The sequence below is a fragment of the Bacillus sp. AY18-3 genome (genome assembly GCF_008042305.1).
GTDB classification, from domain to species: domain Bacteria; phylum Bacillota; class Bacilli; order Bacillales; family Bacillaceae_G; genus Bacillus_A; species Bacillus_A wiedmannii.
Window position 1 is genome coordinate 57,672 of sequence record NZ_QKQR01000036.1, and the last position, 51,564, is coordinate 109,235.

The 51,564-nt window shown below is 35.7% G+C and carries 43 protein-coding genes and 1 pseudogene (1 of these 44 cut by a window edge); 13 read left to right on the forward strand and 31 right to left on the reverse strand.

Features of this window, described 5'->3' with window-relative positions:
- The 7 genes from DM800_RS25845 to DM800_RS25875 all read right to left on the reverse strand — a co-directional run.
- Nucleotides 1-428, reverse strand: the start of a protein-coding gene (locus tag DM800_RS25845) for an ABC transporter permease subunit (RefSeq protein ID WP_147787926.1). It extends 508 nt beyond the left edge of the window; the window shows 428 of its 936 coding nt (coding positions 1-428); the start codon lies at nucleotides 426-428; the stop codon falls past the left edge of the window.
- Nucleotides 429-430: 2 nt separating this feature from the next.
- Complete coding sequence (gene rbsA / locus DM800_RS25850) at nucleotides 431-1,915, reverse strand: ribose ABC transporter ATP-binding protein RbsA (RefSeq protein WP_147787927.1); 1,485 nt, start codon at nucleotides 1,913-1,915, stop codon at nucleotides 431-433.
- An 18-nt stretch (nucleotides 1,916-1,933) separates the two neighbouring features.
- Nucleotides 1,934-2,329 (reverse strand): D-ribose pyranase, encoded by a 396-nt coding sequence (gene rbsD, locus DM800_RS25855; RefSeq protein WP_088608983.1) that lies wholly within the window; start codon nucleotides 2,327-2,329, stop codon nucleotides 1,934-1,936.
- Nucleotides 2,326-3,222: a ribokinase gene (gene rbsK, locus DM800_RS25860; RefSeq protein WP_147787928.1), complete on the reverse strand. Its 897-nt coding sequence runs from the start codon at nucleotides 3,220-3,222 to the stop codon at nucleotides 2,326-2,328. Before rbsK ends, rbsD begins: the two co-directional genes overlap by 4 nt.
- 13 nt (nucleotides 3,223-3,235) lie before the next feature.
- Nucleotides 3,236-4,207 carry a ribose operon transcriptional repressor RbsR gene (rbsR, locus tag DM800_RS25865; RefSeq protein WP_029437473.1) on the reverse strand — a complete coding sequence of 324 codons (972 nt, stop codon included), beginning with the start codon at nucleotides 4,205-4,207 and terminating at the stop codon, nucleotides 3,236-3,238.
- A gap of 138 nt (nucleotides 4,208-4,345) precedes the next feature.
- The gene (locus DM800_RS25870; protein WP_088608980.1) at nucleotides 4,346-5,959 is read right to left on the reverse strand and encodes an MDR family MFS transporter; all 1,614 of its coding nucleotides are present in this window, start codon (nucleotides 5,957-5,959) and stop codon (nucleotides 4,346-4,348) included.
- Nucleotides 5,960-5,978: 19 nt separating this feature from the next.
- The gene (locus tag DM800_RS25875) at nucleotides 5,979-6,437 is read right to left on the reverse strand and encodes a MarR family winged helix-turn-helix transcriptional regulator (protein WP_001132358.1); all 459 of its coding nucleotides are present in this window, start codon (nucleotides 6,435-6,437) and stop codon (nucleotides 5,979-5,981) included.
- 272 nt (nucleotides 6,438-6,709) lie between these two features.
- Here DM800_RS25875 and glpT point away from each other — a divergent pair, with 272 nt between their 5' ends.
- The 6 genes from glpT to opp4A all read left to right on the forward strand — a co-directional run bounded on the left by glpT (nucleotide 6,710) and on the right by opp4A (nucleotide 13,966).
- Entirely contained in the window at nucleotides 6,710-8,059 is a 1,350-nt protein-coding gene (gene glpT, locus DM800_RS25880) for a glycerol-3-phosphate transporter (RefSeq protein WP_088061884.1), read from the forward strand.
- A 283-nt stretch (nucleotides 8,060-8,342) separates the two neighbouring features.
- A complete protein-coding gene (locus DM800_RS25885; RefSeq protein ID WP_000795363.1) occupies nucleotides 8,343-9,362 on the forward strand; it encodes an ABC transporter ATP-binding protein in 1,020 nt (339 codons plus the stop codon).
- The gene (locus DM800_RS25890; protein WP_001196372.1) at nucleotides 9,349-10,275 is read left to right on the forward strand and encodes an ABC transporter ATP-binding protein; all 927 of its coding nucleotides are present in this window, start codon (nucleotides 9,349-9,351) and stop codon (nucleotides 10,273-10,275) included. The genes DM800_RS25885 and DM800_RS25890 overlap by 14 nt, the downstream gene beginning before the upstream one ends.
- Nucleotides 10,276-10,289: 14 nt before the next feature.
- Entirely contained in the window at nucleotides 10,290-11,255 is a 966-nt protein-coding gene (gene opp4B, locus DM800_RS25895; protein WP_088061882.1) for an oligopeptide ABC transporter permease, read from the forward strand.
- Nucleotides 11,256-11,272: 17 nt separating this feature from the next.
- Nucleotides 11,273-12,178, forward strand: coding sequence for an ABC transporter permease (locus DM800_RS25900; protein WP_088061880.1), 906 nt, complete (start codon nucleotides 11,273-11,275; stop codon nucleotides 12,176-12,178).
- A 12-nt stretch (nucleotides 12,179-12,190) separates the two neighbouring features.
- A complete protein-coding gene (gene opp4A, locus DM800_RS25905; RefSeq protein WP_147787929.1) occupies nucleotides 12,191-13,966 on the forward strand; it encodes an oligopeptide ABC transporter substrate-binding protein in 1,776 nt (591 codons plus the stop codon).
- A gap of 100 nt (nucleotides 13,967-14,066) precedes the next feature.
- Here the strand turns inward: opp4A and DM800_RS25910 are convergent, their stop codons facing one another.
- The 4 genes from DM800_RS25910 to DM800_RS25925 form a co-directional block, all read right to left on the reverse strand.
- Nucleotides 14,067-14,192 (reverse strand): DUF4027 family protein, encoded by a 126-nt coding sequence (locus DM800_RS25910; RefSeq protein ID WP_082181333.1) that lies wholly within the window; start codon nucleotides 14,190-14,192, stop codon nucleotides 14,067-14,069.
- A gap of 211 nt (nucleotides 14,193-14,403) precedes the next feature.
- Complete coding sequence (locus tag DM800_RS25915; RefSeq protein ID WP_000277996.1) at nucleotides 14,404-14,826, reverse strand: universal stress protein; 423 nt, start codon at nucleotides 14,824-14,826, stop codon at nucleotides 14,404-14,406.
- Between the two features lie 65 nt (nucleotides 14,827-14,891).
- The gene (locus DM800_RS25920) at nucleotides 14,892-16,343 is read right to left on the reverse strand and encodes a SulP family inorganic anion transporter (RefSeq protein ID WP_147787930.1); all 1,452 of its coding nucleotides are present in this window, start codon (nucleotides 16,341-16,343) and stop codon (nucleotides 14,892-14,894) included.
- A gap of 309 nt (nucleotides 16,344-16,652) precedes the next feature.
- Nucleotides 16,653-17,900 (reverse strand): cell wall-binding repeat-containing protein, encoded by a 1,248-nt coding sequence (locus tag DM800_RS25925; protein ID WP_147787931.1) that lies wholly within the window; start codon nucleotides 17,898-17,900, stop codon nucleotides 16,653-16,655.
- 174 nt (nucleotides 17,901-18,074) lie between these two features.
- Between DM800_RS25925 and DM800_RS25930 the strand changes: the two genes are divergently transcribed.
- Together DM800_RS25930 and DM800_RS25935 are read left to right on the forward strand one after the other, a co-directional pair.
- On the forward strand, nucleotides 18,075-18,752 hold the full coding sequence (locus DM800_RS25930; protein WP_000227656.1) for a response regulator transcription factor: 678 nt from the start codon (nucleotides 18,075-18,077) through the stop codon (nucleotides 18,750-18,752).
- An 11-nt stretch (nucleotides 18,753-18,763) separates the two neighbouring features.
- Nucleotides 18,764-20,134: a sensor histidine kinase gene (locus DM800_RS25935; RefSeq protein ID WP_061673495.1), complete on the forward strand. Its 1,371-nt coding sequence runs from the start codon at nucleotides 18,764-18,766 to the stop codon at nucleotides 20,132-20,134.
- Between the two features lie 236 nt (nucleotides 20,135-20,370).
- Here DM800_RS25935 and DM800_RS25940 read toward each other — a convergent pair whose 3' ends face one another.
- Complete coding sequence (locus tag DM800_RS25940; protein ID WP_001032608.1) at nucleotides 20,371-20,793, reverse strand: hypothetical protein; 423 nt, start codon at nucleotides 20,791-20,793, stop codon at nucleotides 20,371-20,373.
- A 206-nt stretch (nucleotides 20,794-20,999) separates the two neighbouring features.
- On the reverse strand, nucleotides 21,000-21,521 hold the full coding sequence (locus DM800_RS25945) for a dihydrofolate reductase family protein (RefSeq protein WP_048567099.1): 522 nt from the start codon (nucleotides 21,519-21,521) through the stop codon (nucleotides 21,000-21,002).
- Nucleotides 21,522-21,626: 105 nt separating this feature from the next.
- Here DM800_RS25945 and DM800_RS25950 point away from each other — a divergent pair, with 105 nt between their 5' ends.
- Nucleotides 21,627-22,568, forward strand: coding sequence for a helix-turn-helix transcriptional regulator (locus tag DM800_RS25950; RefSeq protein ID WP_370512877.1), 942 nt, complete (start codon nucleotides 21,627-21,629; stop codon nucleotides 22,566-22,568).
- Nucleotides 22,569-22,674: 106 nt separating this feature from the next.
- On the opposite strand, the gene DM800_RS25960 is transcribed toward DM800_RS25950, so the two are convergent.
- From DM800_RS25960 to DM800_RS26025, 13 genes are all read right to left on the reverse strand, one after another.
- Nucleotides 22,675-23,052 carry an OsmC family protein gene (locus DM800_RS25960; protein ID WP_000778833.1) on the reverse strand — a complete coding sequence of 126 codons (378 nt, stop codon included), beginning with the start codon at nucleotides 23,050-23,052 and terminating at the stop codon, nucleotides 22,675-22,677.
- On the reverse strand, nucleotides 23,027-24,454 hold the full coding sequence (locus DM800_RS25965) for an amino acid permease (protein WP_001187117.1): 1,428 nt from the start codon (nucleotides 24,452-24,454) through the stop codon (nucleotides 23,027-23,029). Before DM800_RS25965 ends, DM800_RS25960 begins: the two co-directional genes overlap by 26 nt.
- A gap of 204 nt (nucleotides 24,455-24,658) precedes the next feature.
- A complete protein-coding gene (locus DM800_RS25970; RefSeq protein ID WP_000345969.1) occupies nucleotides 24,659-25,303 on the reverse strand; it encodes an amino acid ABC transporter permease in 645 nt (214 codons plus the stop codon).
- Entirely contained in the window at nucleotides 25,304-25,960 is a 657-nt protein-coding gene (locus DM800_RS25975; protein WP_001112679.1) for an amino acid ABC transporter permease, read from the reverse strand.
- 97 nt (nucleotides 25,961-26,057) lie between these two features.
- Nucleotides 26,058-26,888: a glutamine ABC transporter substrate-binding protein GlnH gene (gene glnH, locus DM800_RS25980; RefSeq protein ID WP_000916495.1), complete on the reverse strand. Its 831-nt coding sequence runs from the start codon at nucleotides 26,886-26,888 to the stop codon at nucleotides 26,058-26,060.
- A gap of 12 nt (nucleotides 26,889-26,900) precedes the next feature.
- The gene (locus DM800_RS25985; RefSeq protein ID WP_147787932.1) at nucleotides 26,901-27,632 is read right to left on the reverse strand and encodes an amino acid ABC transporter ATP-binding protein; all 732 of its coding nucleotides are present in this window, start codon (nucleotides 27,630-27,632) and stop codon (nucleotides 26,901-26,903) included.
- A 137-nt stretch (nucleotides 27,633-27,769) separates the two neighbouring features.
- Entirely contained in the window at nucleotides 27,770-29,230 is a 1,461-nt protein-coding gene (locus DM800_RS25995; RefSeq protein ID WP_087983360.1) for an alanine/glycine:cation symporter family protein, read from the reverse strand.
- A 159-nt stretch (nucleotides 29,231-29,389) separates the two neighbouring features.
- Nucleotides 29,390-30,361, reverse strand: coding sequence for a phosphotransferase enzyme family protein (locus DM800_RS26000; protein ID WP_147787934.1), 972 nt, complete (start codon nucleotides 30,359-30,361; stop codon nucleotides 29,390-29,392).
- Between the two features lie 23 nt (nucleotides 30,362-30,384).
- The gene (locus DM800_RS26005) at nucleotides 30,385-31,071 is read right to left on the reverse strand and encodes a CPBP family intramembrane glutamic endopeptidase (protein WP_061673527.1); all 687 of its coding nucleotides are present in this window, start codon (nucleotides 31,069-31,071) and stop codon (nucleotides 30,385-30,387) included.
- A 201-nt stretch (nucleotides 31,072-31,272) separates the two neighbouring features.
- A complete protein-coding gene (locus DM800_RS26010; protein WP_147787935.1) occupies nucleotides 31,273-31,872 on the reverse strand; it encodes a TasA family protein in 600 nt (199 codons plus the stop codon).
- Nucleotides 31,873-32,130: 258 nt separating this feature from the next.
- Nucleotides 32,131-36,381, reverse strand: coding sequence for a S8 family serine peptidase (locus DM800_RS26015; RefSeq protein ID WP_147787936.1), 4,251 nt, complete (start codon nucleotides 36,379-36,381; stop codon nucleotides 32,131-32,133).
- Nucleotides 36,382-36,784: 403 nt separating this feature from the next.
- The gene (locus DM800_RS26020; RefSeq protein ID WP_000590676.1) at nucleotides 36,785-37,426 is read right to left on the reverse strand and encodes a response regulator; all 642 of its coding nucleotides are present in this window, start codon (nucleotides 37,424-37,426) and stop codon (nucleotides 36,785-36,787) included.
- Between the two features lies 1 nt (nucleotide 37,427).
- Complete coding sequence (locus tag DM800_RS26025; RefSeq protein ID WP_147787937.1) at nucleotides 37,428-39,260, reverse strand: GAF domain-containing sensor histidine kinase; 1,833 nt, start codon at nucleotides 39,258-39,260, stop codon at nucleotides 37,428-37,430.
- A 352-nt stretch (nucleotides 39,261-39,612) separates the two neighbouring features.
- On the opposite strand from DM800_RS26025, the gene gerKA reads away from it, so the two are divergent.
- The 3 genes from gerKA to gerKC are packed head-to-tail and all read left to right on the forward strand — an operon-like array spanning nucleotide 39,613 to nucleotide 43,307.
- Nucleotides 39,613-41,115: a spore germination protein GerKA gene (gerKA, locus tag DM800_RS26030; RefSeq protein ID WP_147787938.1), complete on the forward strand. Its 1,503-nt coding sequence runs from the start codon at nucleotides 39,613-39,615 to the stop codon at nucleotides 41,113-41,115.
- The gene (locus tag DM800_RS26035; protein WP_147787939.1) at nucleotides 41,096-42,202 is read left to right on the forward strand and encodes a GerAB/ArcD/ProY family transporter; all 1,107 of its coding nucleotides are present in this window, start codon (nucleotides 41,096-41,098) and stop codon (nucleotides 42,200-42,202) included. The genes gerKA and DM800_RS26035 overlap by 20 nt, the downstream gene beginning before the upstream one ends.
- On the forward strand, nucleotides 42,183-43,307 hold the full coding sequence (gene gerKC, locus DM800_RS26040) for a spore germination protein GerKC (RefSeq protein WP_000474009.1): 1,125 nt from the start codon (nucleotides 42,183-42,185) through the stop codon (nucleotides 43,305-43,307). The genes DM800_RS26035 and gerKC overlap by 20 nt, the downstream gene beginning before the upstream one ends.
- Nucleotides 43,308-43,338: 31 nt before the next feature.
- On the opposite strand, the gene treC is transcribed toward gerKC, so the two are convergent.
- The 3 genes from treC to treR form a co-directional block, all read right to left on the reverse strand.
- Nucleotides 43,339-45,000, reverse strand: coding sequence for an alpha,alpha-phosphotrehalase (gene treC / locus DM800_RS26045; RefSeq protein WP_147787940.1), 1,662 nt, complete (start codon nucleotides 44,998-45,000; stop codon nucleotides 43,339-43,341).
- Nucleotides 45,001-45,013: 13 nt separating this feature from the next.
- On the reverse strand, nucleotides 45,014-46,441 hold the full coding sequence (treP, locus tag DM800_RS26050) for a PTS system trehalose-specific EIIBC component (RefSeq protein ID WP_147787941.1): 1,428 nt from the start codon (nucleotides 46,439-46,441) through the stop codon (nucleotides 45,014-45,016).
- A 140-nt stretch (nucleotides 46,442-46,581) separates the two neighbouring features.
- Nucleotides 46,582-47,292 (reverse strand): trehalose operon repressor, encoded by a 711-nt coding sequence (treR, locus tag DM800_RS26055; RefSeq protein WP_088061842.1) that lies wholly within the window; start codon nucleotides 47,290-47,292, stop codon nucleotides 46,582-46,584.
- Nucleotides 47,293-47,741: 449 nt separating this feature from the next.
- Here treR and DM800_RS26060 point away from each other — a divergent pair, with 449 nt between their 5' ends.
- Nucleotides 47,742-49,139, forward strand: a complete 1,398-nt coding sequence (locus DM800_RS26060; protein ID WP_000448430.1) for an amino acid permease — start codon at nucleotides 47,742-47,744, stop codon at nucleotides 49,137-49,139.
- Nucleotides 49,140-49,171: 32 nt separating this feature from the next.
- On the opposite strand, the gene DM800_RS26065 is transcribed toward DM800_RS26060, so the two are convergent.
- Together DM800_RS26065 and DM800_RS26070 are read right to left on the reverse strand one after the other, a co-directional pair.
- The gene (locus DM800_RS26065) at nucleotides 49,172-50,875 is read right to left on the reverse strand and encodes a putative bifunctional diguanylate cyclase/phosphodiesterase (RefSeq protein ID WP_087983374.1); all 1,704 of its coding nucleotides are present in this window, start codon (nucleotides 50,873-50,875) and stop codon (nucleotides 49,172-49,174) included.
- A 486-nt stretch (nucleotides 50,876-51,361) separates the two neighbouring features.
- Nucleotides 51,362-51,564 (reverse strand): annotated as a pseudogene (locus DM800_RS26070) (cobalt transporter); the annotation flags it as partial.

The following is a 51,564-nucleotide window of genomic DNA, read 5'->3' on the forward strand; positions in this document are numbered from 1 at the left end:
CCAGTGATCGGACGTCCGTCCATATAAACAAGCGTCAACCCACGAAAAATAGTCATTGTTGCTAAAGTTGCAATAAATGGAGCTACTTTTCCCTTCGCTATGATGATACCGTTTACAATTCCCATTACAAGACCAGCTAATAATCCAACTGCCATCGCAAGGAACGGGTCCATGCCACTTGCCATCATTCCAGCAACAAGTGCACTTGATAATGCTAAAATAGAACCTACCGATAAGTCAATACCCCCTGTTAAAATTACAAAGGTCATTCCGAATGCAATAAGCGCATTAATCGATACTTGACGCAGTATATTAAATAAATTTGGAATCTCAATAAATGCCGGATTTAAAGCTGTAATTACGACGATAATTAATACTAAACCGATTAAAGAACCGAGTTGTTGTAATACATTCCCCTTCTTAGCCATCCTTACTCTCCCCCTGTAGCTAGTGCCATAATAGACTCTTGTGATGCCTCATCTTTCTCTAAAATGCCGCCGACTTTTCCTTCATGAATAACAAGAACACGATCACTCATTCCTAAAACTTCTGGAAGCTCAGATGATACCATAATAACGGCATCGCCTTGCTCAGTAAGCTTATTCATAATAGAGTAAATTTCTTTTTTCGCTCCAACATCTACACCTCTTGTTGGCTCATCTAAAATGAGTAACTGCGGGTAGATACCTAGCCATTTTGCAATAACAACCTTTTGCTGATTTCCACCAGAAAGAGATTTCACCGCTTGCTCTCCACTAGCTGCTTTCACATTAAGAAGTTTCATCATATCCGCTGTAAACTGTTGTTCTAGTTCGTTACTTAAGACACTTCCCTTTGAAAGACTTTCTAAATTCGGTAAAGCTAAATTTTCTCGAATTGAGAAATCTAAAACTAACCCTTCAGATTTTCTATCCTCTGTAATAAAAGCTATTCTTTGTCTAATCGCATCTATCGGACTATCAATCTTTACTTCTTGTCCATTTATAAAAATTTGGCCAGAATCTAAAGGTTCGTATCCAAATATCGCTTTCATAATATCTGTACGGCCAGCTCCCATCAAGCCAGCAACACCAAGGATTTCACCTTTTCTTACTTGAAACGAAACATTTTCAAACTTCCCTTTTTTCGTTCCGTTACGCATCTCAAAAATGACATCGCCAATTTGACTATTTCGCTCTGGGTAACGTTCACCAATGCTGCGCCCCACCATCATACTCACTACTTCATCAAATGATGTTTCCGGAATGAGTCTCTTTCCTACGTATTCCCCATCACGTAAAATCGTAATGGCATCACATATTGAAAAAATTTCTTCCATTCGGTGTGAGATATAAACGAACGAAACGCCTTCTTTACGTAATTTATTAATGACAGTAAACAACGTTTCAATTTCACGATCTGTTAATGCAGCTGTAGGTTCATCCATAATAATAACGCTCGCGTTTGTCATTAACGCTTTCGCAATTTCGATAATTTGCTGTTGTCCAACCGATAACTCTCCTGCCAACATAGCGCCTTTTACATGTAACCCTAACTCCGCTAGTTGCTGCTGCGCAATCGCGTTCATTTGACGCGTACGCAAAATACCTGTCTTCCCATACATTAACTCTTTACCGAGAAACATATTTTCAGCTACTGTTAAATTCGATAATATGTTCAATTCTTGATGTATAAATGCAATACCGTACTCTTCTGCTTCTTTCGCATTTTTAAAAGTTCGTTCTTGTCCATCAATCGTGATTGTTCCACCATCTTTTTTGTATACACCTGTTAAAATTTTCATGAGCGTTGATTTGCCCGCTCCATTTTCCCCCATCAATGCATGGACTTCCCCTGTTTCAATCATAAACTGTGCATTCTTCAAAACAGGATTGCCATTGAACGCCTTTGAAATATTTTTCATTTCAATACGCATTCCCATCACTTCCTTTTATTAAAAAATCACGCCTGCATGTAAAATTACATTGGCATAAGGAGTAGCCTCTCCTGTACGAATAATTGCTTTCGATTTCTTCGTGTGCTCTTTAAATTGTTCATGCGATACATATTCAAATGCTGGCTCTATTAATTTCAGCTCGATTTCTTTATTTACTTCCGCATTATTATTAATGACTTCTTCTGCTAACGTTACTTTTTCAATTGCCATATCATTAGCTACCACTTGCAATACGTCTAAAAAGCTAGGTTTTCCAATCTCAACAGCTAAATCAATTCGTTTTACTCCGTCAGGAATTGGTAACCCGCAGTCTGCGATTACAATCGTATCTGTATGTCCAAGTGAAGCAAGGACTGATGCAATCTCACTGTTTAATACACCGTGCTTTTTCATCCGACAATCACCTGCACTTCACGTACTCTATCTCTCGTTGGCATACCGCCCTGTGCTCCAAGTCTCGTTACAGAAAGACCACCAGCAATATTCGCAAAACGAATTGCTTTTTGAAGTGTTTCTCCTTCAGAAAGCGCGACTGCTAATGCACCATTGAATGTATCACCAGCTCCAGTCGTATCTACTACATCAACAGCGATGCTAGGAACATGTACAATCTCCGTACCATTATGGAAACGAACACCTTTAGAACCTTCTGTCATCAATAGTTTATTTGGATATTTAGCCAGTAAATCTTCAATTGGTGACGTGAAATCATCTAATACGATGCGACACTCATGTTCATTTGGTGTAATATAAGTTGCCTTTTCTAAAATATCTTCTGATAACACTTGTGCTGGCGCTGGATTTAACATAACTGGAATATTATGCTCCTCACAAATAGCCAATACATATTTTACTGTTTCAAGTGGAATCTCTAGTTGAAGAACAACCATATCTGCTTTTATAAGAAGATCTTTTGAACGATCTACAACCGACTCATTTACAAGAGCATTTGCCCCTTGCACGACAACAATACTGTTATCCTCTTCTGCTAAAACGATATGAGCAATTCCTGTCGCCATATCTGTAACCGGTACCACATAGTCGATAAAAACACGTTCGTTCTCTAAATTGCTCCTAACTACAGTTCCATAATTATCGTTTCCAACCGCTCCAACCATCGCTACATTTGCGCCTAATCTAGCTGCAGCAACTGCTTGGTTGGCTCCTTTCCCTCCCGGGATTGTATGAAATGCCTCGCCAATTACTGTTTCTCCTGCTTTCGGACGTTTTTTTGAAACAGCCACTAAGTCCATTGAAATACTACCTACTACTGCAATATTTGGCATCTGTTTCATCTCCTTACTTCGTTGTATTTCGTTCTATAATTTCAATCGGTAAACGATAGTGTTTCTCTTCTAATACGTTTCCTTCCATCTGCTCTAACAACAGCTCTGTTGCAATTTTCCCCATTTCATAAATTGGCTGTGCAACAGTTGTAATAGATGGATACATCATTTCTGTTAAAGAAATTCCATCGAATCCGATAATTTGTAAATCATCTGGAATAGAAATCCCCTTTTGGAGTGCAGCCTTTACAATACCTATTGCAATTAAATCATTTCCAGCAACAATTCCATCAATATGTGGGTATTCTTCTAATAATTCCACTGCTACACGCTCACTATTAGCTGGATCAAATGTACTCTCTGCAATCATATAAGAAAGATTATTTTGCGTAATAACGTCTACAAAACCTTCAAAACGTTCATTAGCAGTGCTTACATCACGCGGTCCGCGAATATGCGCAATATGTTTACAGCCTTTATCTATTAATAGCTTTGTCGCTGCCTGACTCCCTGCATAGTTATCTGCATATACAGTAGGGATACGCTCATTAAACATACGGTCAATTGCAACAACTGGAACAGACAACTTCATGTAATTAACACTATTTTGTGGATTCGTTGCTACAATAAATCCATCCACATTATTTTGCCTAAGTACATCAATATATTGCTTTTCTTTCTCTAAACTCTCATCAGAGTTACAAAGGACAACTGTGTATCCTTGCTTATGCGCTACATCTTCTACGGCACGTGCAACTTCTGGAAAGAATGGATTCACGATATTTGGAACAACTAAGCCAATTAAACGTGATTTTTTATTATACAATGAACGCGCTACTGTACTAGGTTTATAATCTAGCATCTCAATCGCTCGTTCTACTTTCTTTAATGTATCTTCATGAACATATCCATTTTTATTTAACACTCTGGAAACGGTCGCCACAGATACTCCCGCTAATTTCGCAACGTCTTTAATCGTACTCATTCTCTTTCCTCTCCATCCCATGTAACCGTTTACAGAAAACAATATAACGTATTTCTAGAAATACGTCAATCATTTCTCATGAAAAAGCTTTTAAGGTTATACTCAAAAAAAGCACCGCCATAAGGCGATGCTTTTTCATTACGAATAGGATACAGTTTGTTCTTTTTCCTCTGTAGCTGGCTCTTCAGCATCTTTTTTACGATCTGACAGTTTAATCTTCTGTAAGAAAATCGTAAAGATAGCGCCTACTACGATAAATACTAATCCTGTTAAGAATACAGTATGAAGTGAGTCTACTAAAGAGTTTTTCAAGATTGGTACAATGCTGTTAGCGAATGCTTCTGGCATTTGTTTTAATGCCTCTGGACTAAATAGCATCGAATATAAACCTTGTGGATCTGTGTGAATCATATCTTTAAATTTCGTTACCATTTGGCCCGCTTCTTTCGGGAACGTATCTAATACAGGTACTAATTTATTTGTTAATGTTGTACCTGAAGTGTTATTCATGATTGACCCTAAAATTGTAATACCAAATGTTCCACCGATTTGACGGAAGAACTGACTTGATGATGTTACGACTCCAAGATCTTTTTTCGGGAAACTTTCTTGTAACGCTAATGTTAATGTCGGCATAACAAGACCCATTCCTAAACCGATAATACTCATATAGAAAGTAGCAGTAAGTTTAGTCGTGTGCATATCCATCGTTGTTAATAACCAGAAACCACCAGCCATAATAAGCATCCCTGTAATAATTTGTGGTTTCACACCAACTTTTAATACAAGTTGACCACCGATAATACTCATCACTATCATTGTAATCATCATCGGTGTCATAATTGTTCCTGATTCAGCAGCACTTACTCCTACAATTCCTTGCATGAAGAATGGTACGAACATAATCGCACCGAACATTCCGATACTCATAAAGAAACCAATCGCATTCAGTATTGTAAACGTGCGATTTTTAAAGAAATGCATCGGTAAAATCGGTTCTTCTGCTTTCGTTTCAACGATAACAAAGCTAATAATACCAATTAGAGCTAATGCAAATAAACCGATAATTTGCCAAGAATCCCATGGATAATCTTTTCCGCCAAACGTTAATGCAAGTAATAAACTTACAACACCGAGAATCATCGTAAAGATTCCAGCAATATCAATCTTGATCGGTCCTGTTTGTTTATGTGACTTTAATCCCATTGCAATAAAGATTGTTGCTAAAATACCAACTGGTAAGTTAATGTAGAATACCCATCTCCAGTTCACTGCGTCTACAATCCAACCACCCACTTGTGGTCCAATTACAGAAGCAAGACCGTATAACGCACCAAAAATACCTTGCCATTTCGCACGTTCTTTTCCCGTAAACATATCTCCGATAATAATCATAGCCATTGGCATCATAATACCGCCACCAAGACCTTGAATACCACGGAAAATAATTAATTCTGTCATACCATTTGCCATACCACATAACGCCGAACCAACCATAAAGATAACTAGTCCTGTAATATATACGTTACGACGGCCAAGTAAATCCGCTAATTTACCTGCAATTGGTACAACTGTCGTTGATGTTAACATATAAGCTGTTGTTAACCACGTCATTAAACTTAATCCGCCTAGTTCACCGACGATACGCGGCATTGCTGTACCAACAATCGTTCCATCTAATGCAGCAAATAGCATCGCGATTATTAAACCAATTAACAGCAACTTTCTATTTATGTTTTCTTGTTGCTCCATGTAATCTCCTCAATTCCTCTTAGTTATTCTCTTTTTTCTCTTGTGTCCCGCAAATAATTGTTTCTAACTTCTCAAAGAGGCGTAACAAATCTTCTCTTTCTTGTAATTCTAAATGTGAGAAATATTTTGCAATATGCTCATTACGAGCGGTCATTGCCTCTTCTACTCTAGCTTTCCCCTTTTTTGTTAACTCAATGATGACAACACGACGGTCATCTTTGTCGTGATAGCGTTCTACAAGCTCTTGGTCAATTAGGCGATCAATCATCACTGTAATTGCACTAGGCTTTACATACATCTTTTTTGCTAATTTTGTCGCTCTTGAAGCACCGTAATGATCTAAAATCTTTAAAATATAAAACTGCGGTGGTGTAAGTCCTGTTGCTTGCATTTGTTCTAATAACTCCGTCTGCATTTTCTTTCCAATCGAAAAGGCAAGAGCTTGAATTTTATCGATATGCGTCATATCATTTGGCATGTTATCCACCTCTTATTTAAGCAATAAAATATTTAACGTATTTAAATATTAATCCCACAAACAAAATCCGTCAACACTTTTTATTTATAAAAACGTTTACATTTCTGTCACAAAGTTGTATAATTTTCGACGAAGTTAATATTGACAGTCACGGAGAATCGGAGTATACGGCTATGAATCATAAAAAAGGAAACTTTTTTATATTTCATGGCCTTTTTATATTCTCTCTGACTTACAACATTTCGAATTCATTAGGGGAGGATTTTCATTTTATGTTTTTCACACAATTATTTAAGCCTGCGCCCCACGCGGAACGCTTACCAGCTGATCGCGTTGATAGCGAATACCGTAAATTACGTTTACAAGTATTCTTAGGTATCTTCATCGGCTACGCAGGTTACTACTTTGTTCGAAAAAACTTTTCACTAGCGATGCCATACTTAATCGAACAAGGCTTTAGTAAAGGGGAACTTGGGGTTATCCTTTCAGCAGTATCTATCGCTTACGGATTAAGTAAATTTCTTATGGGTATCGTATCCGACCGTTGTAATCCTCGCTACTTTTTAGCAGCTGGGCTATTTTTATCAGGTATCATTAATATTATTTTCGGCTCATTTTCTTTCATTACAACGAGCATTATACTTATGTTTGTCCTTCAGTTTTTAAATGGATGGGTACAAGGTATGGGATGGCCTCCTTGTGGTCGTACGATGGTTCACTGGTTCTCTATTAGTGAACGTGGTACAAAAATGTCTATTTGGAACGTTGCTCATAATGTCGGTGGCGCGCTTATGCCTTCTCTTGTGACATTAGGCTTATACTTCTTCGCAAATGACTGGAAGAGTATTTTTTACTTCCCAGGTATTCTTTCAATTTTAGTTGGTATTTATGTATTAATTACGATGAGAGATACACCTCAATCTTGTGGATTACCTTCTATCGAAGAACATACTGGAGAATATCCATCAGATGAAAAAGTAAAAGATCGAGAACGCGAACTTTCAGTAAAAGAAATTTTATTTAAATACGTACTAAACAATAAATTTTTATGGTACATCGCTATCGCGAACGTTTTCGTTTATTTCGTACGTTACGGCGTTGTAGACTGGGCTCCTACCTATTTAGTAGAGGAAAAAAGTTTCACTCATAGTAGCTCCCGTACAGCTTACGCTCTATATGAATGGGCTGGTATTCCAGGTACACTTCTTTGCGGATGGATGAGTGATAAACTATTTAAAGGGCGCCGCGCACCTGCTGGTATTTTATTTATGGTTGGTGTATTTATCGCCGTTCTTGTTTACTGGCTAAACCCTCCTGGTAATCCAATGGTTGATAGTATCGCACTTGTCGCGATTGGATTTTTAATTTACGGACCTGTTATGTTAATCGGCCTACACGCACTAGACTTAGCACCAAAAAAAGCTGCTGGAACTGCCGCTGGTTTAACTGGGTTCTTCGGTTACCTAGGTGGAGCTACTTTTGCTAGCGCAGCTATGGGCTTTATCGTAGATGCATTCGGATGGGATGGCGGATTCATCTTATTACTTGTATCTTGTGTACTTGCAATGTTCTTCCTTGCTCTTACTTTAAAGACAGGATCTGCAAAACCAAAACAAGCTTAAGTACTAATATTATTCTTATCAAAAAAAGAGAGGCTGTTCTTTCCAGAACACCTCTCTTTTTTCTACATATAAATCTTTTTTCTTACAAAAGATTTATTCTCCTCTTTTTATATATTAGCGTTTTCAACTAACTTCAATCCCTTATATAACAGCATTCAATCTCTGTATAAAAAGATTTTTGAATATTTTCTCAACTTATGCTTGTCAAACATTGTCAATTTATATTAAAATAACAACAACATACAAAATATTTAGTCTTTTCAGAAAAGATGGAGGGATAGCCATGAAGAATCCACTTCTTCGCATTGAAAACTTACAGACTTCCTTTCGCATACAAGATCACTATCATGCCGCAGTTGATGATGTTTCGTTAACTGTCCATGAAAATGAAATTGTCGCGATAGTTGGTGAATCAGGTTGCGGAAAAAGTGCACTTGCCCTTTCTATTATGCGACTGCATAATGAAGCAAATACAAAATTACAAGGGCAGCTTAACTATAGAGATAAGGATCTACTAACTATGTCAGCCGCAGAGATGAATAAAGTACGCGGATCAAACATCGGTATGATTTTCCAAGAACCTCTTACAGCACTCGATCCTCTTATGACAGTTGGAAAACAAATCGAAGAAAACTTAGACTACCACACAAGCCTTTCAAAAGTTGAAAAAAAAGAACGCACCTTAGAACTACTTCATCAAGTTGGTATTCCAAAACCAGAACTTACATATAAACAATACCCACACGAATTATCTGGCGGAATGAGACAAAGAATTGTTATCGCAATTGCAATTGCTTGTAACCCAGCACTCATTATTGCGGATGAGCCAACAACGGCTCTTGACGTAACCATCCAAGCACAAATTTTAGACTTACTAAAATCTATTCAAGAACAAACGAAAATGGGCATCATTTTAATTACTCATGATTTAAGTGTTGTCGCAGAAACAGCAGATCGTATCGTCGTTATGTACGCTGGACAAGTTGTAGAGACAGGAAAAGTTGAAGAGATTTTTAACAACCCTCTTCACCCATATACTCGTTCTCTATTAAACTCCATTCCATCTGCGTATGGTGAAAAAGAAAAATTGCATGTAATTCAAGGGGTCGTTCCTTCGTTAGCGAAGCTTCCTCGCACAGGTTGTCGCTTCCAAGCTCGAATTCCATGGATTAGACCTGATCAACACGAGGAAAATCCAATTTTACATGAAGTAAAACCAGACCATTGGGTACGTTGTACTTGCTACAAGCATTTCAACTTCCAAGATAAGAAAGGAGATGACGTAGCTCATGGCACTGCTTAAAGTAGAAGATTTAAAAGTACATTTTCCAATTAAAGGTGGTTTCTTCGGCCGCACATTAGATTACGTGCGTGCTGTCGATGGTGTAAGTTTTGAATTACAACCGGGTGAAACATACGGGATCGTTGGTGAATCTGGAAGTGGCAAATCAACAACGGGTAAAGCAATTATGCATTTAACGAAAGCAACAGAGGGTAGCATTCATTTTAATAATAGAGATTTAACAAAATTAAGTCGCTCCGAGCTACGTGAACAACGAAAAGATATTCAAATGATTTTCCAAGATCCTTATTCATCATTAAATCCGAAGAAACGTGTTCTCGACATTATTGCTGAGCCTCTTCGAAATTTTGAGAAGCTCTCACCTGATGAAGAACGTAGAGCGGTTCAAGAATATCTTGATAAAGTTGGTCTAAATCCAGAGTCAATTTATAAATATCCACATGAATTTTCCGGCGGGCAAAGGCAGCGGATTGGTATTGCACGTGCTCTTACATTAAAACCGAAGCTTATTATTGCTGATGAGCCAGTATCTGCGCTTGACGTCTCTGTACAAGCACAAGTATTAAACTTCTTGCAAGATTTACAAGCTGAGCTCGGACTAACATACTTATTCATTAGTCATGATTTAGGTGTAATTCGTCATATGTGTGATCGTATCGGTGTTATGTATCGCGGACGCATTGTCGAAGAAGCAACTAGTGCAGAAATTTATAGTAATCCGCAACATATTTATACGAAGCGCCTAATATCAGCAATTCCTGATATTCGTCCTGAAAACAGAGAGAGACAGCGTAAGCTCCGTCAACAAGTAAGCTCTGAATACGAGAAATCATACGAAAATTATTTCAATGAAAACGGTCGTGCTTATGACTTAAAAGCAATCTCGCCAACGCACCGGGTGGCATTACCATAAGGGAGTGATAAAACATGTGGAAGTTTATATTACGGAGATTTTTAGTGATGATCCCGCAATTATTCGTGTTAAGTGTACTTGTCTTTCTATTAGCTAAGGCAATGCCAGGCGATGCCTTAACCGGCAGAGCAATGAATCCAAAAGCGGATCCAAAAGTGATTGAAGAACAACGTGAAAAGCTTGGATTAAATGACCCAGTTGCAACACAATATGTTCGCTGGATTAAAAATGCAGCCCAAGGTGACTTCGGTATTTCCTATGCACATAAAATGAAAGTAACCGATTTAATTGGAGAACGACTTGGAAATACAGTATCTTTAGCACTTGTTATTCTTATCCTTACCTATTTAATTGCCATACCACTAGGAGTTATAAGTGGGCGGTGGAATGATACATGGGCTGATCGACTCATTACCATTTACAACTATCTAGGTTTTGCTACACCACTATTTATATTTGCATTAATTATGCTCTTCCTATTCGGATTTAAGTTTGCAATATTCCCAACCGGCGGTAGCGTTGATCCTCAAGTTGCAACAGGTACATTTGCTTACTATTTAAGCAAATTGAATCACATGCTATTACCAGCTTTATCTGGTGCATTAATTGCGACAGTTGGTACGGTTCAATATTTACGAAGCGAAATTATTGATACGAAACATAAAGATTTTGTGCGTACAGTAAGAGCAAAGGGTGTTCCAGAATCAAAAATCTATTCTAGACATATTTTACGAAATTCATTCTTACCAATTGCAGCCTTCTTAGGCTATGAAATTACAGGATTAGTTGGCGGTGCCATCTTTTTAGAAAGTATTTTTAGCTATCCAGGAATTGGACAACTATTTATACAATCTATCTCTCAGCGTGATTTTAGTGTAATAACTGCACTCGTTATGTTTACTGGATTTGCAACGTTACTTGGAACTCTCCTTTCAGATATTATTCTAAGCATCGTCGATCCACGTATTCGTATTGATTAAAGAAAGGAGATGACGTTATGTTAGCAAACCCTGAAAAACAAACTGAAGTTATTCATTACGAAAAAAGCCCTTCTGGTTTCTCTATTATGTGGCGAGAACTTCGTAAAGATAAATTAGCAATGTTTTCACTTATTTTCCTAGCAATCTTATTACTAGCAGTCTACGCAACATCTTTTATTATGAAACAAGAAGATATTGTACGAGTTGATTTATTCGCTATTTATGCTCCTCCCTCTGCTGAACATTGGTTAGGAACAGATTACGGAGGACGCGACATTTTCGGCCAACTTATTATTGGTACACGTAACTCCTTTACAATTGGATTAGCAATTACTATTCTTTCTTGTGTAATTGGCCTTTCAATTGGATTAATTGCCGGTTATTTTGGAGGAGCAATTGATAATATCATTATGCGCATTATCGACTTTGTTATGGTTTTACCATTTTTAATGCTTGTAATTGTATTTATTACACTTGTTCCTACATTCAATATCTTCACTTTCATTTTAATTATGAGCGTGTTCTTATGGACAGGAAAGGCAAGATTAATTCGCTCAAAAGTATTAACTGAAAAAGAACTCGATTATGTCTCTGCATCAAAAACTTTAGGAACACCAAACTGGAAGATCATTCTTTTCCAAGTACTACCTAACTTAAGTTCCATTATCATTGTTAGCGTTACATTAAACCTTGCTGGAAACATCGGTATTGAATCTGGTCTAACCTTCTTAGGATTTGGTCTACCAGAAAGTACACCAAGCCTTGGTACACTTGTTAGTTATGCTAGAAATCCAGATGTATTACAAGAGAAGTGGTGGATTTGGTTACCCGCATCAATCATGATTTTAACATTGATGCTGTGTATAAATTTTATTGGTCAAGCGCTACGCCGTTCGGCCGACGCAAGACAAAGAAAAGGATAAGGGGTGGAAGAAATGACAAATAAGCCAAAGTTTTTCAAAGTATTAAGTACACTTGCAGTTTCAACATTACTACTTTCAGCATGTGGGGGCAGTGGTGGTAGTGAAAAAACGAGCAGCACAAAAAAAGTAGATACAAATAAATTTAGTGCATCTGTTAAAAATGATAAAAAGGAAATTAAAGATGGTTCATTAACATATGGTCTTGTTTCTAACACACCATTTGAAGGACTTTTGAACTTCGCTGTATATGAAGGAGATCCTGATAACCAGGTCATTACAATTTTCGATGAATCTTTATTATCAAATGACGAAAACTGGGAATACACGAATGATGGTGCTGCTACATATGAAATTTCTAAAGATAAAAAGACAATTACACTAAAAATTAAAGATAATGTAAAATGGCATGATGGAAACCCTGTTACTGCTGAGGATTTAGAATACTCTTATCTAGTAATTGGTAGCAAACAATATGCTGGTTCTCGCTATGACACTCAAATGCAAATGATTGAAGGTATGGAAGATTACCACAATGGAAAAGCCGAAAAAATTTCAGGTATCAAGGTAACGGATCCAAAAACAATTTCGATTACGTTTAAAGAACCGAATCCTTCAGTGAAAACTGGACTTTGGGCATATCCTCTTCATAAGAAATACTTAGGAGATGTACCAATCGATAAATTAGCAGAGTCTGATAAAATCCGTAAAAACCCAATTGGTTTCGGACCTTTTAAAGTGAAGAAAATTACTCCTGGAGAATCCGTTGAATTTGAACGTTTTGATGACTATTATGGCGGAAAACCAAAGCTAAAAAGCATGGTTTTAAAAGTTGTTAACCCTTCCGTTGTTAACGCGTCCTTAAAAAATGGTGATATTGACATTGCTGAAGTAAGTGCAGATCAGTATCCAAATGTAAGTAAATTAAAAAATGCACAATTAGTCGGTAAAACCGATTTATACTATAGCTATATCGGCTTTAAGTTAGGCCATATGGATAAAGAAAAAGAAGAAGTAGTGATGGATAAGGAGAAATTTAAAGATGTTCGTGTACGTCAAGCAATGGCTTATGCTATTGATAGAAAAGAAATTGGTGAAAAATTATATCATGGCCTACGTTATCCAGCTAACTCACCAATCCCACCATCTCTACCAAAATATCATAACAATAAAGTTGGTGCCTATGATAAAGATGTAGAAAAAGCTAAAAAGTTATTAGATGAAGCTGGCTATAAAGATACGAACGGAGATGGATTCCGTGAAGATCCGAATGGTAAAGAATTTAAAGCTAATTTCTTATCAATGAGTGGTAGCGATGTAAGTGAACCACTTGCAAAATTCTTTATTCAATCTTGGAAAGACATCGGCCTAAAAGTAGAACTTCTTGATGGTCGCTTACACGAATTCAACTCCTTCTACGATATGATTAAAAAAGATGATCCAAAAGTTGATCTTTTCGCTGCCGCTTGGGGAACTGCATCTGATCCAGACCCTTCTGGTATTTGGGCTAAAAATGCAGCGTTCAATTACACACGTTGGTCTACTGACAAAAACACAGAATTATTAAAACAGGGTATTTCTAAAGAAGCTGCTGATGAAAAGTACCGTAAAGATGTATACGATAAATGGCAAAAATTAGTTCATGACGAAGTACCATTAATTCCACTTCATTATAAATTTGATTTAAAAGGTGTAAATAATCGCGTAAAAGATTATAAATATACACCAGAAGATCAATACAAATGGGGTAAAGTTAGCGTAACAAGCGATAAAGCAGAAACAGAGAAATAAGAAAATAGCTCCTAGCACTGAGATACATGCTAGGAGCTATTTTTTATTTATAACCCTTCTCTCGCTATTAATAACAACCAATTCCTTTCCTACTGTAAGATTAAAAGATTTGATGAATCATCTTTATTACAACAGCTAACGTAACAGATGCAGCAAATCCTCCTAAACAAATTAAGCTTACCCCTTGACTGTATGATAAATTTTGAAATGATTTCATTGCTTCCATCCTCCCTATCTCCCCTTTGATACTCTTATTTTACCAATGGGAAAATTTTCATAACATCGATTTTACTAACAACTAACTTACAAATTTGTAAGTTAATAATTTCCCTTTAAACCTATATATCTAGTATGTCCAAGCTCTCTCCCTTTATACGTCAAAAAAGACCTCGAATTATATCAAGGTCTTGCTTACACTACAAAATATCTCATTCAATTTACTTTATAATCATCACCGGGCATTTTACACGCTTTGCTATTTTATGACTGACACTACCAAGTACCATCTCTTGCAATGTATTTAACCCTCTACTGCCAGCGATAACGAGATCTATATCCCCTGTATTTACATATTGAACAATCGTATCTCCTGGATCGCCATGTAATATCGTAATTTTATAAGAAATGTTCTCTTTCTTTAATAAACCTTCAATCTCTTTTAATTTATCTTTTCGACTAGCCGATATTGTTTCTAAATCTGTTTGACCTTGTATAATATCTGATTTTGCCGTTCTATTATCTACTACGTACACAACTTCAACATTTGTTTCTTCGCTACATTTCGCAATATATGTTGCATGTTCCGCTGCTCGAAGTGCATGTTCAGAACCGTCACATGCTAATATAATTTGTTTGTACATATGCTGAATCCCCTTTTCGTTATCCTACCCGTATTATATAATAAAGCCCCCTAAAAAGGAGGCTTCTAACTTGCAATTCTTTTATTATAAGTAGCTAAATTTGAAATAATTTTCGAGCTTCGTTCATTTAATCCCGTTATACTTACTTTCACGTCACTTTGTTCATACTTCATGATAACTTTATCAATTGCGGCTACTGCTGAATCATCCCATACGTGTGCGTGAGTAAAATTCAACTCAATTTCTTTTACATCTTCCTCAAATGTAAAATTATTTATAAAGTCTGCTGTAGATGCAAAGAAAAGTTGACCATGAATTTCGTATATTTTCTTATTTTCAATATATAAATGTTTCACGTGAATCTTTGCCATATTGAATGCAAATAAAACCGCACTAATTACTGTTCCGATAATTACACCTAATGCTAAATTATGTGTAATTAAGACAATCACAACTGTTACGATCATAACAAATGCGTTTCCTTTTGGTACTTTATGAATCGTTGTTACAGAGTTCCAATCAAATGTTCCAATTGAAACCATAATCATAACTGCAACTAAAGCTGCCATCGGAATATGAACGACATAATCACCTAAAACGAATAGTAATACGATTAAAAACCCGCCTGCTACAAATGTTGATAAACGACCTCGTCCACCTGATTTAATATTAATAACAGATTGTCCAATCATTGCACATCCTGCCATTCCTCCGAAGAAACCAGCGACAATGTTTGCGATACCTTGACCACGTGCCTCTTTATGTTTATTACTTTCCGTATGCGTCATATCATCTAAAACTGAAGCTGTTAATAATGACTCTAGTAAACCGATAATTGCAAGCATAACTGCGTACGGTAAAATAATCCCTAATGTCTCAAGTGTAAAAGGCACGTCAGGCATGCTAAAGAACGGTAATTCTTTCGGCAAGCTTCCCATATCTCCTACTGTTTTTAACTGCAATCCGCTCATAAGTGCAATACTTGTCACAATAATAATAGAAATAAGTGTAGACGGTACAGCCGTCGTAATACGTGGAAATACATATATAATTACAAGTCCTAATGCGACAAGTGTATACATTTGCCAAGTTGCATTTTTAAAATGTGGCAATTGCGCTGTAAAAACTAAAATTCCAAGTGAATTTAAAAAACCACTCATAACAGATTTAGGAACAAACTTCATAAATGAGCTCAGTTTGAACACGCCAAAAATAATTTGGACAATACCGGTTAATATTGTTGTAGCAAATAAGTATTGCAAACCATGATCCTTAACGAGCGTGACCATTAATAATGCCATTGCACCTGTTGCAGCTGAAATCATCCCAGTTCGTCCGCCAACAAATGAAATGGTAACTGCAATACAAAAGGCTGCGTATAACCCAACGGTCGGGTCCACGCCTGCAATAACTGAGAAAGCAATCGCTTCAGGAATTAACGCTAAAGCAACGACAATTCCCGATAGCACGTCTCCTCTCACATTGGAGAACCAGTCATTTTTTATCGTTTGAAACAAAATACCACTCCTCTACTCTTTTATCCCGCATTAACGGGCAGTAAGACCCCTACCTCAAAATTCAGCGGAAGCAAAGAAGTTAGGTGGGGGATCAACTGCCCGTAAAAGCCCGATTGGTTCAACTAATAATCAGTGGGGAATGAACAAAACCCCCACTGATTAAAGTTTCACTTTATCATTTGATTTTCTCCATAAGAAAATCTAAGCCGACTGCACGAAGGATATTATATAACGAGTAGAGAGATTTTTGCTATGTAAAAGTTTCCTAAAGAAAAAGACGCTACCTTAGCAGCGCCTTTACTCACTTTATTAATGTCCACCGTGCCCTTGACCACTTTCTTGAACAATCTCTAGCCTCTCATCCAATATACCTTGTGTTTCAAATGAAATATCACTCGTACTTCCTAATAAGAAGCCGTGGTTATATGGTCCAAGCGTTGGGTCATCTTTAAACCTCGGCTGAATAGTAGCAAGGAAGTCATACACTGGTTGTGAAGCTTTCCCTTCTTCTAACAATACAATAGGTGCGTGTTTACCCATATGTGAAAATGGTGCTCCTGAAACTGCTAAATCTGGTGTTTTGCTTGAAACAAATGATAAACCGTGACCTGGTTTTGTGAACCCCCAGCCAAATTTCGTTTTTTCATCTTTAAACTTCGCAAATGCAACCGAATTTTCTGTTGGAGTCTCCCCACTAATACGCGTTACTTTCCCGTATTTACTTAACTCTTTTTCTACTGCTTTTGAAATAATTTTTTCTGGTCCTAATACATATATATTCGCTTTATCTTTTCTCATTTTTAATGCCTCTATCGTCGCTTCTGGCACCTTATCTTTCTCTGTATATAAAAGCGGTTCTGGCATATGAGAAATCCAGTTTACAGCTGGTGTTGTGTATAAACGCCCTTCTTCTTCAGACGAACCGATAATAACACTATTTGGATAACTTCCTGTTATATCAGCATATTCTTTATCCACATCTTTAGCAAATATAGCTGGATCCGTTTCTTTTATTTGCTTTACTTTATATGCTTTTAATTGCTCAAGGATAGATGGACCTACATCCCCCATCACCATAATTTGTGTTCCATCTCTCGTTCCGAGCGGATTTAATCGTTTTATTTCTTTTAACGTCATTTCGGGTACCTTATCTTTTTCTATAAATAAAATTGGCCCGTTATTCGGATGGTGAATAAGATCCGCACTCGCAATACCTAATTGCCACTCGTTTACTGGTACTAAAATAATAGCGCCTGGCTGATTCTCTTTATGCGTTGCTGGCCATATCGTTTGCGAAGTTAATACTGCCATTTGCAGAGGATCGTTTGTGTTTAATCTCGTTACATTTTTTAAGCTTGTCGTTAATAAATCATTCGATGCACCTTCGTTCATTTCTTTAGGCGCAGTTACCTCCTGATTCATTTTCATTTCCTTTTGCTCTGTTTTCTTCTCTTTTGTAGATTCATGATTTTTATGATCTGTATTCGTTTGTCCACACGCCGCAAGACCAACCGCCGCAATTATTGTTATCCCAAAAATTCGGGTCATCTGTTTCACTATACCGCCTCCATTTGAATCGTTTTCGAGCCAATATGATTACCTAAAATGGAATTTCAACTTTACAATAACAAGCAATTCTGAAGAAATTATGCAGATGCATGATAATCTGCACCATTTCTTCATGATTTTGACTTACAATTTAAGTAATAACTACAAATGCGGAGGTACTCTATGGTCGATATACTACTCGTAGATGATGAGCCGAGAATGCTTGAATTATTAACGCTTTATCTTACTCCAATCGGATACAATTGCGTATGTGCAGTATCTGGGGAAGAAGCTATTTCACATATAGAAAATCGAAACTTCAAATTTGTTTTACTCGATATTATGATGCCAAAGATGGATGGGTGGGAAACGTGCAAAAGAATTCGATCCTTTAGTAACGTTCCTATCATTATGGTAACGGCCCGTGATCAAACGGTAGATGTCATCCAAGGGTTAAAACTTGGAGCGGATGATTATGTAACCAAACCTTTCCATGAAGAAGAGCTTTTCGCAAGAATTGAAGCTGTTTTAAGGCGAACGAATCAACACGCGCAAATCCAATATCACGGCATTTTATGGGATGAGGCAAAGCATTTCGTTTCTGTCTATAATGAAGAACTTCTTCTCACTCCAATCGAATTTTCCTTACTCGGGTTATTTTTACGTCATGTGAACTACGTGTTAAGCCGCGATCAGCTCATTGAACGAATTTGGGGATTAAATACAAATACAGAAGATAGAACAGTCGATTCACATATTCGTAATTTGCGTGATAAATTACGAAAATTAAATTTCCCTATTGATCACCATTTGAAAACTGTTTACGGAGTCGGCTATCGATGGGTTGATACTGTAGATTAAGGAGCAAAACGATGAAGCGAATATCTATTCAACTCGGATTTTATTTTTTAATTGTTACACTTTTAATCGAAAGTGTTCTATTTGTCTTGCTTTATTATAGCCTTGTCAACAATAGAGTAAACGAAGAAATGACAGCTTTATTAAAGCGCGGAAATAGTCACCGAGATGTCCTTGAAAAGTATTTTGATAAGCAAACAATCTCCCATGTTGCACTAATGGAATCCGAAGCCGAAACCACTGTCGTTATTACAAATGCAAATAAAGAAGTACTGGCTAAATCCAACGAAATAAATACTACTATAAAAAAGCATATTGAAAAAATGCAAACACGGACAGATCATGACGGAGCAATTATAGAAAATCATTGGAAAACATCTAATTATATATGTACAGTTAGCCCCATTATAGTAGCAGGAAAAACAGAAGGCTACGTATATATGTTTCTCGGAACAGAATCGATTGAGGAAATGGTTAACGGGCTAACAAGACAATTCATTATTGCCGGAGTCATTACGTTTCTATTAACAGCCATCACCATCTTTCTATTATCACGGTTGTTAACAAAACCATTGTTACACATGAAACATGCCACTGAAAAAATGAGTAAAGGCGATTTATCTGTTTCATTAACGACTACTCGAAATGATGAAATTGGTGAACTAACCTCATCCATTCAAACGCTCGCTAATGATTTACATTATATGAAAACAGAGCGAAGTGAATTTCTAGCAAGTGTTGCTCATGAATTACGAACACCGTTAACATACGTAAGAGGTTACGCTGACATTGCTTTAAAAGAAACCACATCTCCTGAGCAACGTTTGCGATATTTATCTATTATAAAAGATGAGTCTGATTATATTACGAACTTAGTTCAAGATTTATTTTCACTTGCACAAATGGAACAACATAACTTTTCTATTCAAGTAAAGGAAGTACACTTACACACCTTCCTTACTCGCATAGCCGAAAAAGTAAATACCATATATAAAGAAAGATACATTAAAGTCTCTTTCTCTTGTCCTCCTTCACTGCTAGTAAACTTAGATGAACAGCGATTTGAACAAGTTATAATAAACATTTTAAATAACGCTTATAGACATTCAAAAGAACATTCTCATATAAACATTTCTGTTACAGAAGAACATAAAAGTATCTCCATTACAATTGAAGATGAAGGCGAAGGTATTCCGCCTGAAGACCTCCCTCACATTTTCGACCGTTTTTATCGAGTTGATAAAGCAAGATCACGAGCTACAGGCGGAACTGGTTTAGGGCTATCTATCGTGAAAGAAATTGTAGAACTACACGGCGGGAATATTACTGTAACGAGCGAAGTCGATCATGGGTCTTGCTTTATCATTTCATTGCCATCTATATAGAAATACAACTATCATCAATTAACAAGTTCAGTTTTGATTTACAAAATCACATCATAATTAGCATATGAAAACGCCCAGAGTTCAAAAACTCTAGGCGTCTTTTATTTTCTTATTGAACTAAATTCTCCTTTAGCTTAAATCAAATTAAAGACAAAACTTAAATAAATTTCTAAACATATTCATTTCACACTCTTTATTCTAAAAAGAATCTTTAATTCTACTTAAAGTAACACACTTTATATTTGTAATGGTTTATAAGCCAATGCTTTATCTATAATTTCTCTGGCAGTTAATTCTTCATCACTCCAGAAAATATAATCACTTATTTTAGGGTCAATAACAGACGATTTAACCATGTCCAACCAAATTGCCAGCTCCCATTCTTCTCCTTCTGTATCCATAAGTTTTTGAACCAAGGTAACTAACTCTTCTCTATTTAACTCTCCTAACTTTATATTTTTATGATTAATAGCTCTTTTTACAATGTATTCTGCACCGTAGTCAGCAAAAAATAATTCTTTTGCACGTGGATAAGGAACACTCTTTTCAAATACAGTCAGTTTATGTTCAAAATCTTCTCCAAAATCTTGTAGCTCTTGAATTTCTAAAACTAATTTTAATAGTTTCTTTTCATCCAATTCCTCACTCCCTTTATTCAAGACAACCACCTCAGTAATCTAAGTACATTTCTTCATAATTTCCATATTCATTTCAACATAAAATTACAATTTCCCTTTTGAATTATCGAAATTAATATGTTATCCCTTATGTTAATTGATATGTTAAAGACAGATAAATATTGATATAACTAGGAATAAGAATAGACCAAATCAGATGTGATTTGGTCTATTCATTGGTAGGTTATTCACTTTACCTCATAATATAAATTTACAAATTGCCCAAAACGTTTCGTATCCGTTAAAGTTAAATTAATTTCCGGGTTCTTGTCTTGAAACAACGGAACTCCAGAACCTAATATATGCGGTGTAATCGTAACGATATATTCATCAATTAGATTATTCTTAAAGAATTCTCTCAGTAGCTCTCCTCCACCGACCATCCATATTTTAGATCCTTCTTGTGCTTTTAACCTTTTTGTAAACTCCACTACATCTTCATTTACAAACTCCACGTTTCCGTCTGAACCTTTTTCTGAACGAGAAAAAACATAACATGCTTTATCTAAGTACGGGAATGTTTCCGTATGCTCTACTACATAATCGTATGTTTTCTTTCCCATAATTATTGTATCAATCGTTTCGTACATTTCTGTATAACCGTTATCTCCCTCTCCTTCCGTTTCCATTAACCACTCTAAATCATCATTTTCTTTCGCAATATATCCATCTAAGCTCGCCGCAATAAATAAAACTATTTCACGTGACATATTTTTTCCTCCTTATATCTCATCTTGATAACATATGATGTAAACAATATACTAACAATAAAACATGACACTTTATGTCATGTTAAAAAGAAAAAGGTGATACATTTGTCAAAAGCTAAACGCTTATTAGATATTCTTATATTTGCTTCTGCCAAAAAGACATTTACAGCTCAAGAAATAGCTGATGAATTTAATATCTCCGTTCGTACTGTCCATAGATACATTTTAGATTTAAGTGATATGGGATTACCCATTTACGCAGAACAAGGTCGTAACGGAGGCTATAAAGTATTAACGAATAGAATCATTCCACCTATCTTATTTACGGAAGAAGAAGCAGTCTCCATCTTTTTTGCTTTTCAATCTTTAAGTTACTATCGAGACTTACCTTTTAACACAGAAATCAATTCCGTTACACATAAACTGTATAGCTCCCTACAACATGATGCGAAAGCGAAAGTTGATAAAATACATTCTTATATCGCCTTTTGGAATCCGAAGAGAACAATTGAGACACCACTTTTAAACGAAGTGTTAACCGCGGCTATTGAAAATAAAAATTTACACTTTCAATACGAATCTAAATCGGGGATAAAAACAAAACATGTTCATCCTATCGGTGTATATGCTCATGACGGGCTATGGTACTTACCATCCTACGACTTTAGTAGAAAAAAAATATTACTGTATCGCGTCGATCGTATTCTCTCCATATTATCGATGGAGGAAAATGAAAGTACGTTCATGAATTTAGAAGAATGGTTTGACTCTAGCTCTAACATAGTGCACATTCCTACCCAGTTACATGTCTCATTAACAGCAGAAGGCGTGCGCCAATGTAAAAGCGTTCCTTACCTTGAAGACTTCGTGGTAGTAAACGAAGACGGGACAGGATATATACATTCAACAATTGATAAAGGTGAAATTAACTTTATTACTCCTTTATTTTATAGAATTGGAAAAGATGCAAGAGTTTTAGAACCGAAAGAATTGATAGATGGTTTACGTATACGCGCGAAAGAAATTTTACATATGTATGGAGACTGAAAAAGCTGCTAAATATAAGCAGCTTTTTAGTCTAATTATTCCATTACACTTTCTCCTCTCTCTAAAACATAAAAACGTGAGAGCCGTATTCTCACGTTTTTATGTTTCATTTTATTAGTTCAATTGTTTCCGTAACCTTTATACTATCTTTTACAGATTGAACAATCGTACAATTTTTCACTGCAAGTTGCAGCGCCTTGTCCAACTGCTCTTCTGTAATGTTTTGTGCTTTGATTTTATAGTGCAAATGAACACTTTCAACTGGTTTTGATACAGCTTCACTTCTACCAATTTCAGTCTCAATTGTAAACGTATCGTATGTAATACGTTTCTTTTCTAAAATTGTTCGGAAGACAATTGCACTACATCCTGCGATAGAAGAAATGAGTAATTGTAACGGTGAATACCCGTTTTCTTTTCCAATCGCTAATTGACCATACGATAAATCTGCTTCTATATCATCGTGTTTGATTGTTAGTTTCATTTGTTTTTTCCATCTCCACTTTCATCGGTTTCTTCCGTTTCTTACTCATATAATAATATATATAGCAGAAAATGATAAATGGAATACCACAGTATAACGCCATTCTTTGTTCAGGAATAAACGCTAAACTAATAACAACGATGCTATTTGTAATTAAAGCTAAAATTGGAACAATCGGGTATAGTGGTGTTCTATACTTTAAGTCCTCTAACTTTCCTCCGCCTTTTATATACTGACTTCTAAAGCGAAGTTGCGATAAAGCAATAATGATCCAACTTGAAACAGCCGATAAACCAGCTATCGATAATAAGTACATGTATACTGTATCTTCTGCAAGGAAACTTGTGAATAGAGATAATCCAGCTACCGCAATCGTTACGACTAACGCTGTAATTGGAATACCACGCTTATTTACTTTCTGGAAAGATGTTGGTGCCATTCCTTCATTTGCAAGTGACCATAATATACGAGTTGCCGCATATAAGCCTGAATTCGCTACAGATAGTAACGCTGTAATAATAACGAAGTTCATAATATCAGCTGCGTATGGAATACCGATTTTATCAAATACAACTACAAATGGACTTTCAATTACCCCTGCTTCTTTCCAAGAAATTAATCCTACTAAAATCGTCATTGTTAAAATGAAGAATAACATAATGCGCCATACTGTATTACGGATCGCACGTGGAATTGTTTTTTCTGGATTTTCACTTTCTCCCGCTGCAATCCCGATTAACTCTGTTCCTTGGAACGAGAAGTTAACTGTAATCATTGTAAGTAATACGGCAGCTAGTCCATTCGGGAATAACCCGCCATCGCTTACAAAGTTAGAGAAAAGAGGTGCTGCTTCTTTTCCATCGTATGGTAAAAACCCTAATAATGCACTACCACCAAGAACAACAAACGCAAGAATTGTAACTACTTTAATACTAGAGAACCAAAACTCTAATTCAGCATAACTCTTCGCTGAGATAGCGTTTGAAGCATATAAAATAACGCCGAATACGAGACACCATACCCAAACATCAACATTTGGAAACCATCTTTTCATCATTAAACCGATTGACGTTAACTCTAAACCTACTGTCACTGCCCAGCCAAGCCAATATAGCCAGCCGATCATAAAGCCCGTTCCTGGTCCAATAAACTTCGTCGCATACTTTTGGAAAGATCCTGAAACTGGCATTGCTACCGTTAACTCTCCAAGACAAAGCATTGTTAAATACATAATAAATCCGCCCACTAAATAGGAAAGGATGGCTCCCCCTGGTCCAGCCTGATTAATGGTGTAACCTGAACCTAAGAAAAAACCAGTCCCGATTACACCACCTAGTGCGATCATAAATAAATGTCTACTCTTCATCGTACGATGTAATTTCTCATTCGTTGGTTGCTGCATCTAAATCCTCCCCCTACCGATACCCCTATATCTTGTTAAAATTTTCTGATAATAAAAATATACACGAAAGCGATTACAATTTCTATATAAAATTAAAACTTTTCTGATAAAATAATATAAAAAATCTAATTATTGCAAGATTTAGATTCTATTTAGAGGAAAATAAGGAGAAACAAGGAAAAACCCTTACATATATTGTAAGAGTCAACGAAGTTCTAATCTTCTCGATAAAATTGATAAACTATAATTTACGATAAAGTACATACAAGCTACTACTATAAACGTTGGAATCGTATAATTTACATTCTGTCCGCTAATAATTTGGGCATTATGCATAAGCTCTGGCAGTGATATAACAACTGCTAATGATGTATCTTTCAGCAATGAAATAAACTGACTGACAAGCGGCGGGACCATTCTTCTTAATGCTTGTGGTAAAATAATATGCCACAACGCTTGAACATACGTTAATCCTGAAGATCTTGCGGCCTCAATCTGTCCTTTTTCAATAGATAATAAACCACTTCGAACAATTTCAGATATCATCGCTGCTTCAAATATTGTTAAAGCAACAATTACGGCCGTTATAATTTCTAATTTCAAGCCTGCTTCTGGAAGTGCAAAATACGTGAAAAATATAATTAAAAGTAGTGGTAAGTTTCGAATCACTTCAACGATAATCCCTAATATTTGTGAGACGACAGGTATTTTCATGTAGCGCAATATCCCTATTACACTACCAATAATAAAACTAAGTACAATCGCGACGAGCGCTACCTCTAACGTTATAAGCAATCCTTTTAATAAAAATAGAATATGATCACCTGTTATGGCTCCCTTAAAATCCATTTACACCGCCTCCTTTGCCAAGCGTTTTTCTAAATAACGCACTAGCATACTGAGCGGAATTGTTAATATTAAATAAAACATCCCGACAAATATATACACGTCGAACGTAACAAATGTCTTCGTTGAAATTAAATCTCCTTGATACATCAAATCGGTACCAGCGATAATTCCGAGTATGGAAGAGTTTTTTACTAAATTGAGAAATTGATTTCCTAGAGGAGGGATTACGATTTTCATCGCCTGGGGTAAAACAACATAATACATCGCCTGTACATACGTTAACCCTGAAGACCGTGCTGCTTCCATTTGTCCTTTCGCGACTGATAAAATGCCTGCCCGAATGACTTCCGCAATAAAAGCTGCAGTATACACAGTAAGCGTAACTGTTCCTGCTACAAAACCATTTAAAGTAATTCCTATTACAGGTAAAGCGAAATAAAATATAAATGCAATTAATACGAGTGGAATATTTCTTACAAACTCTACAAAAGCCGTTCCCAACCAATTTAAAATACGAATAGGCGCAATGCGCATTACAGCCAAAATTACTCCCAAAATAAAGCTGCCTATTAACGCAATTACACTAGACATAACTGTATACTTAAAGCCCTCTAAATACATATCAATGTTATTCGTCAATATAGAAAAATCAGGCACATATTCTCCCCTCTTTCTTTACAAGAAGAGGATGAGCATCCCTCATCCTCTTACTATTTATCAATGAGAATAAAGCTCCATTAATGAAACTATCACCTTACTTCTCCTGTTTTTGACCAATCCATTTTTCATACAATTTATCGTATTCCCCATTCGCTTTCATATCTTTTAGTAAGCTATTAATCTCTTTCGTCAAATCATCCGCACCTTTTTGCACCGCAATTCCGTACGGCTCATCCGTGAAAATTTTCCCTACAACTTCATAATTCGAATCTTGTTTTGCCATGCCGTAAAGAATTGCATTATCTGTCGTTAATACATCGCCTTTCCCTGCTTTTAACGCTGTAAATGCCTCACTGTAATTTTCAAATTCTAATACAGTCGATTCTGGTGATTTTTGACGAATATTATTTGTAGACGTTGAACCTTTTACCGCTAACACTTTCACACCCTTTTTCACATCATCAATACTTTTAATATCGCTTCCTTTTTTCACAAGTAACGATTGCCCTGCTTTAAAATATACATCTGAAAAATCTACTTCTTTTTTACGTTCTTCCGTAATTGTCATTGTCGCGATAATTGCATCAATATCACCATTTTTCAGTAGTGGAATACGCGTTTTAGACGTTACTTCTTTTAATTCTAATTTCTTTTCATCTCCAAGGATTTTTTTCGCAAGCGCCTTTGCGATATCAACATCAAACCCTTCTACCTGTCCTGTCGAAGGATTTTTCAAACCAAATAAGTTCGTATCATTCTTCACCCCAACTACTAGTTTCCCGCGCTTTTTAATTTGCTCAACAGCCCCGCCTTGTTTCGTATTCGTTTCTTTCGTCTCATCTTTTTTACTTCCGCATCCAGCAACAACAAGTACGAATAAACATGAAAATACGATTAACGTAAACAACTTTTTCATTTTAAGCATAAAACTCCCCCTTTAATGATTTAACACTCTTCTTAAAAATAGACGAGCTCTTTCTTGTTCAGGACTTGCAAAAAATTGCGTCGGTGTTGTATCTTCAATAATTTGACCATCATCCATAAACAAAATCCGATCTGCCACTTCTCGCGCAAATCCCATTTCATGCGTGACAACGACCATTGTCATTCCTTCTTTAGCTAGTGTTTTCATAACATCAAGTACTTCCCCAATCATCTCCGGATCAAGAGCAGACGTAGGCTCATCAAATAGCATAATTTCCGGCTGCATTGCGAGCCCCCTAGCAATTGCTACCCTTTGCTGTTGTCCTCCGGATAATTGATGGGGGTATACACTAGCCTTCTCCGGAATTCCTACTTTCTCTAAATAAAACATCGCTGTTTTCTCAGCTTCCTCTTTTGAAACTTTATTTACTTTAATCGGTGCTAGTGTAATATTTTGAAGAACCGTTTTATGTGGATATAAATAAAAATGTTGAAAGACCATTCCAATATTTCGGCGTAATTCATTCATATCTGTTTTTGCATTGTGTACTTCCGTATCTTGTACAATTAACGCTCCATCTGTAATTGTCTCTAACTGATTTATACACCGTAGCAACGTACTTTTTCCTGATCCGGACGGCCCAACAACTACTACCACTTCACCTTTTTTCACTTGTACATTAATATCTTTTAAAACTTGAAAGTTGCCATAATATTTATTTACATTACGAAACTCTATCAACATACTCTCCCCCTCCTTCCCCTAACAAAGCATGTACATTCTTTTTATATTCAAAAATAGGCAAAAAAATAACTTCCAGCCTCATTTTATCCATAAAAAAAAGCAAAGGGATTTCCCTTTGCTTCTTCATTTCTATTCTATTAAGATACTTCTTCTTTCTTATCTTTTCCGTATTCATGCTCCCAGAAATCAGCATTTTTAATTCCTAATGGCCCTGGATCGAATACTGGATCTTTTCCTTCTTTTTTCTGCTTTTCATAATCCTTTAATGCGACTAATGCAGGTTTTTGTAATAATAAAATCGCAATAATATTTACCCATGCCATAATTCCTACACCGATGTCACCTAAAGCCCACGCCGTTGCTGCTGTTTTTATACAGCCGTAGAATACAGCTCCTAAAAATACAAACTTTAGTATCATAGACAGCCAAGGACGGTCTTTATCACGATTTAAGTACGCGATATTCGTTTCTGCAATGTAGTAATACGCCATAATTGTTGTAAATGCAAAGAATAGTAACGAGATTGCAACGAAACCGTTTCCAAATCCAGGAAAAACAGATTCTACCGCTGCCTGTGTATATCCCGGTCCTGGCTGAGCACCATTTAATTTATTTACGATAAAGCTTTTTCCGCTTGCATCAAATACGTTATACATGCCTGTAATAATCATCATAAATGCTGTTGCTGAACAAACAAATAATGTATCAATGTAAACGGAAAATGCTTGCACTAAACCTTGTTTAGCTGGATGTGATACTTCCGCAGCAGCTGCTGCATGTGGTCCAGTTCCTTGCCCTGCTTCATTGGAATAAATACCACGTTTTACTCCCCAAGAAATTGCTAAACCGATAATACCACCGAAAGCCGCTTCTAATGCAAAAGCACTCCTTATAATTAGCATAAATGCTTCTGGCAACTTTTCAATATTCATAGCAACAATAACGCAAGCTACTAAAATATAACCAACTGCCATAAACGGTACGACAACTTGTGCAACGTTAACGATTCGCTTTACCCCACCGAAGATGATAATAGCTAATACAACAACTAATAAAGCCCCTGATACGGTAGTGTTAATTCCAAAAGCTGTTTCTAAACTTACAGCAATACTATTTGCTTGCACACCTGGCAGTAAAAGCCCCGTTGCAAGAATTGTCGCTGCAACGAATACTAATGCATACCATTTCACACCTAAACCTTTTTCAATGTAATAAGCAGGTCCACCACGAAACTGCCCTTGATGTTTCGTCTTATATATTTGTGCTAATGTAGATTCTACATAAGCTGATCCTGCTCCTAAAAAGGCCACTGCCCACATCCAAAATACAGCTCCTGGTCCACCGAATGCAACCGCTGTTGCTACCCCAGCTATATTCCCTGTCCCAACGCGCCCTGATAACGAAAGTGCTAACGCTTGGAATGAAGAAACACCAGCCTCTGATTTTTCACCTTGAAATGTCAGCTTAACCATTTCGCCTACATGCCTTACTTGTAAAAACCTCGTTCGAATGGAAAAATATAAACCTACTCCTAAACATAAATAAACAAGTGCTGGACTCCAAACAATATTATTTAACCAATTTACGAAAGCTTCCAACATTCCCCCTCCTTCTTTATAAAGAATATTCAGAATATATATAAAATTATAAGTGTATACCGAATCTATAACAATATTATTTTAATAAAACAAACATATTTTTGTATAAAAAAACAAAGCATACATTTATTCTGTATACTTTGTTTTCACAAAAATGTATTATATATTCACAATTGCTTCTCTTTTTATAATTCTTTCATATAGCTCTTCTGATAATTCTCGGAAGTTATCTGGCATATCTTTCCCCTTAAACTTCTTTTGAAGTGTACCGTATAAACCAACATCACGTAGACGTAAAAACAACGGTAACGATTCGTACCAACTATCCGCTAGTCTGTGCTCATACTCATAGCCTTTTCGTAACACTTGTAGCTGTTTACGAGCAAAGTCTGTCTTCTCTTCCGCTGTCCACGGTGTAAATAGAACAGAGTAATAGAGAACCATCGCTAAATCATGTATAAAGTAATTATAAGCCGCATCATCAAAATCAAAGATTGTTAGCTCTTTACCATCATAATGAAAATTACCGGGATGGATATCACCGTGCATAAGGCCGAACGTTTCTCTTTCAATTGGAAGAGCCTTTATTTCATCCATTAATACCGCTGCAATCTTTTTCACTTGATCATCTTCTAATTCATTAACAATCCCACTTTCGTCTTCTTCCCACGTATCACGATAATCTGTTTTAGGGTAGTTCATTGTTAGGCGATGCAGTTGGCCAATCGCTTTACCCCATGCTTCAAAGTAAATCTCCCCCCAATAAGGCGATTCTTCTCCTTTTACTTGCTCACCTTTTGCATATGTAAATAAAGATACAAAAAAGAAAGTGTTATCTTCCGCTCCAATTTCTTCTACAAGATTTTGAGAAGTTGAGTAAAGAGGTCCTGCTACCTTCGCCCCATTCTCCGCAACATATCGTAAAAAATCTAGTTCAGCTTCGACTTCTTTTTTAGAACGATGAGAAGAGTGTGTTAAACGTAATACGTAATCTTCACCACTATCACCCGTTGCCTTAAAAATATAATTTTCAAAATCTCCAAGTGGCTTTTTTTCCACTGTTACATAAAATGCCTTTGCTGCTCTTGCTAAAATTTCTTTCGTAAAAACTCGTTCTACTGCTATTTCCATCTGTATCCCTCCTATATATCTTCTTAATTCGACATAAATGTGAGAAGTACTGCTATAAAATTGAATAATGCGTGGGCAATCATAGCTGATAAAATAGAATTTGTTTTCTCATATAACCACGCAAATACTACTCCACTTAAAAAATTCACTGGTAATGTGTTATATGTTGGAATATGAACAACGGTAAATATTATGGAACTTATAAGCACCCCGCCCCATATGCCATATTTATCACGAAAAAACGTATAAAAAACACCTCGATATAAAACTTCTTCATAGATTGGTGATATAACTGCTGCTCCAATTACCGCGATACAGAACGCGTATATTGATTTATCATTTTGAACTGTTTCCGTTTTACTATTTTCAAAAGAAATACCCATTTTCTCCATTATCATTAATACAGCAATACTAACTATAATTAAAAAAATTAGCGCTACAACTGTCCATAGGAAATCTCTCCATGAAAGCTTCCGAATTCCAATGTCTTTCCACGACAATTTATATCTTTTTATACAAAAAAGATAAACTACAGTAGTAAATATCACTGCCATTATAAATCCCATTAATACTCCAGCATATAATGCGTTCCCTATTACTTTTAAAGCATAGTCATAAAAAAGAGATTCAACAGTTACTGGAACAATAATAAATACAAACACAAATAAATATAAAATTTCTTTCCATCCCCACATACTTTTCAAAATTATATACACCATCCCTCTACTCCGTGTTTCCTTAAGTATAAAAGATGACGTAACGTAACTTTCAAGCTTATTTTTTTCAAATAATCCAAGCATAATTTTCTCTCAAAACACAAAAAAGGTTGATTCACTAAATCAACCCTTACACTATTAAAAATTTTATTTCTCAATTCTTCATCAATTTATTCTTATATATAACATTTATCTTTACCTCTCTTCACCTTTTGTCTGCATTGAATTGAAAGTCCAATTTAATTTTAATGAATCTCCTTGAAATACATTTTGCTCTGCATCATTATCTACAAATGTGAACATTACATAGAAAGTATCATCATCACCAGGAGCAAGTCCATTTCCTTCTCGGTCTACAACACCTTTTTGTACAAGATCAGGAATACTTCCATTTTGCGTAGCTACCTTTAATTCAGATAATGTAGTAGACCAAATTGGAACTTCATTTTTATCCAAATTCCACAAGAAATCAACTCGGATATGATCACCAAAATCAGCATTTCCATTATCTCCTTTCGCATCGATTACACTGTAATCTGTCAGGAGTTTCACATCTCCTATTGCTAAGGTTCCTTTGTTAATTAATTGAAAACCGCGCTCCATTTCATCACCTGGTTTCAGATTGTCGACATTAATAACAACTTCAGGATTCACACTCAAATCTAAAGTACCCGCTGCAAACGTGTTTTGTGATACTTCCTTATCACTAAAATACGCATATGTTCCCCCACCAATTAAAGATAAGCCCAGCGCTGCAGTTATGACACCCATACCAAGTTTTTTCTTCATACCCATTTCACAAGTCCCCCTATTTTTAAAGTTCAAACTACAAACCTTATTTCCATCCCACAAACAATACTAATTAACCAACTACCTTGTCCCATATCAAAAGCGAACTAACTTTAAACTAGTTGCTTCATGTACCCAAACAACTATTACTTTTAAAATAACCGGTAATGTTCCTGTAAATCATTACCGGTTATTTGTTAGCCAATCTCATTTCATTTACTATTCATTGTCTGATTGCTTTATTTACCCTAGAAGTTTGCCCACTTATTTTTTAGGTTCTAAACCAATAGAGCGTAAGATTTTATCTAACGTCACTGGCCCTACATTTTCTTTCGGTTTTTGATTTTCTTTGGCATCTGGACCCTTTTTCAAGAAGTTTTTCTCAATAAAACGAATATCCGTTTCATCTACAACACCATCTTGATTTATATCTCCATCTTTTACAGATACTTTTCCTTTTCCATATGACAGAGCTGCTATTCTAGCATCTTGAATATCCACCATTTTATCGCCGTTTACATCACCTGCAAGGTTATCATCCATGTCAGCTCTAAAGTTTTGTCCCACTAATTCTCCATCCTGCATTTTCCCTATTTTTGTTGTTAATTTACTATTTAAATGACCTGGCATTTCTACGAAAATATCATATTCTTTATTGCTTACAGGGACACTACGAATTTCAAATTGTCCGTTATCATCAATCGTTCCTGTATATTTCTTTCCATCCTTACCAACTGCATACACTTTTGCTCCTAGCTTTGTATAGTCTTTCTTACCTAAATACCCCTCTTCATTCAAGAAAGCTTCCGGACCAATATATCCTGTAACCGTTGAATGTTTCGAGACAATAGCAAAAGATTTATCTTTAAACACAGGAATCTCAGTGCCTTCTGATGCACCAGCTTTTGTATAAGTGAACTTATCTGCTGCAAATGCAGTTAAATCATTAAAATATTCATCACTCGTCATCTCGAATGTAACATCTAAAAATGGTGTATCACCATCTAATCCTTTAAATTCTTTTCCTTCCAATGACGCGCCAACTTTCACTTTGTTTTCCCAAGCTCCTTCTTCACTTACCTTCGGATCTTCTAATTTAAGGTCCAGTCCATGTTGTTTTACATATTCTGCAAGTGCTGGATTTGGTTTCACATCTGTAAATTTAAACAACTGTTTACTATAAGGAATCTCAAATGTACCTGACATAAGTTTTTTCACATTATTAAGATTTAAAGTTAACGTAATTTTTTCTCCTAGTTTAATTTTATCCTTGTCATAGCTTGGGACAGCGTATTCCGTTCCCTCTTTAACAAAGACATAATCTTTAAATCCATTTGCCATATTTGATGCAGTTGCAAGATCATATCCAAATAACCTTAAATTAAGTGGCTCATTTATTTCCTCTGGAAGTACTCCAAATTTAAAATCACCATTTGCTTGAATTGTATTCAACCAACCTGATGGAAAGGCTGAGTTTTGATAATATACAATTTGATTCGCTTTTTGATCATACTGCAAGCCTTTTGCCTTTAATGCATCTACTGTAGAATCATAAATATTACCATGCACCCATAATGCACGTTGGCCGTCTTCTTCTTTAAACATGGAATCATTGACTTCGTGTATACCAGGTTGTACATCCTTAAATTTCATTTCAGGTATTACATTATCAATGATAATGCTATCGCCTTTTGTATACGATTTTCCTTCTTTATCATATCCAACGAAGTCCAATTCGTAATCTCCATCAGGCAACATAACAGGCTTATCCCCAATTGGGTGAGCTGGATCTCCTGTGAATGGAAATACATACCCTCCCATACCAGAAAACATCATATATTCAACATTCGGTGTTAGACTACTTGCATTAAGTGTACCAACGACTCCTAATGCCTTCCCTGTCTTTCGGTCCTTCACAACTGCATCAATAGTTTCAAGAGGACTATTTAATTTAAATGCCAACGGCGAACTTGGTCTTTCCATAAATGGATGGAATTTAGATGTATCTGTTGCCATTGCATCTCTCAATAAATCTACAGACGCAATCCCTTTTTCTGTGAATTTAACTGCAAATGGTACTTGATATACTTCTTTTTCATTGTTTTTATTTGTAATATGAATATAGCCTTCATATCTACCAAATTCAGCGTTTTCTGGAATGATAATTTCAGGGCTAATTTCCTCTGATGTACCAGGAGCTACTTTAATAGAATCTGATACGTTTAGCTTCACACCATTCTTCGCTGCATCTTGCACACCTACACTTGTAGGTGAAAATTCTACTTCTAATTTAAACTCTTTCCCATCTGTTTTACTGCTGTTCTTAATTAAGACTTTTCGACTATCTTTAATAGGCCCACTTTCAAGTTGATTTTTATACCCAAATGCAATAGAACCTGTTTTTTCTTCAATTTCTACTTCTTCATCATCTACAACGTTTGATGTTTTATCGATAACCTCAATAGATGTATCTGCATGAACTGCACGATATGCATCAATTCTTCCTGATCCCACCTCAAATACAGAACGCTCTTCTTTTAAATCAACTGCGGTATTCATAAGTGCCTCTTTTACTTCAAATGGACTATAATTTGGATGTTCTTGTAAAATCAGTGCCGCAACCCCTGCAGTATGAGGAGTTGCCATAGATGTACCTGACATACGTCCATACGCTAACGGATAATTTTCTCCATCCTTTGGATCATTAATATATTCAGGAACAGTTGAGAAGATAGACACACCTGGTGCTATAATATCTGGCTTAATATCATCTGTTTTAGTTGCAGGACCACGGGAGCTGAAATCAGCTAAGTGATCTCCCTCTGTTTTTATATTACTAAGTTCTCCAAACGCTAACGACACATCTCCTTGTACAGCTTTTGCTTGTAATTTCTCACCATCTACTTTTGTTAAGCGGAACGATGGAATAGATGAAGTACTTTCCCCAAGATAACTTGTAATTTCCCCATCTACATTGTTATATACAATTACTGCCTTTGCGCCTGCATCCTTAGCATTTTTAATTTTTTCATCAAATGTAATCTCACCTCGTTGGATAAGAACTAACTTCCCTTTTACATCTTTCCCTGTAAAATCACCTAATTTCCCAAGCCCCGCATATACAACCGATAAGGATTGTCCTTTCAAATCTTCAATCTTATCAGTAAAGCTTTTTCCAAGTAGCATCATCTTATCTACACGTACATCACCTGCATCACCTGCATCGGCGGAAAACGTTGGAATAGTCATTGCAGCATCACTGGCTCCAACTGTAATGGGAAGTGCTGCTGCACTAGGTGATCCAATGGTACCTTCTTCCGGACCACTATTACCAGCTGCTACTACTGTAACAACACCTGCTAACATCGCATTATTCACTGCGACAGAAGTAGGATATAAAGGATCATTAATAGACGCTCCTAGTGATAAATTGATAACATCCATATCGTCTTTCACTGCTTTATCAATCGCAGCAAGAATACCGCTTGTTTGTCCACTTCCATATGGACCTAATACGCGATATGAATATAAGTCTACATCTGGAGCAACACCCTTCACTGCATAATCCACACTATTCTGTTTGTCTGCAGCAATTGTCCCAGCTACATGCGTACCATGGGATGTATAATATGCACTTCCCTCATAAATCTCAGGATATCCCCCAGAATTTTGCCAATCCTTATACGTTGTCTCCATTGGATCAGCATCATTATTAACAAAGTCCCATCCTTTTATTGAGTTCGGATCTATTTTGCTTGGATCCTCACCTTGTTTTGCACGATATCCTTTATATGCATCTTTCAAATCCGGGTGGTTGTAATCAATACCAGTGTCCAGTACACCTACCTTAATTCCTTTACCTGTTATTTTTTCATCATGCAGCTTGTCCACACCAATTTGCGGTACACTATCTGCCATTTTCGGTTCAACAGCAGTCTTAGCTGTTTCTTTCGGCAAATCAATTTTAACCTCATGATCTTCCCATACGCGCTTAACGATACCGGTACGAACTAAGTCCTCAATCATATTCGCTGGTAAAGAAATCGCTACACCATTAAAAGCATTCTTATATTCTCTTGTTATTTTTGCAGATTTTACATTTGTCCCTTTCTCTTTATTCTTTTGAAGCTGTTCAAGCTCTGCTTTAAATCCTTTATGTGATGCCTCTACCTTTTGTTCCGCATTTGAAAGAGCTACTTTTTTCCCTTTAGCCGCTTGTTTTAATACCTCAATTTTGCTAGGTGCTTGCTTAAATTCTATAATGACATTCACATTATTAGGACTTGCTGTATTGATACCTGGCGAAATAACAAAACCTGGTTTAGTATCTAACGTTTTTAAGGCATTACGTTGTTCCTTGGTAAGACCTTTTAAGATAGCATTTGCATCATCAATTCCAGTTAAAGTAGACGTATTTACCTCTTCCGCTAATACGTTATATGGAATTCCTTGAGACAATAACATTCCAACTGTTAACGTTCCAATAAGAATCTTTCCAAATTTCCCTCGTTTCATATTGCATCTCCCCATTATTCATATTATTTTTTGAAACAAATTGATTCTTACATTCCTACTTAGCGTTGGAAAATCTATCAATCTTAATCTTTTGTATCATGAAAGATTTCCAACACTACTACCATCCCCATACCTTATATAGCTAATCACTCACTTTACTCTTTCTATAGGAGCCCCCCATCATTTATTTCCAACAAAAGATTTTCACACAATGAATTATTAATAGGATTAAAATATAATTCTATTTTTATTATTTCACATTTTGATTATTCCGAAAATTAATCAAAAGGAGTATCTTTTCTCTAAGGATTCTATGCCTACATAGTACAAAAGAACTATCTTGTCATTTATTCTTTGTAATACAGAATAAAGCAACACGATAGTTCTTTGATAGATTTCTTATTTAATCCAACGGAACCAATTGATTTCGAACTGCATAAATCACTGCTTGCGATCGACTTTTCACATTTAGTTTTTTAAAAATTTTATTGATGTGAATTTTAACTGTTTTATCACTAATATATAGAACTTCAGCAATTTCTTTATTACTAAGTCCTTTTACTAGTTCAAATAGAATTTCCTTTTCCCGTTCCGTCAGTTCATTTTCATTTGATTCTACTTTCATCTTTTGCTGATGATATGTAATTAATTTTTTAGTCATACGCGGATGAATAACTGAATCGCCTCGATATAACATTCGAATTGCTGCTACTACCTGCTCTGATGAGGAATCCTTCAATAAATAACCATCAGCACCGGCCTGGAGTGCATCCATTAAATACTCATCATGTTCATACATTGTAAACACAAGTACTCTGCAACTTGGATATTTTTTTTTCACTAACTCTGTAGCTTCAATCCCATTTTTCCCTGGAAGATTAATATCCATCAAAATACAATCTGGTCGGCATTCTTCTACTTTTCCCAATACTCCATCCCCAGAGCTAGCTTCTCCAACCACTTTCATATCAGATTCATCCTCTAGTATGCTCCGAATTGCGTCCCGTAAAAAAGCATGATCATCTACTACTAATATTTTAATCATTTTACGCACCCCTTGTTTGTGAATCTGGAATTAACAGTGTAATTTCTGTCCCTTGCCCTACAGAACTATCAATCTGTAAAGTAGCCCCTAATTGTTCAGCTTGTTCATTCATATGTAATATACCATAATGTGGCTCATTCTTCGTTTTAACCATAGACTCAAATAATGAAAAACCAACTCCATTATCCTTAACCCTTAAAAGCACGTGCTCACTTTGATAGCTGAGTAAAACATCGGTCTTTTCTGCTTTTGCATGTTTTACAATGTTTTGCAAACTCTCTTGTAATGTATCAAAAATAACCCTTTCTTTTGAAAAACTAAGCGCACGTACATGACCTCTTTCATGATATGTAATATCTAGTTCATATTCTTGTTTTAAAGATTTTATTTTACTCGCTATCGCCTGCTTAAGTCCTAATTGTTGTGTCGGATATGGTTTTAAAGCATAAATAGAATAGCGAACTTCCCCTAAGCTTCTTCTTAAATCTTTTATACTTTTCTCTACTACTTGCTGCATATCTATTGGTTTATCACGGAATTTTTTCTGCGCGGATTCTAGTTGAAATATCACCCCGGCTAATGTTTGCGCAATACCATCGTGAATTTCTCTTGCGATTCTATTTCTTTCTTCTAAAATCATTCTTTTTTCCTGCTCAGAAATCAATATCCTTGTTTTAACTACGTTAGCTAATTGGTTAGAAAATGTAGCTAACGACTGTACATCCTCCGGAAAAAAACCTGCAGTTCTACTTTTCCCTGCAACAAACATTCCGACTAGTTCACCATTTACAATAAGAGGAAAATACACAAGTGAGCGTATGACACTATCAAATATTTCATCTTCAGGAGCCGTACCAATTTTCCAATCATTAAATACTAGATTTTTAGAGAGTTCCTCAAACGCCTTATTTTTTTCTGAATGATCAGAAATATCGAAGCGGACTTTCCCATCTTTTAATAGAATATTCCAGTTCCCATCATCTTTTGTCCATATTACATATGCTTGTATGCCGAAAAAACCTTTAAGTGCTTGTTTAATATGCTTTAAGTTTCCTCCGGTTAGTCCTCGACTAATTTCGGTCGTAATAAGAAATAATTCATATAATCGTTCCTTCTCCATCCTTATCCGTACAGAAAAAGAACTAATAATTGAAGCTGCTACAAGTGGAAAAAAGAAAAACAGTACTGTAACCTCGTTTACTTCCACACTATATGTACTAATTAATACATGCATCAGTGCTGCATAAGAGAAACCAAAAGTTTCGCAAAGAAATACAGTTACAGTTTTTTTATACCACTGATAGATTGAATATGGTTGTGGAAGGAGTATCATTAACAAATCGTAAAAGCGGTTGTTGAAAAAACAAAAAAACACGCAAAATAATAACAAAGATATTAAATTTTCATATAGAACTGACATATCTATCTTGTTAATTAATAAGGACATACATTTATTTGAAAACCATTGGGCCAAGATTAAACTAAGCGCATGCTGAGTACTATTAAATAACATTCTTTGTATCGGCGAACGACGATGCAGGTGAATAATTAGTGTTACGAGTACAATAGCAATAATAGTTATATGGATTCCAAACTGCCAACTCATAGCGTAAATTATCGGAAAGGTAAGCGAGCTAGTTCCTCTCCAAAATCGTACAGGAAAATACTCTGCAATCCCCATAAATATTAATAACAATATTAATATCGTTGGATAAGAAGGGATTTTAATTTCAAGTAAAGATATAGTTATAGTAATCAAACCAAGAAAAGAAATAAAATAAAGATAAGAACTAGCAATCTTTTCTCTCATAAAGATAGAATTTACATCCTTCAAAACAACCCCTTCTTTCTTTATAAAAATTCATTTTCTCTATTATCCAATAAAAAACCGGCACTGGCAAAATGGAAGAACTTCCACTAGCCAATCACCGGCTGTGTACTGTACCTAAAAAGGCAAGACACAATACTAGTATTATAAATCGCTTTTCTTAAATTTCATATTCATCGAATGATGTAATTATACATACCGCTAGGTTTACCCACTTATAGTACAAAAGATATATATTAATATCGCAAATACATACTTTCTTCCCATCACCCTACCTTTTCCAAATAAACCAAGCATAAATTTCTTACAAAAAGCAAAAATTAACAGGAGCGAATTTATTCTAATAGAGGTGGAAATTATGACTGAACAGGAAAATTCACAACAAAATAATAGCAAAAAGCATATGTTTCCATCACTTCCGGAAAATATTAATTACATTGAAAATAAGCTCTGTCACTCAGATGATATAAAAAAATTAGATGTCCCTTTTCAAAACGGAAAAGGAACGATCATATATATTGAATCTTTAGCAGATCCAAATTTAATTCATCAATTAGCTCTTGAGCCATTATTAACGCGGTCTGATTTGTCTTTAGATAAAGCTTTTTCCACATTAAATATGAAAAAAGAAACGAATTTAAATTATGGTGTGCAGCTTCTATTACAAGGTAAATCATTATATTTTCATGAACAGGTCGACAGTTTTTGTATTTTCGAAACGGCCTTATCTTTAAAGAGAGATATAACAGAACCTGATAATGAAGGCATTGTGCGCGGTCCACATACTGGTTTTGTAGAAGATTTAGCAACCAATTTAGCTTCGATTCGTAAGCTCATAAAAAGTCCAAATGTCGTCGTCAAATATTTCACACTTGGTGAAGAAATGCACACGAGAGTGGCAATTGCTTATATGCAAAATATAGCGAATGACGATTTAGTTGCAGAAGTGAAAAGAAGATTAGAAACAATTAAAACGGACGCACTTATGCCTCCAGGATACATACAAGAATTTATAGAGGATACGTCTTTCTCACCCTTCCCGCAGCAATTAAATACAGAGCGTCCAGATAGAGTCGCAGCAAATTTAATGGAAGGACGAGTTGCTATTTTATCTGACGGAGATCCAACAGTGCTCATCGTACCTGTTACGTTATTCGCTTTTTATCAATCACCAGATGATTATAATAACCGCTGGATTGTCGGTTCTTTCATCCGAATGATTCGCTTAGTAAGTTTTTTAATTGCCTTTCTCTTGCCAGCTTTTTATATTGCAACTGTCGCTTTTCATCCCGATGTGTTGCCGCTCGAACTTGTGTATACAATTAAAGCTTCATTAGAGAAAGTACCGCTTCCTCCTATTTTTGAAGCTCTCTTAATGGAATTAATCTTTGAATTGTTACGAGAAGCTGGTATTCGCTTGCCGAGCCGCGTTGGACAAACAATCGGTATTGTAGGTGGTTTAGTAATTGGTGATGCAATTGTAAAAGCTGGACTCGTTTCTTACACAATGATTATCGTTGTAGCTTTAACTGCAATTTCATCTTTTCTCGTTCCATCAAACGATATGAGTTCAGCAGTTCGAATTCTTCGTTTTCCATTAATGCTCCTTGCTGCCATATTCGGATATATTGGAATATCATTCGGTCTAATTATAACTTTCGTTCACTTGTGTCAGCTTCATTCTTTTCATACACCATATCTTTCTCCTGTTGCCCCGATGCGGATTAAAGATATGAAAGATTCTTTCGTAAGACTACCAATTTGGTCATTTTGGGAACGACCACATGATCCAAAACCGAAAAAAATGCAACGACAACATGTAACGAGAGAGGATGAGGACGGTGACAAACACGCAAAGTAAAATCTCGCTAGTTCAATTTACCTTTTTCGTTATTCAATGCCAAATCGGAGTTGGTATACTTTCTCTCCCTAACCGTCTTCACCCAATTGCTAAAGGTGGTGGATGGATTTCTGCACTCATCGCTGGACTTGCAATTCAACTTATCATTTTACTTATGTGGCTTTTCTTAAAACGATTTCCTGATGCAGATATGTATGAAAGTGTTTGTATGCTATTTGGTAATAAGTTTGGAAAACTATTAGGTTTTGCTTATGTTTTTTATTTTACCCTTATCGGTATGACGGTTATGTTGAATGTTTGTAATGTCGTTAAAGTTTGGATATTACAAGCAACTCCGTGGTATGCCATTCTTATGTTATTTACAATAGCTTGTTGTTATGTAGCTTATAATACGTTTAAAGTCATCGTACGATTTTATGTCATGGCCTCTATTCTCATTTTACCTATGGCGCTTTTAATTGGACTTGGGCTCTCACGGGCTGATTTTTCTTATATTTTTCCCATTACAGAGGCTGGATGGTGGAATATTATTCAAGCATCGAAAGAAACAATTACAGCTATGTATGGTTTTGAAATTATTCTTATCGCTTTCCCAAAAGTAAATGGGACTGCTGTGGCAAAACTGAAGGCCATTTCTATCGCTAATGGATTTGTAACTCTTTTTTATACTTTTACTGTTTGGATTTGCTTTATCGTATTTAGTCCAAAACAAATTGAACTTATCCCAGAACCAGTTGCTTACTTATTACGCTCCTTACATATCGGGATTATAGACCGAACTGATTTACTATTCATACCAATTTGGATGATAACTGTTGTAGCTTCTATCGCTAGTTATTACTGTGCCGCTTCTATCGGAATTGGACATATATTCAATCTTTCTAATCATAAAAAGGCTGTTCCAATCGTTGGTATTATTGCTTTTAGTGTAGCCTTATTTATAGATACACCTGAAGAATTAAAAGTAATTGCAACTTTCACTGATAAGTTCACCTATATTTTCATCGTTGTCCTCCCTCTTTTATTTCTACTCTATTCAGTAATAAGAAAGAAGAAAGGAGAACAGTATGTTCAAAAAAAGATTTAAATTACTTTTTATATTATGTACTAGTTCCCTCCTTTCTGGCTGTTGGGATCAAGAACCATTAAGGGAAGCAAGGTTAGCTTATAGTATTGGATCTGATATTACGGAAGAGAATAAACTCCAGCAAACAATCGAGCTCGTAAAAAGTTCGAGCGGAGAGCAATCTTCATTCGAAAATGAAATACATTCAGCAACCGGGCATAACATAAGGGATACAAGCGATGCCCTAAAAAAAAATGTGACTGGGAATATTCGCTATTTCAAATATGGTGTTCAATTACTAGGAACCAAAATTCTAAAAAAAGGTATACTACCCTATTTAGATGTCAGCTTTCGTGACCCAACAAACCCAACTGCTTTAGTAAAACTTATTGCAGTAGATGGTGAAACGTCCGAGATACTCGAAAAAAAGAAAGTAGGAAATTTACTAATTGGAGATTTTCTAAAGAAAAAAGTGAAAAGCTTAGAAGATATGAGTGTATTTCCAAAAGAAACTTTAGAAACAGCTGCTACAAAAATGTTAGATCCCGGTAAAGATTTCACCCTCCCGTCTATAAAAATAAAAGGAAAAGAAGTAATTACAAACGGGTTAGCTTTATTTAATAATGATAAATTAACTGGGCATTTACCTTTAAAACACTCTGTTTTATTCGTGTTATTAACCGGAAAAATGGGAACAAGTGCCCGTATAACCCAAAAACTTACTAGCGATGAATCAGAGAAGACATCTGATTATTTAACAATGGAAATTAGCAATCGAAAGTTAAAACGAGACTTAAAAATAACAACGGATAAAAAAGGAAATGTTTATGCTCACATTAAGCTTCAATTAAAAGTTATAGCGCTTGAAGCTCCGAGAGATAATCTTTACAAAATGGATGAAAGAGCCAAACTAAACAAAGAATTGTCTAAACAGCTTACGAAAGAAGCTAAAAAGATAACGAAAAAGTTACAAAAAGCAAATTGTGATGCTTTCGGTATTGGAAGACATCTTATCGCTTATCACCCTGACTTATGGAAGAAAAAAAATTGGAATAAAGATTATGCAAAAGTAAAATTTAAGCCTGAGGTAGAGGTAAGCATTTTGTATAGCGGTGTCTTAAAATAAAAGGTTGTATGCCGCGCGGGCATACAACCTTTTATTTCGTATATCGATAGACAATTGACTCATATGGTCTTAAGTTAAGTTTTGTAATATCCTTGCTGGAATCTTTATAATTCGACAGTAGTATTTCTTGTTTCATTCCATCTAATTGAACATGAGCTGGTACAAAGTACATTATTTCTTCTCCATAGAAGTTATTGATAACAAGTAATACCTCGTCATTTATAGTACGTGTATATGCCCAAACCTTAAGATGATTTTCATCTAAAATAGCATATTCTCCTTCTGTAATTACATCATACGTTTTTCTAAGTTCTATTAACTTTTTATAATGATAAAATACAGACTGTTTATCTTCTAATGCTTTTTCTACATTAATCTCTTTATAATTCTCAGCAACTGAAATCCAAGGTGTACTTGTTGTAAAACCACTGTTCACCTTTTCATTCCACTGCATCGGAGTACGAGAGTTGTCACGAGATTTTTGTTTTAAAATCCCGATAATCTCTTCTTTTGATAATCCTTCTTCTAGCTTTATATCGTGTATATTTAACGATTCCACATCGCGATATTGCTCGATGGACTCGAATTTAGGATTCGTCATACCGATTTCTTCGCCTTGATAAATGTAAGGTGTTCCTTGCAACATATGCATAGCTGTCGCTAACATTTTCGCAGATTCATTTCGGTACTTTCTATCATCACCGAAGCGTGACACAATACGAGGCTGGTCATGATTACACCAGAACAACGCATTCCATCCTCCGCCCTTTTGCATTTCAATTTGCCAATTAGACATAATCTCTTTTAATTTAATGAAATCAAAATCAGCTTGCGTCCACTTATCTCCATTCGGATAATCTACTTTTAAATGATGGAAACTAAACGTCATACTTAATTCATTACGCTCAGGGTTTGAATATTTAATACAATTATCAATTGTCGTAGATGACATTTCTCCAACTGTAATTACATCTTTCCCTTTAAAAACATTTCGGTTCATCTCTTGTAAATATTCATGAACGCGCGGGCCATCTGTATAATATTTACGCCCATCGCTTGTCGCCGTACTTCCGTCATCATTTAAGAACTGTTGATCTTTTGAAATTAAATTAATAACATCTAATCGGAATCCAGTTACCCCTTTATCAAGCCAAAAACGCATCATATCATATACTTCTTCACGAAGTTTTTTATTTTCCCAATTTAAATCAGCTTGTGTCTCATCAAATAGATGTAAAAAATATTGCTCTGTCTTCTCATCATATTTCCAAGCAGACCCACCAAACTTAGATTGCCAATTATTTTTTTCATCACGCCAAATATAGTAATTACGATATGGACTATTTTTATCTTCCTTTGCTTCCTTAAACCACTTATGCTCCGTAGAACTATGATTTACAACAATGTCGAGCATAATTTCAATGTTACGTGCCTTTGCTTCTTCTAAAAGCTCTTCAAACTCTTCCATCGTTCCGTAAGATGGATCAATACTGTAGTAATCACTTACATCGTATCCATTATCATTTTGTGGTGATTGGTATATCGGTGTTAACCAAATATAATCTACTCCGAGTTCTTTTAAATAATCTAGTTTCTCTGTAACTCCTTTTATATCACCGGTTTCTTTATTGTAATAGCTATTAAAGCTCTTCGGATAAATTTGATAAACTACACTTTTATGCCAATCCTTCATGTTTAACTTCCTCCTACTTCTGTTTTACTCGTTTTGCAAATAACCATGTTAACGTAAATGGGATTACAACCGCGATAATCATTCCTACAATAAACATTGGAATCGATTTCGGAATGATAGAAATAAATGCTGGTAATCCGCCAATTCCAATAGCAGGTGCTAATACACCATTTAACGTAATAAATATAGCTGCAATAGCCGATCCTATAATCGCTGCATAGAACGGGAATTTATTTCGTAAGTTTACACCAAACATAGCTGGCTCTGTAATACCGAAATATGCTGAGATTGCTGATGTAGATGCCATGCTTTTATCATTTTGATTTTTAGAAATCCAGAACATCGCAAGTGCCGCACTACCTTGCGCAATGTTAGAAAGAGCAATCATTGGCCAAATGAATGTACCACCGTGCTGTGCAATTAATTGTAAGTCGATAGCAATAAACATATGATGCATACCTGTAATTACAAGCGGTGCATATAATGCTCCAAACAATATTGCTCCAACTACTGGTACTGTTTCATATACACCTACTAACCCAGCTGTTAATAAATCTCCAATATGACGTGTAACTGGACCAATAATTCCTAATGCTAACACACCTGTTACGACAATCGTTGTAATTGGTACAACTAATAATTGAATTGCATTTGGTACATGTTTCTTTAAGAAGATTTCCACTTTACTTAATACAAATGCTGCTACTAAAACCGGTAGAATTTGACCTTGATACCCTACCTTTTCAATTTGAAATAATCCTAAAATATCGAAGTACTCAATCTTTTGTCCATCTAAACCAGTCGCTGCTTTTCCATAATCCCACGCGTTTAATAATGCTGGATGCACAAGCATTAATCCCATAACAATCCCTAATATCGGACTACCACCAAAACGCTTCGTTGCTGACCAACCGACAAGCGCTGGTAAGAATACGAATGCTGTATTCGCCATCATATTAATTAAATCCCAAAGCCCACTTAAGTTTGGATACACATCTAATAAATTTTTACCTTCAAAAAATAAGTCCTTTGCCCCTAATAGATTGTTAATTCCCATTAGTAAACCAGCTGTTACGATGGCTGGTAATATCGGCATAAATACATCTGAAAATACCTTTACAAACTTTTGAGCTGGATTTAACTTTTGGTTTCCAGAATCTTTTACATCAGCTACTGTCGCTTCCTTCATACCTGCAAGCGTTATCAATTCGGCATAAACTCGATCAACATCTCCTGGACCGATTACAATTTGAAATACTCCAGCGTTATGAAACGCTCCCTTCACTAATGAAACAGACTGTAATTTATCGTTATCTATTTTACTTTCATCTTTTAAAGCGATACGGAGCCTCGTTACACAATGCGCAGCTTGTTCAATATTGTCTTTTCCACCAATATACTGCAACACTTCCTCTGCTATTTGACGATAGTCTTTCCCCATATTCCCGTCCCTCTTTTCTTTTTTTGATACCGTTTACAATTACATATTAACTCGTATATATAAGTTAGTCAACACTCGTATATACGAGTTTGTGATTTTTTTATAAAAAAAGAGATGAAACGTTATTTCGTTCCATCTCCTTATTTTCTCCGCGCCACATCCGAAAAATGAAAAATATCTAAACGATGGCGTGATTCTGTATATTCGAACTGACTTCCATCATAAAAATGCGTAAAGTTTTTCACAACGACAACATAGTCTGTTCCATTTAAATCTAAATACTCTCTATCGTCCTCTGTACATGGCTGCACTTCAATTACCCTCTGTGAGTAACTAATATGAAGACCTAATTCTTTCTCAATGTATTTATAAATGGATTCCGCTGCAATTTCACTCGTTAATCCAGGAATATATTCCGATACAAAATGATTAATATCCAAAATTACTTTTTCTCCATCAATATTTCGTACTCGTTTAATATGATCTATTTCTGTTTTCTCTTTCACATTTAATAGCTTTGCAACTTCTTTTGTCGCTTTTACTTTCTCCATTTCCACGACTTCTGTAATACAATGGCGTCCTAAACGTTCATTTTCTTCTTGGAAACTTACAATACCACCAAAGTTGAATTCAATGTTTTTTCGCTTTAAAACAAAAACACCTTTTCCATGTATTTTTTGAACATATCCACGCTCTTGTAATAAATCTACCGCTTTTCTTACCGTACCGCGGCTTGCTTCATACTGCTTCATTAATTCAGTTTCGGATGGGATTTTGCATCCCTCTTTTAATCGCTTATTATCAATAGACTTACTGATTTCTGTATAAATTTGTTCATACTTACTCATCATCTACAATAGCCCCTTGTCACCTTCTAATTCTATATGTATTATACCATGCTACACTCTTCTGCCAATCTCTCACTTATTTTCCAGTATAGGAAAAATACAGGTAAATATTTAATCTCTAAAACGTATTTTTATAAAAATTTTTATATTTTTCTTTTCATTCAAAAAAACATGTAGTATACTAACTTCAAAATCAGAGGAGAAAGGGAGCAAAGAACTATGCTTACTTATACAACAATTGTAGTTACATTTGCACAAAAACATCATCATCATACGTAACCCTTGAAACCTAGCGGAAAAATTACGCGTAGGTACAAGGGTTATTCCCGTTGTACCTACGTTAGGCGAAGAGCCATGTAGGTATTTTTTATCTACATGGCTCTTTTTTTATTGCCAAAAAGCTAGTAAAAAATGATGTTTAAGCAAAACTTACTACAAAGGAGTTAACAAAAATGGAAACGAAAAAATGGGGATTATGGATTTTAACAGCTTTTGTAATCGGAAATATGGTTGGCGGTGGCGTATTTATGCTCCCAGCAAATTTAGCACACGTATCAGGTCCAATGGGTTCTACACTCGCATGGAGTATTACAGGCCTTGGCGTATTTATGATTGCACTCGTATTTGGAAATTTAGCAATCCGAAAACCAGAATTAAAAGCTGGACCACAAAGTTATGCTCAAGCGATGTTCCCTTCAAAAAAAGCGGGTAAAGTTGCAGGATATAGTATGGCATGGGGCTATTGGGCTGCGAACTGGGCTGCAACCGCATCTGTTATTATTTCCTTTGCTGGATATTTATCAACATTCTTTCCAGTGTTACAAAGTAAGCAAATTCTTTTTTCAACGAACGGATTTTCACTAGAACTCGGAAAAGGACTAACTTTCCTCGTATGTAGCCTTATGTTATGGGGAATTCAATATATTCTTTCTCAAAATATTGACCGAGCTGGAAATATGAATCTTCTTGCTACCATTGCAAAAATTATTGGATTTACAATGTTTATTGTAATCACATTATTCATTTTCAATGCCTCTAATTTCGGAGACGGTCAAACATTTATGAATGAAGCAGGACAATCAATTTCGTTAGGTGGACAAATCAATTCAGCTGCTATCGCAACACTTTGGGCATTTATCGGTATTGAATCTGCTGTAATGCTTTCTAACCGTGCAAAATCTCAGCGCGATGTAAAAAAAGCTACCATTTTCGGGTTGATTATCGCTCTTCTTATTTACATGTCAATTACTTTACTTACAATGGGAGCTCTCTCGCAAGATGCTTTAAAAGAATCTCAAAAACCATTAGTAGACGCATTAAATTTAGCAATTGGCAATAAAGGTGCCTATATCATGGCTTTACTTGCACTTGTATCTTTATTTGGATCTACAGTTGGCTGGATCGTTGTTAGTTCAGAAGTACCTTACCAGGCAGCCAAGAATGGACTTTTCCCTAAGTTTTTCGCGAAAACAAATAAAAAAGGTAGTCCTTCCAAATCATTATTTATTACAAATGTGATGACGCAAATTTTCTTATTCTCAACGATTTCTGGTACCGTATCCGAAGCTTATAATTTCGCTATCGTTGTAGCAACATTAGCTTATTTAATTCCATACCTTGTTTCTACGCTGTACCAATTCAAATTGGTTATTACAGGAGAAACGTATGATATAATGCCTGGCTCTCGAATAAAGGATGGGATCATTACCACATTAGCATTTGTATACTCTATTTGGGTTATCAAAACCGGAACTGCTGATTTAAAAACGTTCTTCTTAGGAATTGGATTGTTCGTATTAGGTCTTATTCTTTATCCAGTACTAATGAAAAACTCACAAAAAACGAATTAAAAAAAGAGAAGCTACCAGCTTCTCTTTTTTTATTAAAAATCTGTAATTAACTTTTCTTTTAACTCTCCTACAGATAAAGGTTTTGCATAATAAAATCCTTGGACGTAATCACAGCCCATAGATTGTAATAAACTTTCTTGCTCTACTGTTTCTACTCCTTCAGCAACTACTGCTAAATTTAAGCTATGGGCAATTTCAATAACAGATTTTACAATCGTTCGCTCTGGCTGTGCGTGATCATAATGAAATTCACGAATAAAGTTACGATCAATTTTCACTATATCCAGTGGCAGTTGCTTTAAATAATATAAGGAAGAATAACCCGTTCCAAAGTCATCTAAAGCAATTAAAATACCCATATTTCTTAATTCTTGTAATGTAGCAATAATATAATCAAAATGGCGAACAGCGATACTTTCCGTTACTTCCAAAATTAAACGATTCGGTGGAAAGCCAGTTCTCCTTAAAATGCTACGTACAGATATAATAAAACGCTTTTGCATTAATTGTTGTATGGATAAATTAACAGATAACTTTAGTCCTTCTTCGTAATCTGGCAATGTTTTAAACAAGCGACATGACTTTTCTAATACCCAGTCTCCTAATTTTATAATAAGTCCAGATTCTTCAGCTACTGGAATAAATTCGCCTGGCGAAATAGGCCCTTCTTCTGTCGAACAACGTGCTAAAGCCTCAATACCAGTATATTTCTTCGTTTTCAAATCAATAATAGGCTGCAGTACCACATCTAATTCTTCATCACGGATTGCCTTTTGCAAAGCGAATTCAATTTTCATTCTACGATTTATTTTCGCACGTAACTCATCTGTAAAGAAACACGCGGCATTTCTGCCTTGTTCTTTCGCACTATACATGGCTAAATCCGAATTTTTTAATAGAGTTTCTACATCTTGTCCGTCTTGCGGATATGCGCACAGTCCTAGACTAGCTGAAATGTATACTTCATGACCTTCAAGCATAAATGGGGCCTGAAAACATGACAACACAGATGTCGCTAACTGCCTCATTTCATCTTGTTTATGATTTTTTGTTAACAGCACAAATTCGTCGCCACCCAGCCTAGCCAGAACGTCTTTCTCTCCTAGCACATAATGCAACCGTGAAGCAACTTCGCTTAAAAGTAAATCCCCTATCATATGACCTAGCGTATCGTTTACTAATTTAAAACGATCCAAATCAAAGTAAATCATACCAAATTCTTTTTTTCCTGCAATCATCTCGTTTACAGTCGTTATTAGCTGCAATCGGTTCGGTAAACTCGTTAAAGCATCATGATACGCAAGCTCCCTATAACGACTTTCACTTAACCGCAACCTCTGTTCCGCTTCTTTCCTACTACTAATATCATTTCGGATCGCGATAAATTGATACGGCTCTCCTTTTTCATTTAAAAACGGAACAATTGTTGTTTTAACCCAATAATACGTCCCATCTTTTGCTTGATTTCGAATCTCACCTCTCCATACTTTTCCGTTCAAAATGCGCTTCCATAGAATTTGAAAAAATGTTTTCGGATGATACCCTGAATTTAAAATACGATGATCTTTCCCTATTAACTCTTCTCGTGTATATTTGGAGATTTCACAAAACTTATCATTTACATATGTAATAAGACCATTTCGGTCTGTAATCGCAACAATTGAAGACTCATCTAATGCTAACTTTAAATCTCGCAATGAAGAGTCATATAATGCATGACCTCTTTGTTCTAGCATGCGCATCTCTCCTTGCTTCCTATCTGACTAAAACACAACTTGTTTCTCTTCATAGAAATAGAGATATTTCATTTCTTAATAATAGCTATTTGCATTCATCACATTTTGAAATATGCCGATTAAAATAACATAATATTATTTGTAATAAAAAGCAATATAATACCGTTTCAATTATAAATAGTAGTTTCTTATCACTATACTTAGCTTACTTTATTATAATTCATTCTCTTACATTCCTTTATAGCTAGCTCTATACAATGCCTATTCCCTATTAATCCCGCTCATATCTAACCTCTTTACTTTACTAGCGAAATAGAATTTCGAGCACACTATACAACTATTCACGGATAATAATATAAAAGTTAAAATTAGTATATATGTTTTTGAATTACAATAACAAAATATTAACATATTTTCACCTTTATTTTGGAAATATTTTATAAATACTTTATTAAACTAAAAAAAGAGGAAAGCCTCTTTTTTAGTTTAATACGGATATGGTATTTGCTGATACCCCGGATATGGAGTTGAATATGGTGCTGGGTATGGCGCTGGATAAGTTACTGGGTACGGTGCTGGATAGTAGCCTCCACTTGCTGCACCCGTTAATGCGCCAGCTGTAAGTCCACCTAACACGCCTCCAGCAAAACTTCCTGGGAAAAATCCGCCGCCCCATGAGCCGCCCCCCC

Excerpts from the sequence above, each read along its gene's own strand:
- DM800_RS26020 (WP_000590676.1), bottom strand. The coding sequence starts at position 37,426 with ATGATTAAAATATTAGTAGTAGATGATCATGCTTTTTTACGGGACGCA.
- glnH (WP_000916495.1), bottom strand. The coding sequence starts at position 26,888 with ATGCTTAAAATGAAAAAGTTGTTTACGTTAATCGTATTTTCATGTTTA.
- treR (WP_088061842.1), bottom strand. The coding sequence starts at position 47,292 with ATGATGAGTAAGTATGAACAAATTTATACAGAAATCAGTAAGTCTATT.
- DM800_RS25910 (WP_082181333.1), bottom strand. The coding sequence starts at position 14,192 with ATGGAAGCAATGAAATCATTTCAAAATTTATCATACAGTCAAGGGGTA.
- opp4A (WP_147787929.1), top strand. The coding sequence starts at position 12,191 with ATGACAAATAAGCCAAAGTTTTTCAAAGTATTAAGTACACTTGCAGTT.
- DM800_RS25965 (WP_001187117.1), bottom strand. The coding sequence starts at position 24,454 with ATGCAGCAACCAACGAATGAGAAATTACATCGTACGATGAAGAGTAGA.
- glpT (WP_088061884.1), top strand. The coding sequence starts at position 6,710 with ATGTTTTTCACACAATTATTTAAGCCTGCGCCCCACGCGGAACGCTTA.
- DM800_RS25970 (WP_000345969.1), bottom strand. The coding sequence starts at position 25,303 with ATGGATTTTAAGGGAGCCATAACAGGTGATCATATTCTATTTTTATTA.
- treP (WP_147787941.1), bottom strand. The coding sequence starts at position 46,441 with ATGGGGAAAGACTATCGTCAAATAGCAGAGGAAGTGTTGCAGTATATT.
- DM800_RS25985 (WP_147787932.1), bottom strand. The coding sequence starts at position 27,632 with ATGTTGATAGAGTTTCGTAATGTAAATAAATATTATGGCAACTTTCAA.
- DM800_RS25930 (WP_000227656.1), top strand. The coding sequence starts at position 18,075 with ATGGTCGATATACTACTCGTAGATGATGAGCCGAGAATGCTTGAATTA.
- rbsD (WP_088608983.1), bottom strand. The coding sequence starts at position 2,329 with ATGAAAAAGCACGGTGTATTAAACAGTGAGATTGCATCAGTCCTTGCT.
- treC (WP_147787940.1), bottom strand. The coding sequence starts at position 45,000 with ATGAAGGATTGGCATAAAAGTGTAGTTTATCAAATTTATCCGAAGAGC.
- DM800_RS26015 (WP_147787936.1), bottom strand. The coding sequence starts at position 36,381 with ATGAAACGAGGGAAATTTGGAAAGATTCTTATTGGAACGTTAACAGTT.
- DM800_RS25935 (WP_061673495.1), top strand. The coding sequence starts at position 18,764 with ATGAAGCGAATATCTATTCAACTCGGATTTTATTTTTTAATTGTTACA.
- DM800_RS26065 (WP_087983374.1), bottom strand. The coding sequence starts at position 50,875 with ATGCTAGAACAAAGAGGTCATGCATTATATGACTCTTCATTGCGAGAT.
- rbsA (WP_147787927.1), bottom strand. The coding sequence starts at position 1,915 with ATGCGTATTGAAATGAAAAATATTTCAAAGGCGTTCAATGGCAATCCT.
- DM800_RS26060 (WP_000448430.1), top strand. The coding sequence starts at position 47,742 with ATGGAAACGAAAAAATGGGGATTATGGATTTTAACAGCTTTTGTAATC.
- DM800_RS25915 (WP_000277996.1), bottom strand. The coding sequence starts at position 14,826 with ATGTACAAACAAATTATATTAGCATGTGACGGTTCTGAACATGCACTT.
- DM800_RS25875 (WP_001132358.1), bottom strand. The coding sequence starts at position 6,437 with ATGCCAAATGATATGACGCATATCGATAAAATTCAAGCTCTTGCCTTT.
- DM800_RS25900 (WP_088061880.1), top strand. The coding sequence starts at position 11,273 with ATGTTAGCAAACCCTGAAAAACAAACTGAAGTTATTCATTACGAAAAA.
- opp4B (WP_088061882.1), top strand. The coding sequence starts at position 10,290 with ATGTGGAAGTTTATATTACGGAGATTTTTAGTGATGATCCCGCAATTA.
- gerKA (WP_147787938.1), top strand. The coding sequence starts at position 39,613 with ATGACTGAACAGGAAAATTCACAACAAAATAATAGCAAAAAGCATATG.
- DM800_RS25890 (WP_001196372.1), top strand. The coding sequence starts at position 9,349 with ATGGCACTGCTTAAAGTAGAAGATTTAAAAGTACATTTTCCAATTAAA.
- rbsR (WP_029437473.1), bottom strand. The coding sequence starts at position 4,207 with ATGAGTACGATTAAAGACGTTGCGAAATTAGCGGGAGTATCTGTGGCG.
- DM800_RS26000 (WP_147787934.1), bottom strand. The coding sequence starts at position 30,361 with ATGGAAATAGCAGTAGAACGAGTTTTTACGAAAGAAATTTTAGCAAGA.
- rbsK (WP_147787928.1), bottom strand. The coding sequence starts at position 3,222 with ATGCCAAATATTGCAGTAGTAGGTAGTATTTCAATGGACTTAGTGGCT.
- DM800_RS25960 (WP_000778833.1), bottom strand. The coding sequence starts at position 23,052 with ATGAAACTAACAATCAAACACGATGATATAGAAGCAGATTTATCGTAT.
- DM800_RS25870 (WP_088608980.1), bottom strand. The coding sequence starts at position 5,959 with ATGGAGCAACAAGAAAACATAAATAGAAAGTTGCTGTTAATTGGTTTA.
- gerKC (WP_000474009.1), top strand. The coding sequence starts at position 42,183 with ATGTTCAAAAAAAGATTTAAATTACTTTTTATATTATGTACTAGTTCC.
- DM800_RS25945 (WP_048567099.1), bottom strand. The coding sequence starts at position 21,521 with ATGTCACGTGAAATAGTTTTATTTATTGCGGCGAGCTTAGATGGATAT.
- DM800_RS25885 (WP_000795363.1), top strand. The coding sequence starts at position 8,343 with ATGAAGAATCCACTTCTTCGCATTGAAAACTTACAGACTTCCTTTCGC.
- DM800_RS26010 (WP_147787935.1), bottom strand. The coding sequence starts at position 31,872 with ATGGGTATGAAGAAAAAACTTGGTATGGGTGTCATAACTGCAGCGCTG.